The organism is Pseudoalteromonas sp. MMG005 (assembly GCF_018101015.1).
In the GTDB taxonomy this organism is placed as follows: domain Bacteria; phylum Pseudomonadota; class Gammaproteobacteria; order Enterobacterales; family Alteromonadaceae; genus Pseudoalteromonas; species Pseudoalteromonas aurantia.
This window is the reverse complement of sequence record NZ_JAGJEK010000014.1, coordinates 57,672-115,342: the sequence shown is the minus strand read 5'-3', so window position 1 is coordinate 115,342 and position 57,671 is coordinate 57,672. Positions and strand designations below refer to the sequence as shown.

The window sequence follows — 57,671 nt, the reverse complement described above, 5'->3', positions numbered from 1 at the left end:
CTACGTATGGACATCTCCTATTTCATTTGTTGCCAGTAGTAACTGTGCTTTATATTGTGGAGCTAAAATCGATTTTGTTGATATTGAACCGTCCACAGGGAATATGTGCGTTATCGAACTTGAAAGAAAGCTCGTTCACGCAAAAAAGGCAGGACAATTACCGAAGGTAATCATTCCGGTGCATTTAGCAGGACAGTCCTGTAATATGAAACGTATACATGAACTCTCATTAGAGTATGCATTTACAATTATCGAAGATGCTTCTCATGCAATAGGTGCAAAATATCAAGGGGAACCTATAGGCAACTGCATATATTCTGATATAACTGTTTTTAGTTTCCATCCTGTGAAAATCATTACGTCGGCAGAAGGAGGTATGGCCACCACGAACGATCCCTCTCTCGCTAGGAAAATGCAACTATTACGCAGTCATGGTATCACCGCAGTTGATACTGAAATGACCGAGCCATCCCACGGTCCTTGGTATTATCAACAGATAAGTCTTGGTTTCAATTACCGTATGACCGATTTGCATGCCGCTCTTGGTCTAAGTCAGTTAAAAAATGTTGACTCATTTATTACACAACGTCATCAACTTGCAAGCCTCTATAATCAACTACTTGATAGAAACTTAGTTACACCATTACTTCAGATTAATAACTGTTACTCAGCCTATCATTTGTATATTATTTTATTGACTAAACCCGATAAAGCACTACACCATTCACTAGTGACTGGGCTAAGGGAAAAAGACATAATTGGTCACGTACACTATATCCCTATCCACTTACAGCCCTATTATAAAGACATGGGATTTGAACCAGGGGCATTTCCCAATGCCGAGCAATACTATCAAAGTGCTGTCACTTTGCCATTGCACCCTAGTTTAACCACGGAGCAAGTCCAATATGTCGTTAAAACAGTGCATGATATTTTAAGCTAAAGTTTTCCTTTAAGTTGACGATTCACTATATAACCCACTTACTTCAGAGGCTTTTATGTTAGATACTCGCCCATCGCTCAAACTTGCATTTATTGGAGGGGGCAATACTTCAGCCGTTGGATATGTTCATTTCTGCGCAGCCCATATGGATAATAAGTTTCAAGTAGTTGCTGGGGCATTCTGTCGTACGCAAGAGAATAACTTGGCAACCGGAGCACAGTGGGAAATATCTCCGGATAGAGTTTACTTGAACTGGCAAGAAATGGTGCAAAAAGAGCGTAACAATGTTGATGCCTTTGTCGTACTCACTCCCACACCTCACCATCTAGAAGTACTGAAATTTTTATTTAGCCAACAATTGCCTGTTATATGTGAAAAAGCCATGGTATGTGAGCCAAAAGAAATAGAAGCACTGCAGCCTTTTTACAATGAAGAACAGTTTCTCGCCGTCACATTTAACTACAGTGGTTATGCGATGGTTCGAGAGTTAAAGCATTTAATTGGCCGAGGGAAGTTAGGTGATATTCAAAAAATTCACTTAGAAATGCCACAAGAAGGCTTTAGGCGACCACCCGATATTGCAGGAAAAGCCGCTAGCCCTCAAGCTTGGCGTCTACAAGATGGTGACGTACCTACTATTTGCCTTGACCTAGGCGTACATTTGCACCATTTAGCTAGCTTTTTAATTGAAGAAGAACCCAGCCAGACAGTTGCTGAATTCAGCAACCATTCTCAATATGAGAACATCATAGATGATGTACACATGCTCCTAAAGTACCCAAGCGGTATTAAAGGTAGCATGTGGATGTCTAAAACGGCAATAGGCCATAGAAATGGATTACAAGTAAGGGTTTATGGTGATAAAGGAAGCGCCAAGTGGTTTCAACTTAACCCAGATGAGCTTGAATTAAATTATAACGATGGACGCCGTGAAATATTAGATAGGGCTGGTCAGTGTGAATATGCCGACCAATTTAGGTATAACCGGATGAAACCAGGACACCCCACAGGGTTTGTTGAAGCGTTTGCAAATTTATACAGTGATATTGCTGATAATTTACGGTGCTACCAAAGCGGCGATATGCAAACCTCTCCATACGTTTTCGGATTAGAGCATGCCAACGATGGGTTAAAACTATTCTCTGCTGCGAAACGCTCGTCTATTAGTCAAAAATGGGAGCCTGTATAACCCCCTAAACAACTGATTTAGCTAAGTCAAGTCAGACGATTCATATATGCGTTTAATACTAGGCTTATGAATTTTCCCCATTTCTGTTTTGGGTAACGTACTTAATTCTAATAATATTCTTGGCTGCTGGTAATCAGTTAATTGCGATAGAAAGTGTAACTTTAGTTGTGATTTGGTGTCCTTTGGCACCTTATTTTTTAACGTATATGCGACTAAAATAACCTCTCCAAATTGAGTGTCTTCAACACCTAGTGCCGCGCATTCGTCTATCCAAGGCAGTTGACTGGTCACTAACTCAATATCACTTGGGAAAACGTTTATCCCGCCTGATTTAATCACTTCTTTTGTACGTCCTACGTAGTACAAATAGCCTCTTTCATCCAAGTAACCTAAGTCTCCAGTATAGAAGTATCCCTGTGCATCATAACTCTCACGTGTTTGTTGTGTTAAATTAAAATACCCAACAAACTGCGTATCTGAACGACATGCTATTTCGCCAACTTCCCCAAACGCTAAACTCTCACGTTCAACTGAGCATATCTTTACTTGAACATGAGGCAATGGACGCCCCACGCTTTTTAGTGGAACCCCTGGTTCTGTTATATCAAAATCGCTAATAACTCCCATTTCGGAGGCTCCATAACATTCATGAAATCGACACTCCAAAAGCTCTAATAGTTTTGATTTATCAGTTTCATCTAAGGTAGCTGACGAAGAAACAACACACCTTAAACTCGTCAAATTTCGACCTTGAAGCGGCCTTATTAGTGCTTTTAACTGACTAGATACCGCGAACAAAAAGCTAACGTTATGGGTCTCTATCGCCATTAGCCAAGCTTGTACCGTAAACTTAGGCAATATAACGGCTGTTGCACCTAACATTAACGGCATTAACAAACTTCGCTGGGCTAACGAATGATATAGCGGTGTCGAAACCAGGACAACCTCTTCATTGGAAAGGTTGTAATAATCTACAGTCGCTGTAAATACGCGATTAATTTTGGTATTTTGGGTGAAAACAATAGGTTTCGGCCGACCTGTAGAACCAGAAGTCATTGTCAAAATATAGGGGCTGTTACTCGACCCACTTGGAAAATCCACCAAATCTTGTAGCCATAATTGCTCCAACGTAAATTCTGTCAATGCAATATTACCGATCGTCACTATACGCTCCCCGAGTATACACTCCAAGTCAACAATCGCTTTCGCGACGGTCGGCCATGCGAATACAAAATCACATTGAGCACTGTGTAACGCAATTTCTAACGCCTCACCTTTTAATGTTAAAGGTAAGGGCACTATAGCAGCTCCTAACTTTGCAGTAGCTAGCAAACATAAAGCGAACTCAATATTATTTGGGCAAAACAATGCTATTGTGCTTTTATTGTCTACTCCAAGTTGCCACATACCACTTGCTAAGTTATCAACTTTATTTATCAAGTCTCTATAGGTAATCGCCTCATTTTGATATATACAGGCTACTTTGGTTGGGGTGGCGACACGATATTCCGCCACTAATTGATATATATTTGAGTTATTCATTGGCATACCGCATCACAAAATTAAACTGAGCATCAGCGTTTGGAAAAAGACTTTGCGTCGCTACATAAAAAGAAGAATCCACAGGAGTTTCGACAAACCCCATATAACGATTTAATAAATTAACGAACTTGTTTTCTTTGTGTATTACCGCTAGCCAATGCGCTTGAGGGTTGAGTTCGCTGCAAAAGTCTAACTGCCACTGTAAAATTAGTATCGCAATATTAAAAGGCACATCCTCATCAGCGGTAAACCATCCACCATAAAGGTATTCAGCATTGTCCTGCCGATATAATTGATGCCAAATATACGCAATAACCTTACCATTGTGTTCAACCGCATATGAATGTCGGTTATTATTAAACCACCATAGATAATGCGTTAATCGTTCAATTGGTTCTTTTACCGTCATTCTCTTTGCATTACTAGGCTTATTTCTAGCCACTAAATAATCATTTATATCCCCATCAAATACGGGTCTCACAGATACATCGCTTGATAAATGCTTATACGCGTGCACATATCTGTCTACCGTTCTTGCACGAGTATTATATTCTGTCCCAGTGAGTATATTAGCGACTCTCTGAACACCAACGCCGTCGACAACCAAGGAACTCTGCTTCCTCATATCAGCGATTCTTGGTAATGCATTTAGAAAATTAGCGACATTTTCTCCCAATCGCTTCATTTGCGTTAAATCAATAGAATCAAGGTGAAAAAAATGCCCCAACGCTTCTAAATGAGATAACTCATTATGCTGATTTTTTGCAATTGAAAAAGTAATACTTGGTACCTGTAATGCGGCAAGTTCATACAATGAAGTACCCAAGGCACCAATAAATAAATCACACTCTGCATAATGCTTTGCCAACGACAAAGGTGCTTCCAATAAAGTCACTTCAGGCATGTTGTAACATATAGAGTCTAATATATGTCTATTCTGAGCTTGTGGCCCAACAACAACCGAGATGCGTAATGTTTTCAATAGTAATTTTGGAATGGCACTTAACAAGCCTGCAAATAAAGCTAAATCGCCACCACCACCAAGTGATAACAAAATTTGACGCTTCTCATCATCGCTCTCCTTTTTATATTCAATATTCGAGTATTCCGGTGATAATAAAGCAAACTCAGGCCCTTGGTATATCCGAGCCCTCTCAGGTAGTTTATTCTCGTACCTCTTACTCGTCTCACTTCCCTGCCATTTAGCGTCAAAAAGAAAGTCGCAATAATGAGAGTTAGCAAGATCATCGAAAACCACAACTTTGCCGCCAAAAGCCTGTAACTCAACCTCATACTTAAAACCAAGTTCATAGTGATCGATAAAAATAAAGTCTGGCCTTACTGACTCTATAACTGATTGAACCACCCCAAGGTCGCTTTTGCTGTTTGTCTCGACGTAATACAGTTCACATTTAATGTCTTTTAGTAAATAGCTCACATCAACCGAGCTCTCATCTAAAATCAACGAGAGTTTATAGTTTCTCAACATAAATTCGTGCAATAGCCACTTCATGCGCATTAAATGCCCAATCCCTGCGCATGTAGAAATTCTTGCAATAATATTCATAGTGACTCTAAAATAGTAGAAACAAGCCCAAAGACAGTCGCATTTTTCTCATCGACTAACTGTAAAGGCGTCAACTTTACTCCCGAGATTAATTCCAGTTCCATTATCATCGATAAAACTTCGAATGAATCAAGTAAACCCGATGCAACAAAATTAAAATTTAATAGTGCTTCATCAGTGCGTTCAATTCCTCTGGCCATTAAAAAATCAGAGAAGAATATTAGTAAATGTTCTTTGTTCATCATTAACTCATCTATATAATATCTTTCCAGCTCAATTGAGTACCTTTTGGTAAAAAGTGTGCGGCTATTCTTCCAACCACGTTAGGTAACTCTTTTGGTGCAAGTTCACCACCACCAGGTCTCATATTAACCACATTTGTTCTATCCAAGGTCGCGCCCGAAGCAACATCACACGATGTATATAAGCACCTCCGGTACGGTGAAGGCTTCGTGGGGTAATGTATCGTTCCGATGGCTTTTTCAACTTGTCGAACACCATGTACGAGTGCCTTTAGTTCATCAGGTGTCATTGAAAAAAAGCTGTCTGCTGTTTCGTGGTCTTTGCTTAACACAAAGTGTTTTTCAATCATATGTACACCAAAAGCGACAGACGCTATCGGCACATCATTCCCTAATGTATGATCAGAAAGCCCCACTGGACATTGAAAGCTTTGCGAAATATGCGGTATTGTTTTTAGATTAATAGACTCGGCTGGCGCTGGATATGTACTTGTGCACTTCAGCACACATAACTCTCTCACACCCGCCAGCTTAGCGACTTGAACAGCGTCAGCAATTTCATTCAATGTGGCCCCTCCAGTAGACATAATCACTGGTTTACCTGTAGCTGCTACCTTTCTAATTAAATCATGATCAATTAATTCCGGTGAAGCAATCTTATAAGCAGGTGAATCGAAAGACTCTAATAAATCAACGGCACTTGCATCAAAAGGCGATGAAAATATCGTAATACCAATTTGCTTTGCAAGCTCAATTAATGGTTTATGAAAGTCCCAAGGCATATAGGCACCTTCATACAAATTATATAGATACTGGCCTTTCCAAGGTCCACTATCTATATAAAAGTGTGGTAAATCACATTTCATTGTTAGGGTATCAGCACGATACGTCTGCAGCTTAATAGCATCTGCTCCAGCCTCTTTAGCAGCAATAACTATCGCTTTAGCTTGCTCTAAATCTTGCCCATGATTGGCGGACATTTCAGCAATGATATAAACAGGATGACCTGGGCCAATTTTCTTCCCATCAATAGAAAACTCAGATTTAAATGCCATGGACACTCCTCTTCTCAATTTAATTCATAATTAATGCGTAGCAAAGTTTGTGCCTTAATCTAAAACATTGCTCAATAAATGAAACATTACCTTACTGTATAGTAGGTTAAGGGCTTTTGGGTATGTGAAACAGTGTAATGATTTGCTATATTGAACTCAATGATAATTATCACAAGTCTAAGCTATGTCGAATGTTATGATAATCATTCAAGCCAGAATGACATCAACAAGGTTACCGGCAAAAATCATGTTACCTCTTTGCGAAAAACCAGTACTTCAAATAATGATAGAAAGGCTGGCTAATTGGCATGATCATATTATCGTTGCAACGACTAATGATGGCACTGAACAACCTATACTCGACCTGTGCAAGAAACTCAATATTCGTACATTTCGTGGCGACACTAATGATGTTTTAGGTCGTTATTACGATACCGCTAAATTTTATGGTGCAGTTGAAAATACAACCATAGTCAGATTGACCAGTGATTGCCCGCTCATAGATCAAGATTTGTGTTCTGAAGTTATCAATAAGCGACAAGAACAAGCGTTCGACATGGTCAATTTAGGACCTCATAGTGGCTTCCCACGGGGGTTAGATTGTTGTGCATTCTCATTTAAGTTACTAGCAAATACGCATTTCAAAGCAACCTCTACACCTGATCGTGAACATGTCACCTTAGGCATGGCAAAATTCAACACCATGTCAATTTACACATTGAGTGCTCAAGATGATTATAGCCATTATAGATTAACACTAGATGAGCCTGACGATTACTCTGCCATTACAGCAATATACAGCGCGTTTGATAACTCCCTGCGCTTTTCTTACCCCGAATTACTAAAAATGTTAAAGAAAAAGCCTGAACTGTACGATATAAATAAGCATGTAGCGCAAAAAGCTGTTTAATTCAGCATAATGTGCATATCAATTATCGTAGCGGCTGTTTTTACACATAATAATTTTGAGAAAATACAATGAACTCTAAAACCGTACTCGTTACCGGTGCAACTGGTTATAAAGGCACCGTCTTAGTCCCAAAGCTGTTAGCTAAAGGTTATCGTGTTATTGCCTTAGATACTCAATGGTTTGGTAATTTTTTATCAAACCATGACAATCTAACGGTCATCAAAGGCGATGTTCGTGATACAAATAACATAAATTTAGATGGCATAGATGCGATTATTCACCTTGCCTCGATTGCCAACGACCCATGTGGTGACTTAAACCCAAAGCTTACCTGGGAGGTGAGTGCGTTAGCCACAATGCAACTAGCCGACAAAGCAAAACGAGATGGTATAAAACAGTTCATTTACGCATCATCAGGCAGTGTCTACGGAGTAAAGGACGAAGAGCACGTCACTGAGGATTTGCCTTTAGAGCCTATATCAGAGTACAACAAAACAAAAATGGTCGCTGAGCGTGTGCTATTGAGTTATGCCAATGACATGGCTGTACAAATTGTACGCCCAGCAACCGTTTGTGGTTTATCTTCTCGTATGCGTTTGGATGTATCAGTCAATATGTTGACAATGCAAGCATTACAAAATAAAAAAATCACTGTTTTTGGCGGCAAACAAGTGAGGCCTAATATCCATATTGACGATATCACAGACCTATACATTTATATGCTGGAGAACCCCAACAAGACACAAGGCGTGTTTAATGCCGGCTTTGAAAACATTTCTATCTTAGATATTGCAAATCGAGTAAAAGAAAAAGTTGATTGCGAAATAATAGTTACACCATCAAATGATCCCCGTTGCTATCGTGTCAATTCAGATAAACTACTCGCCACAGGTTTCCAACCGACTAAAACGGTTGCCCATGCTATTAATGAAATTGCTAATGCATTTAAAAATGGTCTATTAGTTGATCATCCTCGCTTTCATAACCTGCAATGGATGCAACAGGAAGTTTTATGAGTACACCTAGTTACAATCTCGAACACTTAACAACTAGCTACGTCCAATCACTCACAGACGTACTGACTCAGTTAAACGCTAAAGCACTGGCATTATTAGTTGACACTCTGCTGAGCATGCGCGAAAAAAATGGCTCTCTCTATTTATGTGGTAACGGAGGAAGCGCAGCCAATGCTATTCACCTTGCTAATGATTTTACCTTTGGCATTCACCCTAAAGGTAATGCACTCAAAGTCGAAGCTCTTGCTGCAAATAGTTCAATATTAACTTGTTTAGGGAATGATATCGGCTACGACAATATTTTCTCCCATCAGCTAAAAGTAAAAGCCAAACACCATGATGTGTTACTTATATTATCTGGCAGTGGAAATTCACAAAATATTATTAATGCAATCTCTGAAGCAAACAAAATTGGAATGACAACCGTTGGTATATTAGGGTTTGATGGTGGAAAGGCTAAAGCTCTACTCGATCAACCATTCCACTTTGAAATACAAGATATGCAAATTTCTGAAGATACTCAGGTTATCCTTGGTCACATTTTAATGAAAGCACTGTATGAGGAATTGAAACATGAGTAACTCACCGATATTAGTTCTTGGCAGTAACTCTTTCTCTGGCGCTTCGTTTTGTGCTCATATGTTAAACCAAGATAAACAAGTATTAGCAGCTAGTCGCTCGGTGGAACCTGTAAACGCACTTCTTCCGTATAAATGGAACAACAAGCACCAAAGTCACTTACAGTTCAAGCAACTGGACCTAAATCACCAGCTGGATGACATTCTCTTACTCATTAAGCAGGAGAAAATAAACACGATCTATAACTTTGCTGCACAGAGTATGGTCGGTCAAAGCTGGCAATTTCCTGAACATTGGTTCATGACAAATGCGGTATCTACAATTAAGTTACATAACGCACTACGCCAACTTGATACCCTTGATAAGTATGTTCATATATCGACGCCTGAAGTATACGGTAGTTGTGAAGGTTTAGTAGCAGAACATCGTAACTATCAACCAAGCACACCGTATGCAGTGTCTCGTGCTGCCGCCGATATGAGCCTACATACTTTCTCTGATGTTTATGACTTCCCTGCCGTATTTACTCGAGCAGCAAATGTTTTTGGTGAAGGCCAACAACTTTACAGGATAATTCCCCGAACTATTTTATATATTTTACTTGGTAAAAAGCTGCCTTTGCATGGAGGCGGGCACTCAACACGTTCATTTATCCATATTGACGACGTTTCTCATGCAACACAGCTCATAGGTGAATCGGGTGATAATGGCGAAATTTATCACATTTCAACGGAAAGAATGATCACTATTCGTGCCATTGTTGAAATGCTCTGTGAAATGATGAATGTACAATTTGAAAATGTGTGTGAAGTCACTGACGATCGACTGGGCAAAGATGCCGCGTACTTACTTGATACCAAAAAAATTCGCTCTCAATTGAATTGGAAGGATGTCATTACATTAGAGAATGGATTAACTAGAACGATTGAGTGGGTTAAACGAAACATCGACACACTGGCAACTCAACCACACAACTATATACACAAAGCTTGAGGCACATAATGTTAGGTAAAGAATTCGATTTATTAAGGAATTATCCTAAATCAAAGCGAGATACGAAGGGTCGAGCAAATGTCATCACTGAAGCTGATCGTGAAATTGCTCGTCAATATGGCAAAGATTTTTTTGATGGTGATCGTACTTATGGATATGGTGGTTTTAGCTATATGGCACGCTTTTGGCAACCGGTCGTTCCTGATATTCAAGCCCACTTCAAATTAACGAGCGAACACTCTTTACTCGATGTTGGATGTGCCAAAGGCTTTATGCTTTATGATTTAATGCAACATATACCCAATATCAATCTTACTGGACTCGATATTTCAGAATATGCCTTAGAGAATGCAAAAGAAGAAGTAAAACATTTATTACAGCTAGGCAATGCAAAATCTCTCCCATTTGATGACAATAGCTTTGACGCTGTGATGTCAATTAACACCATTCATAATTTGGATGAACGTGAATGTGGGGTCGCTTTACAAGAAATCGAACGTGTTAGTAAAGGTAAGTCATTTGTCACGGTCGATGCATACCGCAACGACGAAGAAAAAGAGCGCATGCTTGAGTGGGCTTTGACAGCCAAAACTATTATGCATGTAGACGACTGGAAAGTCTTTTTTCAAGATCACGGATACACTGGTGATTTCTACTGGTTTATACCTTAATGAATATTAAAACAATTACTGCGAAGATGAGACATACATTGTGTGATGTCTCATCTAAAACAAAAACACCACACCTAGGCAGTTGTCTGTCTGCAATAGATATTCTTGCTGTGCTTTACTGGAAGGTAATGCGCATAGATCCTCAACAACCCAGTGCGCACGAGAGAGATTATTTTTTACTCGGGAAAGGCCACGCCGCCAGTGCTTTGTATACAACCCTCGCCTATCGCAACTTTTTTGATATAACCACACTGTACGAACACGGAAAAACAAATAGTCATTTTGAAGAACACCCTGGGGTCAATGCGCCTGCGGGTGTTGAAACCGTGTCCGGCTCACTTGGACATGCACTGTCTTTAGCTACAGGCATGGCACTGAGCTGTAAATTACAAAATATGCCGAATCACTTTTATGTACTAATGGGTGATGGTGAGCTCAATGAAGGAACGGTTTGGGAAGCTGCCATGTTTGCCGCAGGTAAACAACTTGATAATTTAATCGCTATCGTAGACTTTAACAAACTGCAAGGGACTGGTGAGAGCTGTCAAATTATGCATTTAGAGCCCTTAGAAAAAAAATGGGAAGCGTTTGGGTGGCATACTATTCGACTCAATGGCCATGACCTAAGTGCATTAGAAACAGCACTTAACGAAGCAAAGTCAATATCAAAGCCAGTTTGTATTGTAGCCGATACTGTTAAAGGAAAAGGCATTTCATTTATGGAAAATGACAACAATTGGCATTATCGTATTCCTAATTCTGAAGAAGTAGACATGGCTAAAAAGGAGCTGGGACTATAATGAGAAATGCCTTTGCACGTGTATTAACAGAGCTCGCAAAAGTTGATGAGAGCCTGTTGCTATATTATGCCGACATCGGAAACCGCCTCTTTAATCCACTAAAAGAATTTGCTGCGGAGCGTACAATTAATGCGGGTATTGCCGAAGCTAATATGGCATCTATGGCTGCTGGTTCTGCTATAATGGGCCACAAACCTTTTATTTACACGATAACCCCCTTTACTACCGCACGTAATTTTGAGCAGATTAAAGTTGATATCGCTTATCAAAATCAACCTGTAATCATCGTTGGTACAGGTTCCGGGCTCTCTTATGCTAACTTGGGACCAACGCACCACTCTTTCGAAGATATCGCACTTATGCGCTCTTTACCCAATATGAATATCGTTTGTCCAGCAGATGCGCAAGAACTCGAAATCCTGATGCCACAACTCATTGAGTTAAATCAACCATGCTACTTTAGAATTGGTAAAAAAAATGAGCCAAGTGTGCACTCCTGTGATCCAGCATTAATATTTGGGCAGTCATACACCATGATCAAAGGCAGCAAAGTATCGATTTTATCTACAGGTACTATTATGCCATTAGCCCAGCAGCTGCATTCTCACTTAAGTTCTCACGGTATCGATGCTGAGCTGGTTAGCTTTCATACCGTAAAGCCGTTAGATACGAAATACCTCGATGACGCCAAATTACGTTTTGAGCACATAATTACATTGGAGGAACACAATATGTCCGGTGGATTTGGCAGTGCCGTATTGGAATATCTCTCTGAGCAAAAAGAGCCGATACCAGTGCATAGGTTTGGTATTCCTGATCACTTTATTGATCAAGTCCACTCAACAGATGATGCGCGTGTCAAAGCTGGGTTAACAGTAGAAGCTATTTACCAAAAACTTGTTGAGAAAAAGGTAATATGAAAATAGGTATCGATTTTGACAATACAATCGCAGACTATACTGGGGTATTTTATAATGTCGCTTTAGATTTAGGCTGGATACCTAAAGAAACAGGAAATAGTAAACCTGCAGTAAAATACTATTTTATACAGCAAAACCAAGAGACCAGATGGACTCAATTACAAGGCATTGTTTACGGTAAAGAAATACATCATGCACGCCCCTACCCTCATAGTTTAGAAGTTTTAAAGCTATTAAAAGAGCAAGGACATACACTCTTCTTAGTCTCACATAAAACACGCTATCCGATAATTGGAGATAAGGTCAATTTTCATAATGCCGCAACTGAGTGGCTTAGTAATAATGGTTTTATTAACTCTACTGATGCACCACTTGAATTAGAACGACTATTTTTCAATGAAACACTGAAGAAAAAAGTAAGAAAAATAAGAGAGTTACAGTGTGACGCTTTCATTGATGACCTACAAAAAATATTTAACCACACGGAGTACCCTCATGAATGTAAAGCTATCTTATTCGATCCTCTAACTAAAGAAAAGAATAGCAATACTGCTGCTTGTTGGGCTGACATATCAAACTTATTATGTTGAACTCATCAATAATCACCTGGGTGAAAAATACACTGGGGGCAAAAGAGATTAAATTCACTCCAATTCAAAGTGGAGCAAATAATCTTGGGTATCGAGTATACACTGATAATGCACAGTGGTTTTTGAAACTCTTTAATTCAAATTCGATGCATTCGTCCTATAAACAACAAAATGAATTTCTATTTACTCAAGCTCTGTATCAGTCAGGAATTCATAATATCGCCAAACCAATAGCAATTAATGAAAAGATGCATGCTAGCTTATTTTCTTATATTGATGGAGTAGGAATAGATAGAGCCTCTTCAGAAAACGTTAATGCTGCCATTAATTTTATAAAAAGCATAAATGAATGTAGTTTACTCACACCTTTGAATACTGCCAGTGAGAGTCCCGATACACTACAAGGATTTGCAGACATTGTCGCAAGTAGGCTTCACATTTTTGAATTACAAGAATTTGGGCAAGAAAAACTTAACGTCGATTTTTTACAAACCCTATCAGTGGTGAGAGAACGCCTTAAAAAAATTCAGTCCCAATTACCCGTTCATTGGAGGCATACTCTAGAGCGTAACATTGTTTCTCCATCAGATTTTGGTTTTCACAATGCGCTTTTCTGTGAACCTGAGTATTACTTTATCGACTTTGAGTATGCTGGTATAGATACACCTTGGAAAACTTTCTCAGACTTTTTTGCTCAACCTTCGATTCCCGTTGATATAAAGTACGCAAAAGCATTGCTTTCATTAAATATATTCAGGCCATTATTGATATCACCGAACGATACACTAAAAGTATTTGAGTTAACATTATTGAAATGGTGTCTAATCATGCTCAATGAGTTTTTACCCGAAGTACAGGTGCGAAGAGTTTTTTCATGGAACATTTCTTGCTTAAATGAACAAAGGGAAAAATTGCTACATACCCAAGAAGCTCAGCTAATAAAATGTAATAAATATTTGTTCAACATTCCCAGTAAAGTCGAAGAATTACAGAAGGTATTAAGAGAAAACATATGAAAGCTGCTGTATTATTTAAAACAGGCGAACCACTGAAGGTTATTGAAGGTATTGAAATGCCACCCCTTACTAAGGGGCAAGTTCAAGTTAAAATCTTATATAGTGGCCTTTGTCATTCTCAATTAATGGAAGTGCAAGGAGGGAGAGGTGAAGATAAATACCTTCCTCACCTTCTTGGCCATGAAGGAGTTGGTATTGTAGAAAAATTTGGAGAAGGAATAACGAAAGTAGAAGTTGGAGATAAGGTTGTTATTGGTTGGATCAAAGGCAATGGTTTAGATGCTCCTGGCGGAAAATATCCTCACAATGGTTATACTATTAACTCTGGAAGTGCTACTACGTTATGTGAGAGAACCATCGTGGCAGAGAACCGACTCGTAAAACTGCCCAGTGGCTTCCCCGATAAACTCGCAATCCTTTTAGGCTGTGCTTTGCCCACAGGCCTAGGTATAGTCTTTAATGAATTACAGCCAAAGCCTGAGAAGAGTATCGCCATTTTTGGTTTAGGTGGAATTGGTATGAGCGCCTTACTAGCCGCTAAGTTAAGTAACCCAACAAAACTTATTGCTGTAGATGTAAGTGATGATAAATTAGCTTTAGCGAGGAAGCTTGGAGCAACACACGTAATTAATGCTGATCTTACGGACCCTGTTTCTGAGATTTATAACATTACAAACAACACCGGAGTGGATTATAGCTTAGAAGCTGGCGGTACTGTACAAACCATAGAGCAAGCATTCGAGTCTGTAAAAGATGGAGGCGGGCAATGTGTATTTGCATCACATCCAAGTAACGAACTCAAAGTCACACTAGAACCTCATGCTTTTCATAGAGGAAAGTCTATCAGAGGTAGCTGGGGAGGCGGTAGTAAACCGGATACCGATATTCCAAAGTTTGTTGAGCTATACAATAGTGGGAAACTCAACTTAGAATCCTTAATATCAAAAAAATATACTCTCGAAGATATAAACTCAGCAGTTGATGACTTGCAATCTCATCGTATTATCAGAGCACTTATTGAGTGTTCGTCATGCTAACAGCCATCTATGGAACTACAGAAAACACCAGAGTTTTCCTTAAGTATAATAATTATCAAGAAAAGTATATCTTTGTTACAACAGACGGAAATGCAGAATTTGATGATCAATATGTACACAGTATTGAGGAACTTGAAACTCTAGGTGTAGAACACATATCTAGAGTCGTTATTTGTTCCCAAAACCTGACTGAAATTACCCATTCGCTTAAAGAAATTGGATTTCCACATGAAAAGTTATTTTTCTTCAATCACGCGAAAAATACTTTAGACCCTATTATAAAGCTGAGTACACGCATAATTAATACATCAAGTATTCTATATGCCATATATGACTTAAGGGACTGTTTACCTACTTATGACTTTATTAATTTTTGCGTAATGGCAGAAGTACAAAAAAAAATACAATCGAAAAGCCACCTATCTTTAATTATCGTTCCAAATAGGTCTTCAAATCCAGAAAAGTTACTACTTTCTCCTTTTCACTCTGATGAGGCTTATGATTGGCGTATCTCGAAAATCTTGTTAGGTGTTGCAAACTGCTTACCCAGTTTAGCTGGGTTTCAAATATTAAGCAGTGCACAAGAAATTGAAACTCTTGATTTCAGCGATAAAGCTGTATTCCCAAATAACGCACATCTTGTTTCAAAAAATAGCGTAATTTCAACAAGTTCATTTTATAATTTGCCAAAAAATACTACTTTCAGTGTTTATCGAGCTCCTATAGAAGCACAAATTCTTGCTCAAAACTTTATTAATCACTATAGCGCTGATAAACGGGTTATCACTATAACTTTAAGGGAGTATGCGATACATGCAGATAGGAACAGTAATATTGAGCAATGGACGAAATTTTTACTGTCCTTGGACTTGACCTTATATTTCCCTGTAATTATAAGAGATACAGCTACTTGCACTATACCGTTACCTGAACAATTAAAGCAATTTGAAAGTTACCCGATTGCATCTATCGATTTCCCATCACGGGTAGCACTGTATCAAAAGGCTTGGCTAAATTTAGCTGTATCAAATGGGCCCTCTTTTATTTTCAATTATCTCAAAGGATGTCACTCAATAACCTTCATGAAAGTAGATGAAAAAAACCCTGCAATATCAACAGGTACTTTTAAGAAAGCGGGGGTCACTCCTGGTAAACACTATCCGTTTAGAGATAATACTTTACAGCAATTGGTATGGGAACCAGAGACATATGAAAATATAACCAATGCCTTCTCTAGAATAGTTGATATTAAAATTAAAGATGGTAACTAATTATGAATCACTTAGGTGCGCAAAGGTATACAAAAGCCGAGCTAAAGCAGGCAGGATTTAAAAAAGTAGGTAGTAATGTTCAGATAAGTTCTAGAGCCAGTATATATGGTGCTAAGAATATCTCTCTTGGTAATAATGTCAGAATAGATGACTTCTCTACCATAATTGCAACCAATGAATTATCAATTGGTAACTACGTCAGTATTCACAACTACTGCTTTTTGGGAGCGCGGTGGGGTATAAGCATAGGAGATTACGTAACTCTCGCACCTAGCTGCAAAATATTCTCTGCCAGTGATGATTACTCAGGTGCATATATGACAGGAGTGATGGTACCCGAGGATCTAACTGGAGGGAATCAGGGTAAAGTCGTAATAGAAGAACATACTATCATTGGCACTAACTCGATCATTCTTCCAAATATAACTCTAGCCTCAGGAACTAGCATTGGAGCTAACTCCCTAGTTAAATCAGACACTGAAGCGTGGCATATTTATCATGGAACTCCCGCGAAAATATACAAGCCTCGCTCTAGAGAACTTTTACTCCTAGAGAAAACTATTTATTAGGCTATTACTATGCATGTCCCCTTTTTAAAGCTCTCAATTTCTGAAAATGAACAAGAAAACATATTATTAGCAATAAAATCAGTATTAAATCATGGTCAATTTATTCAAGGACCCGAGCATAACTTATTAGAAAAGAAAGTTGCAGAACTATGTAATCGAAAGTACTGTATTGCTGTTGGCTCTGGTACTGACGCGCTATTTTTGACATTTAAAGTGCTCGGTATTGGTCGGGGGCAAGAAGTAATTACGACTCCTCTTTCTTGGATTGCGTCCACAAACGCCTTTGTTATGCATGGGGCAACACCTGTTTTTGCCGATATTGATAACACTTTAAATATCGATCCTGAACATGTAGATCGACTTATTAATGAAAAAACAGCAGCAATACTGGCTGTTGATTACGCTGGTCATCCGGCAAACTACGAAAGACTCGTCGAAATCTCCAAAAAATATAAAATCCCTCTAATCGAGGATGGCTCCCAAGCCTTTGGCGCAAAGTATAATAACCAAACCGTTGGGAGTTTTGGCTTGGTAAGCTGTATTAGCATGAACCCAATGAAGCCTCTCTCAGCTTTAGGTGAAGCTGGGGTTATTCTGACCGATGACTCCCTGCTGTATGAGCAGTTTATTGCAGCAAGATATAGCGGAATGGTGAATAAGGAATTGTGTTACAAGCCAAGTATCAACTGTCGAATGGATACTATACAAGCTGCAATTTTACTTGAAAAGTTAAAAAATTATGAGAAAGTTACTCACCGTCGCCAAACAATTGCTCAAAAATACATTCAAAAACTTTCACCCTATGTATCGTTTCCCTCTATAAGTGCAGACACTAGCCACGCCTATTATCTATTTTTATTATACACAGAACATAGAGAGAGTCTGTTCAATTTTTTAAATGAAAACCAAATAGAAGCACGGATTAGGGATAGCATATTAATTCCTTCACAACCTTGTTATGAACATTACGATTCTGTGGAACTAAAAAAAGCGAGGCAAGCAGCCGATTTATTGTTAGCAATTCCAGCACATGAGAAAATGACAGATGAACAAGTAGAGTTTGTTATTTTAAAAGTTATAGAGTTTTATGAGACTAAATTATGAGTAATGCTATATTTATCAAAGGTAATATTAGGAGCATAGGTAAGAATGAGCTAAAGAGCTTAAAAGAAAAAGCATATAACTCAGATAATGGACGTTATCGATACTGTTTACACACTTGCTCTAGTGATGATTTGCAAAATATGCTCATTGCCATTACTTCAGAATCAGTATTATTACCACAACGGAGGGTTGGTGCGAACAAATGCTTCACTATTTTAGAAGGCGAAATCATTCTGATTATTTTAAACAATGATGGCTCCATAGTTGACAGCTTCCTGCTTGAAAAACTAAATACAAATACTGTTTGGGTTTCTGATGAATACTATACACTAACGATACCCCGCTCAAAAATATCCGTGTATCAAGAGACCATTACGGGTAATTTCAGCTCGGTAAACGATCACCCTTCTTGGCTCGTCGATAAAAGCGCAATTGATGCCGTAATTTCACAACTAGGAATTAAAAATGACTAAAGAAAAAGAACTATGGATGAGAACTGCAAAGATAGATCCTAATGACAAAGGTTTTCTGCTTGGTCCTTATTTTACTGACTTTATTAAACATGACATGAAACATTGTGTTTTTACTCTAGCACGATATAAATTTGTGATGAAAATGTTACCAAGCAACTCTTCAGTCCTTGAGTTCGGTTGCTCCGATGGCGTTGGTACTCTAATGCTGAAAGAAAAGGCAAATCAAATCTTGGCCATTGACTTTGATGAAAGAACAGTAAATTGGGCTACAAAGAACTTAACTGATGAAAAAATTCAATTCAAGTGCTCAAATATTTTAACAGAGATATTTGGTAAATTTGACGTGATCGTTTCTTTAGATGTGATTGAGCATATATACCCAGAAAATGAGGATAAATTTATGCAGGCTATATTAAATAACATGGCAGATAACGGCATGTGCATTATAGGTACTCCCAATATAACTGCGGAGAAGTACGCCACCAAGAATGAGCAACATGTTAACCTATATAGTGGCGAAAGATTATATGACACATTCTCCAAATACTTTCATAATGTTTTTTCATTCGGAATGAACGATGAGGTATTACATACTGGTTATGCGCCAATGTGTCATTATTTATTCGTGGTCGCCTGCAACCCAAAATAAGAGATTTTTATGCGAACAGTACTTGTCCAAGGTAACTTTGATGTTTTACACCCTGGTCACATCCGATTATTACATTTTGCTCGTGAATGTGGCCATAAATTACTGGTTGCGGTTAATTCCGATTCAGCAATGCCATTCAAAAGTCGAGTGAGTGAACAGCACCGGCTTGAAGTTGTTCAATCTTTAGAGTGTGTAGACGATGCATTTCTAACAAATAAATCGGCAACAGATATTGTTCATCAATATAAACCTTATGCCGTTGTAAAAGGGAAAGAATTTGAAAGCAGAGATAACCCAGAACGTAAAGCCCTTAATATATACGGAGGAAAACTCATATTTGGGTCTGGCGAATTTGAAAGTAATGCTGAACAATTTATAAGAAAACCAAATACGCTAACCTTTGACTATCGCGAAGCGCGAGAATACGCCAAACGCCACGAAATTGATATTCCCAAAGTTCACTCAACATTTGCGAAAATAAAAACCTTAAATGTTCTCGTAATTGGAGAAATTATTGTTGACCAATATGTACAAGGTACTGCTATTGGCCTCTCTCAAGAAGATCCTACGATAGTTATGACTCCAAATAAAACAGACATATTTTTGGGAGGAGCAGCGATTACAGCCGGTCACATCAAATCAATAGGGGCAAAAAGCGTACATCTTTTATCCGTTGTTGGTGAAGATAAAATGGGCGAGTATGTGAAATCAAACATCCATAAATATAATGTAAATAGTTGCCTATTTGATGATAACAGCAGGCCAACTCCACTCAAGATCCGTTATAGAGCTGGTAATAAAACATTGCTTCGTGTGAACCAAGTCAGGCAACACAAAGTCGCTAAAGATTTACAAAATGATATTCTGAATAAAGTAAGCAATATAATCAATGATATGGATTTAGTTGTATTTTCAGATTTTAATTACGGAGTATTACCGCAGTGGCTGGTAGATAATATAACCAACCTATGTATTAAAAATAATGTTAAAGTTGTGGCTGATAGTCAAACTTCATCACAAGTAGGCGATATCTCACGCTACAAAGGTATGCACTTAGTGACACCCACAGAGCGAGAAGTGAGAGTTGCTCTCAACAACCCGGATGATGGCTTAGTTATCCTAGCTCAAAAATTAGCAACGAAGAGCCGAGCTGAAAGCATAGTCATAACTCTGTCTGAACAAGGTATCTTCATTCATCAACCCACTGCTGACCTAACAAGCTGGGAAAGCGATAGATTACCCGCAATAAATAAGCATGCTGTTGATCCTGCTGGTGCTGGTGATTGCTTCCTTGCTGCAAGCTCTTTGGCTTTAACAACCGATGCTTCTCCGTGGTTAAGTTACTATCTCGGCAGTATGGCCTCTGCTTGTCAGGTGAACTCTTTAGGAAATTCACCTTTAGAACTTACGATGTTAGAACAAGTTACAATAGAGTCATTGGCATAATGAAAGCAGTACTACTAGCAGCTGGCTTAGGTACAAGGCTTCGTCCATTAACAAACCACACTCCAAAATGTTTGGTCCCAATAAATGGAGAACCTCTCCTTGCTAATTGGCTAAAAAAACTAGACGGGTTAGGTGTCAAAGAATTTCTCATAAACACCCATTACCTGCATGAACAAGTTGAAGAATTCATTTATCAAAGTCCATATAAGGATAGAATTCATATCTCATATGAACCTCGCTTGTTAGGTACCGCTGGTACATTAATTAACAATAAGGTTTTTTGGAGCAATGAGCTTTGCTGGGTTATACATGCGGATAATTATTGTGCTGACAACCTAGAGGAAATGCTTTCGAAACACATGAGCAAGCCTCATAATATTGATGTCACATTATTACTTTTTCATACAGAAACCCCACATAACTGCGGGATCGTAAAACTAGATAATCACAATGTCATTACAGAATTTCATGAAAAAGTCCCTAACCCACCAGGAAACCTTGCAAGTGGGGCACTCTTTCTATTCTCTCCAAATGTATATAAGCGTTATTTTTATGGGTTAAAACCAATGCATCATTACGAACTTAGTTTAGATGTATTACCTCGCATGGTTGGAAGTATGCAGGGCTGGAAAACGCATCGAACTTATCTAGATATTGGTACACCAAAGAATTATTACAAAGTCTGCGGCTTAAATATGGAGTGATTTTTGCAAAAATTCACTTCAAAATATTAAATAGAGGACAATATTATGGCTTTTTGCGAAAACTGGGATGAGCTTTACCGAAATAATGAACACATGTCAGTATGGCCTTGGAGCGAAATTGTAAGTGGTTCACTACGCCATACAAACCTCAGAAACGCATCTGAGAAATTTGCTATTTTAGAAGTAGGATGTGGCGCAGGTGCCAACTTTCCATTTTTTTTAACACATTGCCCCAATGTATATGGCATGGATGGCAGCTCTTTTATAATAGAGCAACTAAAAGAGCGCTACCCATCAATAGCTGGTAACTTACATACGTGTGACTTCACCAAACCATGGCCAATAAGTCATCAATTTGATTTAATTGTTGATAGAGGCGCATCTGTTCATAACGGCCATAAAGATATACAGCGATACCTAAACCAGGCTTACGAGCAATTAAAGGAAGGTGGTATCATGCTCATAACAGACTGGTTTAGTACTGAGCATTCAGACTATGAAAAAGCTCCAGAATCAATAGACAAATACACAAAGTCAGGTTACACATGGGGACCCTTTGCTGGTGTAGGAAGTGTTAATTTTTTTGATGCTGAACTTATTCATACACTAGTACAACAATTTGAAATAATCTCTCTTGATCACTCGAGCTCATCTTCCTATGGCAGTGACAATATTCACGCAGCTTGGAGCATCGTGCTGAAAAAAAGGTAATATAGAGTAATGTCAAAAACACTATCGATGCAGCGTTGCAACCTAGATAATAGCTGGGATGAATTCATACAAAATTCGGATCATGGAACCCCATTTATGCAAAGTAGCTATATTGACGGGCTCACCGAAAATATCAATTCTTTCTATTGTTGTAAGGGCGATGAAAAAATTGCAGCTTTGCTACTGATCGTAGATAAATCAGGTGACTCTGTTATCGGTCACCCAGATATTATCCACGATGGTATTATTCACCGCTCTACTAAGCATTTGAATTCGGCTCAAGCACATTCTGAACAATTCTCAGCACAGCAGTTTATTGCTGAGTATTTAGCTCAGAAATATCATCATGTGAAGCTTAAACTATCACCGAATATTAAGGATATTAGAGCTTTTCTTTGGGTTAACTACCATGAACGTGAAAAACCGAGATTTCATGTAGATGTTAGATATACTTCACTATTATCAATTGAAGAACTCAACAAAGAAAATATAGAGTATAAGGAGTCTTTACTTTATAAAAATAGCTCAGTCTCTCGAAGACAAGAAATTCGATATGGCCATAAAAAAGGTGTTATTGTCAGTAAATCGAAAAATTACAAAAATTTTTGTAATTTATATACGTTGACAATGCAACGCCAAAATATTGAATTCTCTTTGAAAGATCAAGAAAGGCTCTACCAATTCATAACAGCACTTTGCGATAACAATCTAATATTAATGTTTCAAGCCGAGAGTGCATCTGGGCAAGTTGGCAGTTACGCTGTATTTCTACTATACGGTTCTCAGGCATATTATCTATATGGTGCGAACGACCCTCAAATGAGAAATGAACATACGGGTACTATGGTATTGCAAGAATCGTTCATATCTTTGGCAAAATCAGGCATAGCGAATATTGATCTAGAAGGAATTAATAGCCCTCAAAGGGGCTGGTTCAAGCTAAGTTTTGGAGGAAATGTTACTCCATATTACCAACTTACTCTATCGCCTTAATCGAGTTATAGGCGTCAACTAAAACATCAGCTTGACGCCAACATTTTCCACCATATCTTCCTGAAACTATAATATTGTCGACACTTTCACAAAGCTTATCGTAATTATACTTACTGTTCTGTGAAAATGCCGTTGTCGGTACTGGAAATGTATTGTGCTCTATCTGCTTTACATGACTGATTAGAGCTGCTTGTTCACTAACAATTCCCATATCTTGCAACTCTTTGACTATGTCTTCGACTATAAATTGGTCAACCTCATTTGGCGCACATAAGATTTCAACAGAAAGATTGTTATACTTGACGCTACCATGCAAATTAGGGTACAGAGTTAAACGAAATATCGATGTCGAATGCTCCCAGACCCACAAGTAATGTGATTGTGTATCTAGAAGTGCCAAATCAAAATTTAAGTGAAAAATCACAGCAGTCCTTAGAACTACTTTCGACGCTGGTGTTGGAATGTCCATCGCTTTTAGAGCTAAAAATGGTGGGGCACTCCAAAATAGTAGATCACACTTCACTGCTTCAGCTACTTCATTCAAAGCAATTGATTTAACTTCGGTACCCTCAACATTAATTTTATCAACACTTGTCGAAGTTCTAATCACTATTCCTTGCTCGTGAATCTGATCTTTTAGAATACTAATCAAGCACTCAACACTTTTATTACCATTAGGATAAAAATATGTAGGTGATATGCGTGGTTCTCTTTGCATACGCAATAGAAAGTCTGTTTTATTCTGATATCCAAGCTTGGCATCGAATGCGGGTAATTCTTTTAACTTTGCTGCTACATCACGTGGTAATGCCAAAATACGGGTAAACCCGAATAGCCCCGCATCCATTGTCAGCGACTTATAGTCAACATTTTGGCCATACAGTTTTTGTAAAATTGGTAAAATGATTGTATGCGTAAATATAGGTCCTAATGTCTCTAAGCAATAGTAATAAATAAGTGGGTTACTAGACAAATCAGCTAAGCCTACCAGTTCTCCACATGCTGTAGCATAATGTGCTGGATCAATTTTTCTGCCGTCAGGAAATGGACTTTCAAGGTCCCATGAGCCAAAGAAGTAGTTTCCTGATTTCAATTCAGGTATCACATTCCAATTTTTTTCTATTTCATTTTTAGGAAATAAAAGCGAATCTATATCATCAATGCCAGTGCTGTTAGGTATATGCGAACCCATATCGTAACGCACACCTTCACTATCTGAAACTGATCGAAATAAGCCCCCCACTTCTGTCGATTGCTCTATAATCGTTACTTCTTTATAGTTTTTTTTAAGTAATAGTGCTGCAACTAACCCACAAATTCCACCACCAACAACTACTGCACTTTCTTGATTCATACATCACCTCAACACCTTAGTACTACTATCAAACCATACCTAGTAATTCGTTATTTTCTAACTTGGTGATCGCTGATGCATATTCAGAAACACACTGTCCGTGCTTGTTAGCAATATCAATAGTGTTATTCTCTCCATCACTGTAGCACAACAACATTTTTATCCGATCTAATTCGTCCGCCTGACTTGCCCGCTCCTCACTAAAAAAGCTAAGTGTCGGGTAAAGACCACGGCTACCTAAATTAGGTTCGCCAAATGGCTTCAAATTATTGAATGTCGCAGACTGCTCAAATGCCAGAAATAGCTTTTCTAACTTATCTATACTATCTAATAATGGTTTTATACCCATATATGCTTTATTATCTAAAGAAGTATGATATTCGCTATAGCCATCATGAAAGCTTCGGCTAACACAACACACCGGCAACTGAAAGCCAGGAGAGTTATATTGACGTTCATCAGAGCCACTTAAAGGGCTAAAAGGGATATTGTGATGATGGTGACCATAGTCGTTCAAATGGTAAAGAAGTGCATCGAGTAAACCAGTATCATTGCGGCTATGCTTAAAAGTTAACTCCGATTGCGAGCCCCCCATACAATTAATAACAAGCCCAGCTTCTAAATTATTTCGAAGCTCATCTCCAATAAAATGGAGAACACCTAAACTACCAATCGTTTCTGGGTTCAATATAAAGCGATAAGAGTAACGTCTACGCGGCCAATTTTTAATTCTTTGATATAAGCCTAATAAAACAAGCGGGCCACTCAGTTCATTATTCGCCATTGAAGGATGACATAAATAGGAGCTAAGAAGGACTTCTTTTTTTGACTCCCCTGATAACATTGTTTGCGCAATATCCAAGCTACCATCTTCGAAACTACTTTTAATCACAGCGCGATATTTTCCTGGCTTTAAGTTTTCTCTAGCACTATGCGCTAAACAAAAGCCCCAGCGTTTTTTATAATAACTCGTTACATAGGGGATTGCATCTGGCTGTTCAGGTAAGCTATACAAATGCTCTTGTAGTTGCACCAAGTCCAGCTCTTTATCTACTGGTTCAGAATAATTCACAACTTCAATATTTAATCGACTCATATCAGCGATTTTATCACCATCAGGGCCTATCAAGTAAGCTTCAGAACAATGCCACTCTTGTGGAACAGTCCAATCAAATATAGTTTCTCCTGTCTTTATTGATAAGGTATCTAATGGCATATACCTAGCGAATATATCATAACTATGCCTTAACCCAGGGCCCGTAATCGACCTCATTATAGGGAATAACTCATCAAATAATGCACTATAAAAGCACTCAGACTCTTGATACTTCAACATTAAATTTCCTTGCCTAAATCACATGTTCTATCATAATTCATAGCGTAATCATCTCTTATCTCTTCAACATACTGTTGCCAAAGCAGATTAAGTTCACTGTATTTTTCCAAGCAAAAAGCCTCATCATCGTACTGATATAAAAGCGTTATCATTGGGCAATGGTAGTATAAGAGCGCCCCCTTAATTATGTGGAACAGATGCGCAAGACTCGTATCTCGTAAAGAATAAATAAACCGAGCCTGTCTTCGCAATTGTTCCGATGCCACTTTACGTGAATCGACATCTTCCCTAGAAATTGCAAGAACGTGTTCGCATACATCTTGTAACTTATCAACCGCTATAAACTTCTCTTCCACATCATCTAGTGGTAATTCTTCGAAAAAGCCTTGCTTTATACTCTCAATCACACTGACCTTATCTAACGGCTTTTTTAAGTCTATTAAATTGTCTGTCGGGGTCGCTATTGCCCCTTGAATCTTTGCACCATGCCCAACGTTCATACAACTTGTTGCATTATAATGGCTAATTAATCTTTCAAGCTGTGCATGTGCAACAATATACAAGTCATTAGATATAACATAACTTCCTAAATTACCTTCAAGGGCTTTTCCATCAAATTTCAAGCTCAAATATCCCTCACTACCATCCTCCTCAGACTGGCTATAAATGCTGTCTTTACTATGATGGGTACCACATGGTTGAGAACCATTATCAATCCCGAATAAATACACATTCCGAAATCCCATAAATAACATAAACGACAGGGCAGCATTCGCAACAACGGGATTACAATATGGAATTAAAGGTAATCCTTGAGAAAGATGAATTTGAGATAAAAGATTTAATAAACAAGTACCTGATTCACTACCTTTAGCAGCTATTCCCGCCCATTTATATCGCTTAGTTGTATCCGGGTATAAAGTATTTAAGCCTAATAAATTTACTTTTTGATATTCTTCACTTGGGAGAATATCACCAAATATTTTGTAGTTCGAATACGGCCTCTCAACCAGAACGTGAAAGTCTGTTTGGATACCTTTGTTATGTAAAGATGCAATTGAAGTTCCTATTGCAATAATAACCGCGTTTTGTTGATTATTTTTCAAAAACTCTTCGGCACTATCGAGGGAAGGGCCATTACCGACAATAAATATTGGTGTGTCAAAATCTAACCCTGTCGGCGACTTACTCAGTATAGCCGCATTATTTCGTAAATGATGAATGCTATGTGCTAATCCCGTAACTGCATCGTTATAAAACCCATGCCCAAATTGGAAACGAAAGTAATCAGAGCACCATTTTTGAATCAATGTATTTAAAGTTTGACCTGGAGTGTGCTGATAACAGAAACTGCGGACCAATGAAAAAGCACCAACATCTTCTGATATTTTCTCTATATCATCCATAAATGATTTATGATCAATTCCTAGATGAAAAAACAGACACCCTCCTTGTTCATCAACAGTCTCTATGATTTCAAACCAATCCGTACAAAATAGACTAGCGAAGAATTGTTCAAATTCAGGTTCTATTAAATACACATAATCAAAATGGGTCCGCTTAAGTAATAAGGGCACATGATAACCAAGGCCAATACCAAAAATAATTGCCGTAGGAAATGAATCAGGTAATACTTTTATAGAACTCTTATTCTCAGTCCGCACATCACACATATGTCTTGTAAGGGCTGTCATGTAACGGCTATGTATCCTTGTATCCATATCATCTTGTGGATACCCAGTATAATCCGTCAAGCTATATACAGCATGAGTTGTTTGAACTTCAATTTGTTCTTGAGTCTGTGCAATCGGGTCGTCTGAATATATTGGTGCATCTATATTTTTTGGAAAAAAATTACCATGGCCGGTAGATGTCACGTGAATACAAAAGTCATCTCTTGTTTGATAGTCTTTTATTGCTTGGGCAATTTCTTGGTAGTATTTTTCAAAGCAAGCTAAATTTTTTGAAAACCGTTCATTTGCTTCGATAGCAAATTTATCTTCTCTTTGCTTATGTTCTAAGGTTTCTGATAGCTTTGAGCTGAGGTTACTAATTTGCTGCTCTAAGGAAGGCGTTGTCATTTTTCTACCTTAAATATCTCTGTAGGCACTTATTTTTTTACGGTTACTAACTTGCCCTAAAAGAGCTTTGGCTGTTTTTTTCTTAGCAGTTTCTAATTGAAGAATAAAATTAGAAAATCTCTCGTTTAACTTTACTGCTGAGTCATATGTAAGTACTGAGTTTTGCACTAAGTCTGTAGTACAAAAAATCTTTAATTCTTTGTCTAAATCAAGCAACTGCTGTTGCGCGCTATCTAGTTTATTTTCTTTAACAAGTGCTTCCGCTTTATTAAGCATCAAGTTTATAGACGTATAACTATCCAACGCTTGCATCCGAACCATTATCGTTTAAAGTTTTTTGCCTTACATCAAATGGAATAGCATCCCACGCTGATTTAATTTCTTTAAGTAAGAGCGAAACTTCATCAATAATAGACGCTTCATTCTGCATGCTCGCGTCAAGTAACCTATCGATCATATATGAATATAACGCATATAGGTTATCAGTGACCTCTCCACCAACTTCAAAATCTAAACACCCTCTAAGCGCTTCCAAAATAGCTGACGCTTTTGAAATATGCTCTGCTTTCGCCTCAAGGTTGCGTTTTTCAATTGCAACTTTCGCAAAGACCATCTTCTCGATAGCTCCCGACATTAACATTTGAATGATTTCATAACGATCAGCACCTGCTACTTGTGTTTTAAGTGCTTCTTTTTGATAATTTTTTACTCTTGCATTGTACATATATGCACCCTAAGTTTATTTTGCTTTAACAAAGCCCGGTAAATTCGCAAGCTGCGCACCTAAGTATGTTTGCGTTTGCTTCATATTAGCCAACAATACGTCCAAACCCGCATACTGCTGTCGTAAGCCAGCTTCAAAAGATACCATTCTTTCATTATGACTAACGATATCACCTTCCAAATCTTTAAGCTGGCCGTTAAGCGTCGTTTCACGCTGCTTCATTAAACCACTAGAATCTACATAGTTGCCGAGTAATGTTTCCAGCCCCTTTGCAACACCATTATCTCCTGCAAAAGCCTTGCCAATATTATCAAAATTTTCATCCATCGCGTCATTGAGGCTCCGAACTAACGACGATTTTTGTAAATATCCCTCTTTATCGATTGTTAACCCTATATCAAAAATTGACTCAAATGGTCCAGCATCTGTTAACGCTTTACTTAAAGTATTAACGAGTTGATCGCTTAACCCCCTCATTGCTGAGTCCCCATTAAGCGGTTTACCAATTCTTGTTTGAAACCCAATATTTCCTACTAAGTTATTATAATTGGCAATTAATTCGTCAACCAAAGTGGAAATTGACTCTTTATCATAGTCAATATTCAAACGCGCAGTTTCATCATTACCCTCAGTATCTTTTTCACTCGTTTTCAACGCTTTAATCGTCATATCTTGTACAGCGTTTTTGAAGGTATTAGTATCGCTTGTTACAGCTAAGCCATCGATAGTAATTTTCGCATTCTGAGCTTGGTCATCTGCACCTATAGTCATTCCACCAGACGCATTCGTTGATGCATCATAAGTTTCAATTGCATCAAGTTCAGATCCATCACTGGTGATAACCAAATTATTGCCATCCCCACTCACATTAGAAGTAAGTACAAGCTTAGATCCAATACTCGGGTCACCTGTGTTTACAATATTTGCGGTCACACCAAAATTTTGCTCGGATGCATTTATCGCATCTCGCAGCTCTGCAAGGGTTGCACCTGCGTTTAAGGTAAGATCAAATGTTTTATCCGCGCCAGCTTTGAAGGTCAGAGTCCCTCCTGAAGCTGTAACAACATCATCGACAGATGAAAATGCATTATCAGCTGTTACTGCTCTGCTGCCCTGCGCTAATTGATTAACCGCAATATCAAAATTACCAACAGAAATATCTTTTGTTGGTGTAACGCTAATCAAATCTCCCGAGGTTGGCTGTGCAACAGTAGCCTTACGTTTACCAAAGTTTTCTGGGTCTGCAAGCTTTTCAATCGTATCATTTAATTTTGAGGCAGCCGACTTTACTTCACCAATAGCGGAAAGCTCTACTTTTAATGACTCTTGCTTTCTTCCAAACGCAGCTAGCTTTGGCGTACTTTCCGCATCCACAGACGCTCTTATAATACTTTCTAAGTCTAATCCAGACCCTACACCTGCTGAAGTAATAAGTGGCATACGTTACCTCCTAAAAATTAACAACGTTTATACTGTTTCATTCAGTAAAACGCCTTTGCTTACTAACTTATCGGCAAACTCATCTAAAGCCTTAGCCACTTCTCGAAATTCTTCTGACGGGATTTCACGGATCACCTCATCGTTATCTTTGTCAATTACTCTAATAAAAGGTGGATCCCCGTTCTCTCCGAATTCGAATGACAAATTTGTAGAGGTGACTGGTAAAAACTCATTCACTTTGTCTAAATTCTTTTGAACTGTATCGATTAACGTTTGCCGCTCTTGAGGGGTGTCAGTTTTCAGCTCCCCCTGACGATCTTCTGTCGTATTTTTTGTTTTTTCTAGTGCTCGCGTAAAGCTTGAGTCGTTTTCACCAACATCTTGTTTCAACGTCGATGTCAAAATATTGGCAATGCCATTTGAAGGGTCAATGTTGCTCATAACAGATCTCCTAATACTTAAACTAATTATAGCATACGGCAAACTAGAATGTATTACATCCAAGTTTGCCGTATGCTACTTCTTTCTTAACCCAATAATGACAACGCGACTTGTGGACGCTGATTTGCTTGGCTCAAAATAGAACTACTCGCTTGCTGTAAAATTTGCATTTTAGTTAAGCTTGCCGTTTCTTGTGCAAAGTCTGTATCTCTGATCCGAGAACGTGCTGCAGTAAGGTTTTCTGATACGTTTGATTGGTTTCGAATCGTCGATTGGAATCGGTTTTGTACCGCACCAAGCTCTGCTCGCTTTTTATCAACTACTGCGATTAATGCATCCATACCTGCAAATACTGCCTGTGCATTGGCTTGTGAAGATACTGAAATACCATCCGCGGTAAATACACTTGAAAACGCAGTATTATCTGCTGAAGCGCCAACTGTGGTACTAATCGTACCCGTTGTAGCACTTAACGAGGCACCTGTTACACCACTGGCGACACCTGCAATGCCTGATAATGTAAAACCACCATCTGCAGTAATTGAATTGGCTGTACCACCTATACTTTTCATACTAAAGCCGATGGTTTGAACAGCATCAGCACCTACCTGAAAGTTTGCATCATAGGTACCATCTAATAAGTTCTGGCCGCCAAAAGTTGTATCTTCTGCAACTCGGTTAACTTCTGCTGATAAAGAACGAATCTCTTCTTGAATCGCAAGTCTATCTTCATCCGTATTCGACCCATTCGCAGCTTGTTGCGCCAAAGTCCTAACTCGTTGAAACATTTGTGTTGTTTCGTCCAGCGCACCTTCAGCCGTTTGTGCTAATGAAATACCATCATTGGCATTTCGTATACCTTGATTTAAGCCATTTATCTGACCAGTCAACCTGTTTGAAACCTGCATACCTGCTGCATCATCTCTGGCGCTGTTAATGCGCATACCTGATGACAGGCGTTTGAACGAGGTATCCAGCGAGTTTGCTGAATTATTCAACTGTCTTTGTGCGTTCAAAGAACTCACATTAGTGTTTACATATAAAGCCATAATAGCCTCCGCTTCATCTTAGATAAGGTAAATAACGGGATACCCCTACCCTGCTATTTACCGAATTAGAGTCCTAGATTGATAGTTCTCTAATTCCGCTATCGGCGATTGAAGCGAAAGCTTTAGCTATATTTGTAAAATAAATTAAATTTTATTTATTATCCTTGTAATAGGCTTAATGCTGCTTGAGGCCGCTGATTCGCTTGACCTAATATTGTCTGACTAGCTTGTTGTAATATTTGGTTTTTTGTCAGCTTTGCTGTTTCTAAAGCAAAGTCAGCATCTTTGATACGTGATTTTGCAGATGATAAGTTTTCTGAAATATTTGCCTGATTTCGAATCGTAGATTGGAATCGGTTTTGTACCGCACCGAGCTCGGCTCGCTTTTTATCGACAACTGCAATTAATGCATCCATACCAGCAAATACGGCCTGAGCATTTGCTTGGCTCGATACACTAATACCATCCACGGTAAATACATCTGAAAATGCAGTGTTATCAGCTGAAGTACCAACACTTGTACTAATTGTTCCGGTTGTCGCACTTAATGATGCACCTGATACACCACTGGCTACACCTGCAACTCCTGAAAGAGTAAAACCACCATTAGCTGCTAAACTATTTGCGGTTCCACCTACACTCTGCATACTAAACCCAATAGTCTGTACTGCATCTGCACCGACTTGGAAATTCGCTGCATACGAACCATCAAGTAAATTTTGTCCACCAAACGTTGTATCACTTGCAACCCGATTCACTTCAGATGCTAATTGACGAATTTCCTCTTGAATTGCCAATCTATCTTCATCTGTATTTGAACCATTTGCCGCCTGTTGAGACAAAGTACGAATACGCTGAAACATTTGCGTTGTTTCTTCCATAGCACCTTCAGCGGTTTGCGCTAAAGATATACCATCATTGGCATTTCGATTACCTTGCCCTAATCCCAATATTTGCGATTGAAGACGGTCTGAAATTTGAAGACCCGCAGCATCATCGGCTGCACTATTAATTCGAAGGCCAGACGACAAACGTTTAAATGATGTATCTAATTCATTACCTGAATTGGTTAATTGACGCTGAGCATTCAATGCACTGACGTTAGTATTTACAAATAAAGCCATAACTCATTCTCTCTATTTCAAGTCAAAGCTGAACATTTATCAGCTTCAATTGTCTATATACAAAGTGGCAATTTTTATCGTCAAACCTATTTTGCCGATGGGGCAAAAAACTGCCATTTGCATGGTTTTAGTACCATTCAATAGTAATAAAGCAAAAGACAGGCCAAGTATTGAATATGAGAATAGAAAAACATCTGTAAGGGGTAATCTGCATCACAGCTAAACACACCTATTATTTAAAGGTGCATTATATAGATGAGGAAGGTCGAACGATCCTTGTGCTGTAAAATCCTTTTGATTTCGGCTTAGGTACTTAATTCTCTTATAGACTCAAAAAAACGCTAAAAACTCTATTTGCCACAACTTCAGTTTTGCACCGGTAAATCTACCTCTATCAATTTTACTGGTAAAAAGTTCAAAGATAACGCGAAAGTTCTCCAATAAAACGTAAATACGCGATTTCATTGTTCATTATAACCTCTACCAGTATGCATATTTAGGGGAAGTTACAATACCATCAAGTGAAATGCCCTACATCTACTAATAAGAACATCTCCATCTATATAAGAAAGTAAATTTAAGGGTATTTATATTGATGAGCTATGGCAATAAGCTGCCACTTTCAATAAATTAATAAACTAGCTCTAAGTTTAGATACAAAAACGACGTGATTTTAAATAAAAAAAGGGGCCTAAGGCCCCTTTTTTAAAGTTTGAGAGTGAGTGTCAATAAATTAGCATAAACATTGGCATAGCTTATGCTTATAAATACTTGTTCATTGAATTGATGAACGCTATTGGATTTTAAGCTCCTCCGCTTTGTTATCCAATTCGGTGTCCGTGTTAATACCCCATCAAACACGGACACCAACTTCCAAATTATCGTTCGAAATTATCCTAGTAAACTTAAAGCTGCTTGTGGACGTTGGTTTGCCTGACTCAAAATCGTTTGGCTTGCCTGTTGTAAGATCTGCATTTTAGTTAAGCTTGCAGTTTCTTGTGCAAAGTCCGTATCTTTAATACGTGATTTCGCAGCTGACAAGTTCTCTGAGATATTAGCTTGGTTTCTAATTGTAGATTGAAAACGGTTTTGTACCGCACCTAACTCTGCACGTTTCTTATCAACCACTGCGATAAGCGCATCCATTCCCGCCATTACCGCTTGTGCATTTGCTTGAGATGATACTGAAATTCCATCTGCCGTAAATACATCAGAGAATGCCGTGTTATCTGCTGAAGCGCCAACTGTCGTACTAATTGTGCCCGTCGTAGCACTTAATGATGCCCCTGTTACACCACTTGCAACACCAGCAATACCTGACATAGTAAAACCGTTGTTTGCCGCTAAACTATTCGCTGTTCCACCGACACTCTGCATACTAAAACCAATCGTTTGTATTGCATCAGCACCAACTTGGAAATTTGCAGAATATGTGCCGTCTAATAGGTTTTGACCACCAAACGTTGTATCAGCTGCAACCCGATTTACTTCAGAAGACAATGAGCGAATTTCTTCTTGAATCGCCAGTCTATCTTCATCAGTGTTTGACCCATTTGCTGCTTGTTGTGAAAGCGTACGTACACGCTGGAACATAGATGTAACTTCATCCATCGCGCCTTCAGCTGTTTGAGCTAATGAGATACCGTCATTTGCATTTCGGTTACCTTGGTTTAAACCGTTGATTTGAGAACTCAAACGGTCTGAGATTTGAAGACCTGCTGCATCATCAGCTGCGCTGTTGATACGAAAGCCTGAAGATAAACGCTTAAATGATACATCAAGCGAGTTACCTGAATTGTTTAACTGTCTTTGTGCGTTCAATGAACTTACGTTAGTATTTACATAAAGTGCCATGATATTTCTCCCGATGTAAACTTTGTGTTTACTCTCAAACTTATAACTTTAAGCCTTCGATGTTTTTTATCTCTCCAGCTTGGTTACTTAAGTTATCGGAAGGGTTAAAAAATCCTTTAGAGTTTTTTTTAAAAAAAATATAACACAATGATTTATCAATAGAAAAAAGACTAATCGGGAAAGAGCTAAAAGTACCCTCTTTATATTTAAATATTCTTCGTGCTTAATATTTTTTATATTAATCAATACATTATCGTGTTAATTGCAGAAATACCAGCTTAGGCTAGTTGCAGGGCTAGCCTAACTAGATGATTAGATTTATCGAATATATTCTAACAATGATAAATTTGTCAGGCGGCCAAAAGTAGCTTGTGAAGCTTGCAATGCCGTTTCATGTTTAGTCAGCTCAGTTATCGCTTCTGCCATATCAAGTTCTACAAGCGTTGCTTTTGCTGCTTTGTTATTTATATCGAGGTCAGCATTGGCATCGACAATCCTCTGCGCAGTATTCAATCGTCCACCTAAACCAGACTGAGTTTGTGACACTAGGTTTTTAGCATTAGTTAAACCTACGAGCGAATCAGCTAATACTTGCTCATAATCATTTTGGCTAAGCGAGGAATCGTTAAGTGCTGCCTCTAACTTATTTAGCGTGTTAAGTACATTTTCCTTTTTTGGTTGCTCTAAGTTAAATGTGATACTTGCAGCACCATTAGGTTTAACCTCCATACCATCAATATTGGCAGTTCCATCAGCATACGTACCCGACTTAAGTGCGACTCCACCCTGTAATACATCATAGGTTGTTGGCGATGTAAAATTAACCGTAATGGTATTCGCATTCGCGGGTGCTGCAGGGCTGGCGTTATATTGTGCTTTATGGAAAGAATCAAATTGTCCCTGCTCTTTCACATAGACACTCGCCGTACCCGGTGCAATAGTAGTCCGGTCAATGTCTAAACGTTTAGGTACATTTTCAAATGTGTCAAAACCATTGTCACTTGATTTAATCTCTACACCTTCAGCGACCTTTATTTTATGCTGCCCTTGGTCGCCGTTGTACTCATATTGACTCGTTGTGCTATTAAAGGAGTAGGTTTGAGTATTATCTTGATACCCGGAAAATATATATCGCCCATCTTCTGTTTTCGCATTCATCAAATCGAGGACAGTTTCCTTAATTGAAGAGATCTCTTCGGATATTCCAGCTCGGTCTTCACTTGATAAGGCGCCACTACCCGCTTGGATAGTGAGTACATGCGCTCGGGTTACCGACTCTTTAATATTATCTAAAACACTTTCCTGTGTTTTAAGTCGGCTATTCAACATCGTTAAGCTTTTAGTGTATTGCTCATTGGTTTGAATTCTATCTGTATACAGTAAAGCGCGGGCTGTCGCAGATGGATCATCTGAGGCTGTTAATACCCTCTTTTGTGTATTAACCTGTTGCTGCGCTTTGTTTACCTCTTGCTGGTTATTTAAAATAGAGTTTAAATTTGTTTTGTGCATTAAGTTATTTGATAAACGCATAATTACCTCGTTGCACTTAATAATGTATCAAAAATAGTTCTAGCGGTAGAGATGATCTGTGCAGACGCTGAATAAGATTGCTGGAAACGCAATAAATTTGCGGCTTCTTCATCTAAATTAACGCCAGACATTGACTCGAACCAAGCTTCAGACTGTGCTGCTAATGCTTCAAACGCCGCACCATTTGTTTTTGCTTGATTAGCAACTACCCCAACATCGGTGACTAATCCTGCATATGCTTCATTGAATGTTTGCAAATTATCGGCTGTTGTCGTCGTTATGACATTTTCACGTACTAATTCACTGGATTGCAATTGACTTAATGCTAACCCATTGCGGTTATCATCAAAGCCCCCCGTATTAAATTCCACTTGAAAGGAGTCTCCTTCTTTCACGTTTCCTTCAATATTAAAATCAAACCCATAGCCATTAAATGGCGCACCAGCTGTCGATAAGATATTTTCTGCGGGAGGAGGCGCTAAAAATGTAACGGTACCACTGCCATCGGTAACCGTGTATTGATTGGCCACCGCTGTTTTTTGCAACGTAATTGTCCCATTTGTCAAACTCGGGGGTGGCCCAGCCGTGAAATTACTACCAGTACCAGTATTTGAAACAGTTCCAACCGTTATGTTTCCATCTCCCGTATTACCCGCATCTGTTTTTGTTCTAATTGGCGCAGCTAAAGCCAGCTTTTCCGGTCTATCTGTGGCCAGTTCAATATTCGCAGCGGCATGGGCATTGAGCTTTATTAAAAAACGGTCATTTGGGTTCGTTGTGCCCGCTGAAACAGATATTTCCAATCCGAATGTATCAGGCGGGGTTGCTGGACCCGTAAACACGATATTTCCTGGGGGTGTAATGCTTCCAGTTGACGCAGTACCGATTATATTTCCTTTGCTATCAACGGCAGCCACTTCTACTGTTGTTGCCGTTAGATAATTAACTATAAAGTCAGTTGCTGGAATATCTTTACCTTTTCCCGCTTCTAATGTCGCCGTAACAACAGATGTAGTACCTGCATTATTACCTTTGTACGGAAACGCCGTAGTCGTTGGAATTTTAAATAGCTCACCGCCTAAATTGCCATCTAAATCCATGCCTTTTTTGTTTTGCTCATTAAATGCGTCAGCCAATGCAATCCCTATTTGACCCAACTGGTTTTGCGCTGGCTGTAATATTTCATCTCTAAATGCCAGCAAACCACCAATTTTTCCCTTTAATGTACTCGAATTGACCTCAAGCGCTACAGCTTGGCCATCTTTAACGTCCAATTTTAAATCTCGTACATTCGGGTCAGGATCCCCTGCAAGTGAAAACGCATTAAATGTACCGTTTTCCATCACTAACGCTTGGCCGGAACCTAAAAACACGAGCTTTTCACCATTAGGACCATCTAATGTTTCAATATCCACCAGCTCCGCTAAATCACTGATTGCTTGGTCCCGCTCATTTAATACTGAACTCGACGCTTTCGTACCTGTTGGGGTATTTAACGATGCAACTTGTGCATTTAAATCGCTGACCTTCTGTATTAGGTTGTTCGCTTCATTTGCAAACAGGTCAAGCTGTTGATTAACAATATTACCTTGATCAAATACAATGCCAGACAACCTATCCATTTGCTCCGTCAAGTTCTCTGCATCGGTTAAAAATAAACCACGGGTTACTCTTGAAGATGGTTGATTCATTGCTTCTTGTAAATTATTAAACAGAGAATTAATACTCTTATTTAAGCTATTTGAGTCTTCGGCAAACAATGTATCGACACGAGAGGCCTCGGTGACAAATTGTTCATAATACGTTTTATTAGAAATATCACGATTCAACTGTTTCTGCGCAAACTCATTAATTAAACGAACCGTTTCACCACGACCGACTTGATTGCCAACCATAGTCGAATGCTCAGTACGCTCACGGATATACCCTTTGGTATTCAGGTTGGAAATATTCTTACTCGTGGTCTGTAACAGCTCAGTGCTGGCTCTAATTCCACTGGTTCCAATATTCATTAGATTGAACGACATCTTAATTCACTCCCTTTCGAACCAACGATGTAAGCATTTCTTTTAAGTCGCTACGTTGTAGTACATTCTTTATTTTGGCTGCATATTGTGGGTCAGTGGCGTAACCTGCATCTTGTAAGGCTGATAAATATTGCTCGGGTTGCGCTACTTTTTTTAATGCGTCTTGATAACGAGGGTTTCCTTGTAAGAAATCCACGTAATCATTCATGCTGTCTTTTATTGTGTCGTAGGCACGAAAACTCGCTTGTTTTTTCACTGGCAAACCATCTTCAAACTCTAAAGTCAGTTTTTTGGCACTTTGACCTTGCCACGCTTTGTCTGACTTTATATTAAATAAATTGTTACTACTCGAACCATCTGCTTTAGCAATGATATGTTTCCCCCACCCAGTCTCTAATGCGGCTTGAGCAACCATTACAGCTGGATTAAGCCCTATTTTCTTAGCTGCTGTTTTTGCGTGTTCCCACATAGTTGATACGAAAGACTCTGGATCGTTAAATGATGCACTTTCGCTTGTAGTAGATGAGGTCGCGTTCACATGCGAAGGTTGCTTATCGAGTAACTCCCCTGTAGCACGTCTGTCACTATCAAAATCAGCACCTGTACGTAATACTGACGCCGGCGTATAACCCTGTGCATTGGGTGATAACTGCTGAACAATTAAGTCTGCCAGCCCCAAACTGCCTTTACTGGACAAATCCATTGATAATTGCTGATCATGCATTTCTTCAAAAAATTTAACGCCGCTAGAGTTAAAAGGGCTATTTTTATCTTCCATCGCCTCATTCGCTTTGCGCATACTTTTCATCAACATTTGGGTGAAAATTGATTCAAATTGTTGTGCCGCTTTTTTTAGCGCTTCATCAGAGGCGTTTGGATCGCCACCGCTTTTCAGTGCATCTTTTCTCAAGCTATTTAAATCGCTCAAATCAAAGAAATTCTGCTTTTCTAACGGATTTGTATTCATCGGCTTAATGACACTTAACTATTCATAATACTTAACAAGCAAGATTCAAGCCAATAAAAAGCCCTAACTAATTAGGGCTAATATATTAATTAATAGTGATTTTTTAAATGACAACTAATTGACCATTTATTGCACCAGCTTCCTTTAGTGCTTCTAGAATAGCCATTAAATCGCCAGGAGCTGCGCCTACTTCATTAATAGCTCGCACTAAATCATCTAGACTAATGCCTGGGTCAAACACAAAAGCACGAGAATCGTCCGTATCTACGTCAATAATACTTTGCCTAGTGACAACGGTTTCCCCTTCCGCCAAAGGCTGAGGCTGATTGACATTTTGTTGTTCAGCAATTGTCACTGTCAAACCACCATGTGTAATTGCTGCTGGCTGTAATTTGACATTTTTACCTATCACTATGGTACCTGTGCGAGAATTTACGATAATTTTTGCACTTGTATCTGCTGGTTTAAACTCCAGATTTTCTAGAGTCGATAAATAAGAAACTCGCTGTGACGGGTCTCTTGGTGCGATTACACGTACAGATGCCGCATCCATCGGTTTAGCACTATTAGGACCCACCAAATTATTGATTGTATCAGCCAGACGCTTAGCAGTTGTAAAATCAGGGCTATTCAAATTAAAAGTGATAAAATCACCTTGTGTAAATGGGCTTTTAACTTCACGTTCAACAGTTCCTCCATTTGGCACTCGACCAACGGTGGGCGTATTAATGACCACCCTGCTGCCATCTAAGCCTTCGGCACCAAGACCACCAACAATCATACTTCCCTGAGCAATAGCATATACATTGCCATCCACCCCTTTTAAAAAGGTTTGTAATAGCGTACCTCCCCGTAAACTGCCCGCACTGCCAATTGAAGACACCGTTACATCAATCGTTTGACCCGGCTTAGTAAAAGGGGGCAAATCAGCATGAACCGCAACAGCCGCTACGTTCTTTATTTTTGGTTTCAAAGAAGACGGCAAAGTAATGCCGAAACCACTTAACATTGCTTTAAAGCTTTGTTCTGTAAAACGACTTGATTCACCCGTACCAGGCAAACCCACAACCAAGCCATAGCCGACTAATTGGTTAGAGCGAACGCCTTGCACCATACTTATATCCTTGACCCGTTCAGCCTTCGCTATTGGTACTAGCGTTATCAGTAATACAGATAAGAATAGATGACATAGTTTCATAATATTTGTGCCCTAAAATGGTAGCAACGTACTCATAAAGAATTGAGTTAACCAGCCTGAACTTTGTGCTTCTTGGCCTTGCCCCTTCCCTGAATACTGAATACGGGCATTCGCAATGCGATTTGACTCAACCGTATTGTCCGCAGCAACATCTGCTGCTCGAACGAGACCTTCGAGGCGGATAAACTCCTCCCCTGTATTTAAAGTCAGCCACTTTTCTCCTCGAATCACCAAATTACCATTGGGTAACACCCGCGTCACATTGACAGAAATGTTACCAAACAAACTGTTTGATTGATTTGCTTTACTGTCACCTTTAAAGGATGACTCGGACCCTAAACCAAATTGAATATTATCTCCGCCAATATTTACCGGCGTACCATTAAAGCCTAATACCGGATCTAGTTTTAAATCCGTTTCTTTATCGGTTTCACTGTTCGCTGCTTTAGATGCTTGTGTTGACTCTCTTAGTACAACAGTAATGATATCGCCTGTGCGTAGCGCTTTCTTATCTGCATATAAATCATTCGAACGATTTGGATTAAATAATGACCCAGTCGCAACGACTTGCTCTAAATCTTGTTCTGGATACATAGGTGCATAATAAGGGTCATCACGCACAACCTCACTATTTTGTGTCGACACGCAACCAGAAAGCAAAATCAATGCCGCCACAATCATACATAAAGCACGCATACAACCTCCTAAAATTTATAACTGTTGATTGATATAACTCAGCATCTCATCCACTGAAGAAATCACTTTTGAGTTCATTTCATAGACTCGCTGGGTTTCAATTAAGTTGACCAACTCTTCAGTCACATTGACATTAGATGTCTCCAGTGCTCCTTGCACTATAGAACCTAACCCATCCGCACCTGGATTCCCTTGCACTGGTGCTCCACTCACCGCTGTTTCCGTATATAAATTCTGACCCATTGGCTCTAAACCAGATGGGTTAATAAAGTCACTTATAACTAATTGCCCAATAACCGTATTTTGTGCTTGCCCTGCGACTCTCACTGATACTTCGCCGTCTTGTGAGATTGTGATCGACTTAGCATCATCTGGCACATTCATTTCTGGTTGCACAGGGAAACCTGCACCTGAAGTAACCACTCTACCATTCTCATCGGTCGTAAATTGGCCATTACGGCTATACCCAATGGTGCCATCTGGCATTTGAATTTCAAAAAAACCAGGACCTTGGATCATCCAATCTAAGGAGTTTTCAGTACTAAGCATATTACCTTGGGAGAAATTCTTTTGGTTTGCAACAACCTTAGCCCCCGCACCGAGCATTAGTCCTGAGGGTAACTCTGTATCTTGTGACGAACGACCACCCGGCTGATTAATATTTTGATAAAGTAAATCTTCAAAAATTGCTCTGCTCTTCTTGTAACCTACAGTACTAGCATTCGCGAGGTTATTCGAAATTACCGATATATCAGTTTGCTGGGCATCTAGGCCGGTTTTACTGATCCATAACGCTGGATTCATAACATATACCTCACTTCGTTAGACTATACGCAGCAGTGATACATGACGTTCGTCAATTTCTTCTGCTGTTTTCATTAGTTTCATTTGCATTTCAAACTGCCGCTGATGATTAATCATATCGACCATCTCATGCACAGGATTTACATTAGACATTTCTAAGGCACCGCTCATTACTTTTGCTGTGGGTGATACATCACAAAAACCACATAAACCATCATCTAGCGAGCCTTCTTTTGGCCTGAATAAACCATCATTTCCTTTTTCTAATTTGGTATTATCTGCTTCAATGATCTTTAAACGATCTACCACTTCCAAAAAGTTTGCAGGTGCCCCCTGAGGGCGCACTTGAATCGACCCGTCATCGCTGAATGTCACCTTCTCTACCGGAATAGGTAAAATAATAGGACCACTTTCACCAACAACTTGACGCCCATGACTAGTTACCAGCGCTCCATCAGCAGTAATATTCAGCGTCCCAACTTTGGTATAAGCTTCTTTGCCACTTTTATCCATGACACTTATCCAAGACTTATCAGACACCGCGATATCTAGATCTCGCCCGGTTTCAACAATCGCGCCGCTGGTCATATTCGTACCAGGCCGCTCTTGCATAGCAAACACCCGAGTCGGTAACCCTTCACCAAATGCCTGCATGGAACGTGCTTGAGCAAAATCTGACTTAAACCCGGTCGTATTTGCATTGGCTAAATTATTTGCTTTAATAGCCACACCACGCAGGTTTTGTTTCGCACCAGACATAGCGATATAGAGCATTTTATCCATTGCATTGACCTAAAAATTCATCATATAAAGAACACTGCAATTATAATGCCAATTAAATTTTGACGGTAGAGTGTAGATAAGTAAGGTAAATAGAGTTAATGGCGGACCAAGGAGGGAAACATAAAAAGGCCGCATATGCGGCCTTTAGAATTAGTTCGTTATCGAATCTGTAATATTGCTTGTTGTAATGTTGAATTCACTTCTAACGCTCGGGAGTTCGCCTGAAAGTTTCTCTGTGCACTTATCAAATCAACAAGCTCATTCGTCAAGTTTACATTTGATTGTTCCAACGCCGAAGAATTGATTGACCCGAGCGTTCCGGAGTTTGGCTCTCCCGCAATTGGCTCTCCTGAGGTTAAGCTCTTTTTCCAGGAAGTGCCTCCCACTTGTTGAAGTCCTTGGGAGTTAGAAAAGCGGACCATAGCCACTTGCCCTAAAAATGTTGAATCACCGTTACTATATGAGGCTACAATTTTACCATCTGCACCAATATCTACTCCAGCTAAACGCCCTACTGTTGCACCATCTTGCTCTAGTGCTTTCACTTCAAAGCGGCTCGCATATTGAGTTGGTAATTTATTAGTGGTATTCGCTTCATCACGCCAATTCATGCTCAGTGGAGCTGGAAACGTAGCACCATTAGTTAACAACGTTGAAAGGCCTGTACCTGCACCACTTGGTAAAGGCAGTGCACCAAAGGTCCCACCAGCAACTACCGGTACGGCTGCACCAGCAACCCCTGCCGCAGAGTATGGGATCGTCGAGCTCGGTAAACCTGTTGCATCAAATGTAAACCCAGCAATAGGGTGTGGACCACCCGCCCCTGCTGTACCATCAGACGTGAAAGGCTTATTATCTATGGTACCAAATACCTCCCAATTATTGGCTGTGGCTGTTTTTCTGAAATAAAGTTGTACCGTGTGAGGTTCGCCTAACGAGTCATACACCGTGGTAGACGTTGAACTATTGAACGATGCACCAACTGCTGGATCAAAAGCAATTGTCGGTTGCGACGCTCTTGAATCAAGGTTAAACGAAGAATATACATTAGTTGTCGCTCTCGGAGCTCCTGATGCATCTGGGATTTGCATTGCCGATGCAGTACTTAAACTCACTGACGTAGTTGCACCTGTACTTGGGTCTACAGGAAACCCTTGTAAGAAATTACCTTGCGCATCTGAGATAAAATTATCCTTATTTAACTTAAATGCACCAGCTCGCGTATAACTATAATCCTGCGAGCCTAATTCAGAGCTCGTAGCAAAATAACCTTCACCTGTGATTGCCAAATCTAACGAATTGGCTGTAAATTGCAATGAACCTTGGTGAAATTGCTGAGCAACCATAGTCGTTTGTGCACCATCACCATTTTTAGTTTTTCCTGAACTAAATACTGATGATGCATAAACATCAGCAAATTCAGCCCGAGATTCTTTAAAACCCGTGGTATTTACGTTTGCAATGTTATTTGCGGTGGTGTCCAGATCTTTTTGAGCAGCCGCTAAACCTGTTAATGCAATATTAAAACTCATACTCTTACCTCTTGTACGTAAGGCCTATTCTATAAACTTTGAATTAAGCGATTTCAGCGACGTCAGTAAGTCTTACCGCGCCCGCTTTTGTGTTGATGATTATTCCGTTAGCGCCATTAACATTGACACTATCGATATTTTTAAAGGTTGCTGTCGGCAGGCTAGTAAATTCGCCGTTAATATTTGCTTCTGCCTTTATCTCATAATCCCCTTCGGGCATAGGTTCACCATCCCCATTCTTGCCATCCCACTCGAACCGAATTGCACCTGCTTTTTGTTCCCCCATATCAATTGAGCGAACTAATTGGTTTGACTCATCATAGATATTTACGACCAATTTCTCTGTCGGCTTAGCAGAAATAATAGAGCCTCGCGCTGAACCGCTAGCACTTAACTCCAAAGTATCCGATTCAAGTAACGCTTTCTTACCAACTAGGGTTGATGCTTGTAACGCAGAATTGGATGTCATTGATGCAGACAAAGACTCAAATTTTGTATTCAAATTTGAAATACCTTCCGCCATTGTAAAGCTCGTCATTTGTGCGATCATTTGGTCATTATCAGCAGGTTTGCTCGGATCTTGATAAGATAACTGCTGGGTAAGCAAGGCAAAGAAATCCTCTTGCTTTAACGTATCATCTTTTTCTACTGGCTTTTGTTTATCTGGCCACCGTAACGAATCAATATGACTGGACGTTTGACTTACTTCGCTATTCATTGGCTAGTGCCCCCGTTAACGCTGACCAAGTAGCAGAGTTTTACTCAGCATTTGTTTTGCTGCATCTGCCACCTGAACATTTGTTTGATACGAACGTGAAGCGGAAATCATATTTGTCATCTCCTCAACTACATTCACATTTGGTTTATAGATATACCCATCTTTGTCGGCACTTGGATGATTGGGACTATATTCAACCTGAAGTGGTTTATCACTTTCAACGATCCCCAATACCTTAACTCCCACTGATGCGCCTGCTGAGTTTGCATTTTGTAATTCATTTGCTTTAGTAAGTTCAGCTGCAAATACAGGGTGCCTTGCTCGATACACCTCATTTTGGCTTGAACTAATGCTATTTGCGTTAGAAATATTACTCGCAGTGGTATTTAGGCGTATGTTTTGCGCACTCATTCCTGAACCCGCTATGTCAAATACATTATATAAACTCATAATTAAGCTCCTTGACCGCCTAGGGCTTTTTTCAACCCTTTAAATTTACCTGTGAGAAATTGCAAACTTGCTTGATACTCTAATGCATTCTGTACATACAAGTTTCGTTCCACTTGTATATCAACTGAATTACCATCGCCCGTATCTGTTTGATTTGGATTACGAAATAGCTCTACACCGCTGTTTAATTTAGTACCACCGGAGAGATGTTTGTCATTGGTGCGCAGCATTGTATTGCCACTTTGCTGGTTAGATTTTGCCGCTTTAAATGCTCGTGCAAAATCAATATCTTTTGCTTTGTAACCAGGGGTATCCGCATTAGCAATGTTACTTGCTAATATTTCTGCTCGCTGAGAGCGGATGGCTATTGTCTGGGGGTGAACACCTAAGGCTTTATCAAAACTAATCGCCATAACGTAACTCCAAAAATTTGACTATATGGAGTTAAAGCAATTCTTAGGCCAAAATAAAAAAGGCGGTAAAAACCGCCTTAAGTTATTATTTTTTCTGGTATATAATTCCAGGGTTACAACGGATCATATCAAACTCATCACTCAAGCCCGCCATTGATTCCGATGCACCAAGAAACAAATACCCTTTGGGATTTAGAGCTTGGGCAAATTGAGCTATGATTTTTGCTTTCACTTCTGGGGAAAAGTAAATCAGCACATTACGGCAAAATATAACATCAAACTTACCCATCAAAGCATACGAGTCAAGTAAGTTTAGATGTCTAAAATTGACCATTTTCTTTACAGGCTCTACCACCTGTGCCATGCCGTTACCACTGTCTTTAAAAAACTTTTGCCGACGTTCGGATGATAACCCTCGAGCAAGAGCCAGTGCATCATATTCAGCATGTTTGCACATATCAAGCATAGTGTTTGAAATATCAGTACCTATAACCTGTACACCCATTTTCAAAGCGCCAGGGCTTTTAGATTGATATTCACTTGCTGACATACCTATTGAGTACGGCTCTTGTCCTGACGAGCTCGCTGCTGACCATATTTTCACCGACCGTCGTAATTCACTAAATTCTGGGAAAATCTTAGTTTTAAGAAGTTCGAATGGGTAAGAATCTCTAAACCACAACGTCTCGTTTGTTGTCATTGCATCAACAACGGCGGCACGCAATTGCCGCTCATGTGGGCTCAATGTTTTTGCAACCAACTCCGACAATGACTGAACACTAAAACGCACCATGAGTGGTGCTAAGCGACTCTTTACCAAATACAGCTTGTTATCGCCAAGCACAATACCACATTGCTGCTCTAAAAAGGTTCTAAATTGATCGTACTCGTTTTGCTGAAGATGCTTATTTTCCAAAGTATTACCGCCATTCATTAATCACAGTGAACCCATTTTTTAACCGCAGTCGCCAATTCATCTGGGTTAAACTTCGCGATAAAATCATCAGCACCCACTTTCTCTATCATGGCCTGATTAAATACACCGCTCAAAGAAGTATGTAAGATAACATGTAAAGGCGCCAACTTAGGGTCCGCTTTTATTTCCGCGGTTAACGTATATCCATCCATTTCAGGCATTTCCACATCTGAAATCAATAATCCGACCCTTTCGGTTATGTCATTTTGACAATCATCTTTAGCAATTTCTCGCAGCCTAATTAATGCTTCTTTGCCATTCTTAGCTAATTCAGTTTGAACGCCCAATGGTTCAAGTGCACGTTTAACCTGATTTCTAGCTACCGCAGAGTCATCAGCAATAAATACGATACGCTCGCCAAGGTCTTTCTGCATCTCGCCATCTGATACAATATCTTGGCTCACTTCGGTATTCACCGGACAAATTTCATTGAGTATTTTCTCAACATCGAGTATTTCCACGAGCTCATTTTCTATTTCAGTTACCGCTGTCAAATATGAATATCTACCGGCCCCTGAAGGTGGCGGCATTATTTTTTCCCAATTCATATTTACAATACGTTCAACTGCGCCAACTAAGAAGCCTTGAACAGAGCGGTTGTACTCAGCAATAATTATAAAACAATTCGCTATGTCTTCGATCGGTGGACCACCAACCGCTAGCGACATATCTATCACAGAGATAGTCTGTCCGCGAATATGTGCTACACCTCTTACATAAGAGTTAGACTTGGGCATATTAGTAAGTGGAGGACACTGCAGTACCTCCCGTACCTTAAATACGTTTATGCCAAAACGTTGACGCCCCTTCAACCTGAACAGCAATAATTCTAGGCGGTTTTGCCCTACCAACTGTGTTCGTTGGTTGACCGAGTCTAAAATACCAGCCATTTCAATCTCCTACATATAAAACTGCTTGCCGGAACGATATTTGCTTACACTACTAAGGATAAGATTTACCTTGAAGAGGTGTCACAATTAACGCAAAATCTTTATACCTTGTTTCCCCTGATAAGCATAGTCGAAACATCATGAGTTTGTTAAAAAAAACCAAAACCTGCGGGTTTTTTTGCGCGATGGTCTATATTCTAGTCAGTTACCAAGTATCTGCGAACGACTATAGCACTAAAGAACTAGAAGAATTAGCACAAAATTTTGTTGCGTCACAAACAATAACTAAAGCCGATGTAAAAACCAAGTTTTCAACACTGCCATTAGATACTCGGATCCCGTCAAAATTCTGTGTACAAGATTTGCAATTAAGTACCGCAGCTAAACCACCCTTTAATCGTCAAGTTACTGTTCAGATCCGTTGTACCCGAGCGCCAACATGGACCCAATATGTTCACGTACGGATCAATGAAATGTACCCTATTATTGTCAGTACCCAACTAATATCTAAAGGAGAGTTGCTCACAAAAGGACACTTAAAAATTGAGTACAAACCAAAACAATTCGTTCGAGCTGCGTATATTGAAGATTTATCTCTACTCATTGGAAGTAAAAGTAAACGAACTTTGCGAGAAGGTATGCCTATCGGTACGCACCAAGTATGTATGGTTTGTAAAGGCGATATGGTTACTATTTTCGCGAAAACGCGTACTTTGACAATAAAAACTTCAGGTGTAGCACTACAAGATGGTAATCTTGGTGAGCAGATTCGCGTTAAAAATCAGAAGTCTGGAAAAACAGTTTCTGCTCGAGTAAAAGATGTTGAATCTGTAGAGGTTAATATCTAAAAAATTTGCTAAAGTTAAAGGTATATTAGTCGATAACCTAAACATGGTGTTTAGTAACCTTGGGTCAATAAATTATGGTTAATAATATTAAAGGTCAGGCACAGCCAAATAGTGTGCTCAATAATGTTAAGCAACAAAAAGCTGAATTGCAAAAAAATGAGGCTCAAAATGCCGCATCGAATATTAAAACGCCGCAAAAAGCAGCAACTGATTCTGTAAGTTTAACACCACAGGCACAACAATTGAAAAGCATGCAAGATAAAGCACAAGACGCTCCTGCATTCGATAGTAAGAAAGTGGAAGAGCTTAAGAAAGCTATCAGTGAGGGCAAATATCAAATTGATGCACAAAAGCTGGCAAAAAATATAGCGGCATTTGAGTTCGATATGTATGGCTGATCACGTTAAACTCTGTATGCATAAACTCGAAGTTCAAATCTCAAATCTAACCACTTTGACCCAGTTGTTAGACTCGGAGCTTGATATTTTGGCATCCAAAACGGGTGATGGCCTCAAAGATGCTGCACGTGAAAAACTAACACTCCTCACTGCAATCCAGAAACTTGATAAAGAACTATCTACCTTTCCTTCAGAGGTTTACCTAGAAGATCCAATAACAGAGTTAACCGGAGAAATTCAAACACTATTAATAGAGTGTAAAAATAAGAATGATGTGAATGCAAAAGCTGCGCATCATGCGCAACTAAGTGTACGACAACTAAAAGAAATTTTGATTGGTACTCCAGGCTCAATCACCTATGGACAAGATGGCAGTGTTATTGCTGGTAATAGTGAATTAGTGAAAGACATTAAGGCATAGTTAATTTAATTACGCCTTTGTCTATTTTTCGAGTCAAGTTCAGTACCATTAACTTTTATTAGTAGTAAGTAACTCTTTTCACTTTTCTTGGTTTAACTTGTGTAATATATAAATCATGCACGCGCTTCATGTCTAGCTCAAGTTCCGTTGTATAAGTATCCCCAACGGCGTAAGACTTGACCACCCGGGCTCCTCTAATCACACCTTTGACCTGGCTCTTTAGCCCATCGTTTTGTGCAATTGCTCCTTTAACTGTCATTTCTGAAGACAAATTCTGTCCATATACCTGCTCTGTAAGCTCTCGGTAAGCTTCCAATTTGGACACCTTAAGCGCCATCAGCATTTTTTGTGCATCATTCATACCTGGCTGTGCGCTGAGCGGCGCATAACCGATTGCTTTAATGACTGGATAACTATCTGGCTCGACATAACTATATTCAATATGCTTATCGAACATCGAACTACAACCTGCTAACCAAAATAGTATCACTATCAAAATAATCGATTTTGAGTTCACTATCGAATAAGAAGGTATTTTCATTATTAATTGCCTCTAGAACTTAGTTACTAATTCTTAATGCACATTTCTTGCCAATAAATATGGCATATCTATTGCTGTATTAATTTATAAGCGTTCTAATGGAGATCAATCATGAATCAGTTAACCATTTTTTTGAGTATATTATTATATAGTATGGCGGCAAAAGCTGAGTGGTACGAAGTAACAGGCTATGCAAATATATTAGATAGCAACGTTGCCGATGCTCGAAAAAGCGCAGTTCAAGATGCGATTACACAAGCATTAATTTTTTCCGGCGCAACAGTATCCAGCGTACAAACGGTTGCTGATGGCTTGCTAAGCCAAGATCAATTGAAAGTCAAAGCACATGCAGAAATACAACAAGCCACTTTGATCAGTGAAGAACAAAATAATAACGATTACATGGTGACTTTACATTTAGATATATATGCAACCCAAGAACATTGCACCCATCAACAATTTAATAAGCAAGTTACCGTCACCCAGAGCCAACTTATACAACCACATCAAGCTCGTCTTGGTCAAATATTTGACATCGCAAAGGCAAGCTCCCAAAGACTGTACAACACAATGATGGAACGTGCTACAGCAATTAAAGCTGTGCCATATATCAACAGCGCTATAAATGTTCGCCCTTTTTTTTCTCAAAGGTTTGACTACGACCCAGCACTTATCGAAACCTTAAGTAACAATAGCAACAGTCAATATGTACTATTTAGTCAAATCACCGATATTGCGCAAGGTAAAAAGCTAAACAATGACTATGCGTTTTGGGAAGATGACCAATATGTACGTAGCTTTAAGGTAGATTTTGCGCTTTATGACGCGATGACCCGAGACAGACTATGGCAAAAACACTATGCTGTTCAGGGGATCTGGCCATTCGAAAAAACAACTCTTATTGATGTATATAGTGATGAATTCTGGCAATCAAATTACGGTGACCAAATACAAAGCATTTTTAATAAGGTTTCCCAAGACTTGAATAGCGCGATTGGCTGTATGCCAACTAAAGGGAAAATACTACATATTGATGGTGAACGTTTAGCTATCAATTTAGGTCGAGTTCATGGCATTAAGCCTGGGCAAACTCTTGCTATTATGCAAAAAAACAATTTCACAACCCAACAAGGGATGATACTCAATAACCACAGACAAACAATAGATCAGTTGAAGGTGCTTCAGGTTAACGACCAAACAGCAATTACGACTAACGTAAATATGAGACCACTAAGTAATATCCAGCTGAACGACATTGTCAAAGTGATTATCAAAGAAGATGACACCTTTTCCCTCAACTAGTCTAAACTCTGAGTGTAAAATGCTTATCAAAAAAACAGATTGCATTAATTCATTCAATCTATTTTACTGAGAAGTAAGATGTTGCCATACTGACAACATCAAATTTAAGGAGCGTACTATGTTAGAGAATATCGAAGGCAAAAAAATACCACAGGTCACTTTTTCAACTCGTAACAATGAACAATGGCAAAAGATCACGAGTGAAGAAATTTTTAAAAATAAAACCGTGGTCGTTTTTTCGCTTCCAGGGGCTTTCACCCCTACGTGCTCATCTACACATTTACCACGTTACAATGAACTTGCCAGTACCTTCGCTAAAAATGGCGTTGATGAAATAGTATGTCTATCTGTCAATGATACATTTGTTATGAATGCATGGGCACAACACCAAGAAGCGGATAAAATTCGCTTACTTCCCGATGGAAACGGTGAGTTTACGGATGGAATGGGCATGCTTGTTGACAAGAATGACTTAGGCTTTGGTAAACGAAGCTGGCGTTATTCCATGCTTGTCAAAGATGGTGTAATTGAAAAAATGTTCATTGAACCAGATGTACCTGGCGACCCATTCGAGGTCTCTGATGCAGACACCATGTTGGATTACATAAATCCGAGTCAAATTAAGCCCCAAGCTATTAGTTTATTTACTAAGCCTGGCTGTCCTTTTTGCGAAAAAGCGAAACGTTTGCTAAAAGAACATGACTTTAATTTTGAAGAGATCACTCTTGGCCAAGGCATAACCTCTACCAGCCTCAAAGCAATGAGTGGCAGAGATACCGTTCCTCAAGTGTTCATTGCTGGCGAACACATTGGTGGGTCTGATGATTTAGAATTATATTTAAAGAAATAACATACTGGCGTCCCCGGCAAGAATCGAACTTGCATCTAAAACTTAGGAGGTTCTTGTTTTATCCATTAAACTACGGGGACTCCTAAAACATCTTAAGTATAACAATTTCCAATTAAAATTGAATATCTTACCGTAAAATTTTGATAGAACATTAGGGGCTGTTGATCTTTGCTGTTCTATTTTTGTTCTCTTTGAGCATGCTTTTATCGCGGCACTTAATATGTGGCCTAGTAATCTAAGCGAATATTAAGCAACAAAGAGACACGGAGTACTCAAAAGAGCCGGTAAGCAGTGCTTGAGTGGCTTCTCTACTATGTTATCGGCAGACTCACATGGAATAACTATGCTACGCAGCCTCCACCCTGTATTAAACTTAGTCAAACTGCTGCAAAAATGAACCAAAAAGATCAACAGCCCCTCGTATATCCCATGATTTCATTCCTGTTTTTATCACGAACACATGTTATTCTGCTGTAAAATATCCAGCAGCATCTCAGCGTCTGAAAAGCCAACTAAGTGGGTAACAATCTGCCATTTTGAGTCAATCACAATAACACGGGGAACAGATAAATTAGGCAATGCAGCAACCAGCCCCTGAGGGGCTACGATCGCAGGAAGTGTGTTAGACATACGTCGCAAAGTTTGTTTGTAGCCTACCTTATTCCCATTAATTCCTACCATTACAGGGTTAAGCTCTCGACAAATCACTGCAAGTTCGGTTAACACACGATGCTGTTTTTTACACCAAGTACATTCTGGTGTGAAAAAGCTCAGAGTTAATCCTGGTCCATGCAAGTTGTACAAAGAGCTATCACTTCCATCATCCAACCGCCTGGTAAGCTGCTCAACATACCCATATCCAGCCCCGCTTATCATCAATATCAAAACACATAGAACGCTTCTGACTAATTTAGAAATCCCAATCAAATCCAGCATATACCATTCTTCCTCGCATAGGAGCGTAAATATATGTCACGTCATATCCACCTTCGGCACCAAATAATAACGGGGAACTCCCTGTACGGGCTTGGCTATAATTCAGTACATTATTGGCACCAATATATAAGGTAAGCTCACGCGTCCAATTAAATTGATATTTGAAATCAACGGTCGAAAATGCTGGTACATCCGTTGGTTTTAGTTTTTTGTTTTTAACATCATTATATCCAAAGTAATTATAATCTTTAAGGTTACGACTGGTTACATAAACTAAAGTCAGATCTAAGGTATGATGGATATACTGCCAATTAAAAGAAACGGTTCCCCGCTTTTCTATGGGGGCAATTGCAAAAGATGCCCTAAAGGGATCATTGTATTTATATGCTTCTGCTGATAGAGCAATATTGAACATTTTATTTAGTTGATACGAAAGCGCAAAGTCTATAGCTAACACACTAGCCGTTTGAGTTAATTGGCTCAAAACCGGTATGCCGGCATCATTACTCTCTAAACTAGCTAACCCTTTTACTTGTGTATATGCAATAGATGCGGTGTTTATCCATGTTTCGTTCTCAAAGTTAAGCGAATAACTGATACTTTTAGACCGTTCAAGTTGAGACACATCAATTAGGTACCCTTTTTGCGCATCTAGAATTCCATGATCACTTTCAAAAAATGACAAAGGCGCACGGTAACCTTGTCCAATAGACAAGCGTGACGTCAACTCCTCCGAGTGAAAAACCCTACTATCAACTCTTGGAGAGAGTAATGTTTTATCTATCTCGATTCCCACTTTCATCGGGTCAACAAAATCAGCTTTGACATGACCTAATCGCATGGCTGTCGATACTTCTAACCACGTATTTACCGTCCATGAATCTTGTAAATAGATACCTTGCACCAAATAATCAAAACTATCCGATACATAGTTATTCAGTGTTGCAAGTGCACGAGAGTGAGAGCGCATTTGCTCATTCCGATAATCTACGCCAAATGTCATTAAGTGGTCTGAATTAAAATCCCAATTTAGCCTTAGGTCGACATAATCCATATTATCTTTCGCATCATAATCAACCCCCTCATAAAATGATACTTGTTTATGATTAACACGGGCTACACTCAATGTTCCATTAAAAGACGATCCAAACTCTCTTAATACTGACCCTAGTACTTCATTTCTTTGTGTTTTTACCCACTCAGCCGTCTCCCACGGATGCCCTATATAGCGGTCATTGACATGTCCTTGAGCAAATAATGCAGGAGCTTCTCCTAATGACACACTCGCTAGCATATCTTTTACAGTACCTATATCACCTCCCAAAATAGGACCTCCAAATACCTCTGACTTAGTATGATTAAAGCGAATTCGAATATCAGTATCCCGATCAAAGTCATATGATAGTAATGTCGTAAATGATTGATTTTCTAACTGCGGACTTTCGCTCACGCCATTATTATCTCCATCATACTGCTTACGTTCATCTAATTGAACAATCATACTGGTACTGATACCATGCCCTTTTGGCACCACAGACCCCATAAAGGCAAACTTTCGATACCCGAAATTCCCTAAAGAAGCATCAAGCTCACCGCCACTTTCAGTCGGTGTTTGAGCGACTAAGTTTATAGTTCCACCAATCGCCTCTGGTGCAATGAGAGAAGCACCAGCCCCTCTTGCAACTTCGATTTTTCCAATACCTGACATTGCAACTGCATCTAGCCCATAAAACCCAGACAACATTGTGTGAAGTGGAATACCATCAACTAAAACATTCGTATGTTCACCTTTAAGGCCATTTATCATCACCCGCTTTGCACCGCACATTGAACATTCATTAGAAACTCTAATCCCTATAGAGTTGGAAATGGCCTCGCTTAAATTTGCGGCCTGAGTTGCTTTAATTTGCTGTTCTGAAATGAGTTCTGTTTTGACTATGCTGTCTTTTAATAGCCCTTTTTCATAGAGGCGCTTGCGCACCCCAACGACTTCAATACGCTCAGGGTTATTTGAAACAGGCAGTAATTTTGGAGCTTGAACTTTTCCGATATTAGCTAAGGCACCAGCAGATAGGCATAAGAAAAAGCCATAAATAAAAATTAAAATAAAGTGTAGCAACAGTAAACCCAACTTAAATGAAAACAATTATCATTTAAGTTTAAGCATCTGTAAACCTTTTACGGTAAAAGTGTAACCTTCATATCCTCAGCGGTTTAAGACTCTATTGATGAGCCGTGAATTACATAAGTTGGTACTAACTTAGTGCTACTGGCAATAACACGCTTCGACTCAATATCAATCACACGAGCATTCACCTCTACCCCATTCACTCTGTACAGCAAGGTGCCTGATAATACATGACTTGCAATTCTATCACCTGTTAGTTGTTTTATATCACGCGAAAAAACAAAATCACCATACCCCGTAACAGCGACTTGGTTGGTGGTTTTAAAATCAACAACACCGTACCCAAACTTTTGCAATTGATGAATAAAAGTTTCTGAAAGCTGGTTACCTAACTGAGTACTGACCTGCAAAGAACGATCTAAATTTACAAAAGACGCAACTGCAATATTAATCGCTTGCTCTGACACCATCGTATCGACCAAGTCTAACGCCATTTGCTCTACATAACTTTCTAGTTTCACATGGTGACTTTGTGGATAATATACGCTCGTTGAGTTCAGTACTTCAGCTTCTCCTGCCTCTAATTCATCGTACATTTTATCATTCATAGTACTCGGTTCTTTATGGCTAACGGGCTGTTTAGTTGCATACCAATCTGTCATCGTACATCCAGAAAGCACCAACAGAATACAGCTAATAGCCAAGCCTCTAATACTTATTAATAACATAATTACCTCACCGATCCGCTTTCTTCATCATAATCCCATCAGTTCGATAACTGCTGCCTAATGCATCCACAACCGTTTGCGGAATAAACCCTTGAGCAGAGCCAACTACCGCTTTACTCATTAATCCAATAATTCGTGCATTAACAAGCACTCCCCCTTGATGATTTACCAAAGTACCCGCCAACACATATTGAAAGTTTTGATCCTCATTTAATTCCAAATAATCACGGCTGAATACAAAATCTCCTTGAGGTGTCACTCGCATATAGTCTGTCGTTTTGAAATCAATCACAGAAACGCCAAAATGATGTAGCTCATGCATAAAGCTTTCCGATAGTTGATTGCCTAATAATGATGAATCATCATATTCATCATCTAGAAAAACAAAGCTCGATACTGCCAATGGGGTCTTTTGATTAACATACTGCAAATTTTCAGCCATATCTTGCATCATACCTCGGACATAGTGGTTTATATTTTTCCGACTAATTGAGGTCATTTGAGAAGCAGTATTAGGCACCGCCTTTTTGGATTGAAATAAGTGCGCACTCGCCATTGGAGCTGCCACAGTTCGAGAATCATTTGCGATTGTATCTTCAGCCTGGCTACTCGTCATTTTTGCATTAAACATCGAGCAACCAGCTGTGCATAGAAAAATTGACGCGACAAATAGAAATTTCATGATGATTCCTCGTTAGTATTCAGTTCGGTAAATTAAACCATTTCGTTGTTGGACCTTTTCATCCGTCCACATCGTATTTATCGGTATCTCAGCTGTAGCTGCTGAAACAATACGTCCATCTTGCATATTTATCAGCCTAGCATTAACTATGTAAGCATGCTGTTGCTGTGTCAGTGTTCCAGTGACGATAAAGTCAATATTTTGGCGCAGTCGTAATGACTCTGCATTTCGGCTCAAAATACTTTCTGCGTTACTCATAAGAGTCATTTGTGTGTCAAGTCGGTGCTCTATAGTATGATAACCAAGTTGAGTAAACTGGGTGAGTAGGCTTTCTTGAATCTGCTGACTAAGGCCTACTACTTGCTGATTTGCGAGTCCACTACTTAACGCATCAGCTTTAAAAAAGCTTGTAATAGCGATACGTGCGTTATTCTTACGCATACCTGTTATATTGCTCAATTGCACAGTCAAACTACTGACATACTCATGCACCGTATAAGGTGCCATGCTTTTTGCAGGCGCAATATATGCCACATGCTTAGGTGCAGGTTCTTCAACGAGTTGACACCCGCCCAATAGCGCTATCAGTATTACGAGTAAATATTGCATTGTGCGTATCCTAATATCATTTGCTTATCAAATGCAAAAAGCATACCTAAATTTGGTTACACGCACTCATGACGTATCTTAGGCCTGTCATTACAATACAATATTGCTGTTTCGTTACTCATTCAACACTGCTTGCTCGTTCTACAAAAAAGCAATGAATATTTCTATCACTTACCTACCTTCTTGCGTGTAATGTATTTTTTGTGATTTCACAGCCCAAATTGAGTACCTATTAACTTAAATAACCATTACAAACGCTGCATGATTTTAGTTTCTAAAAACTGACTCATTTATCGAGGCTTCGCAACAGCGATACAAACCCATAATAAAAAAATATCCTCAGCAGACCCATGTGCGTATTTACCCGATATACTTTAACGTATGTATGCATGGCAAAGCCTTGCCGCAACAAGTCACTTCACAAAAAAAGAATTGTTACTAACCTTGTTGTTTCTGTATTAGGTAATTAGAGAAGTCAGAGTCTTTATGTAACTCATACTTGTATATTTATGAGAAGGAATAGAGCGACCATACGTCAGTTTTGATTAAACATAATGGTCGCCTAATTAGAAATGTAGGTTAATTCAAAAAATCGATTATAAAAGTGACTTAATGTGTTTTTTTAAGTCACTAGCAAACTCACTTCTACGTAAAGCATATTCTATATTAGCTTGTAAATACCCTAACTTACTTCCACAGTCATGGCTTCGCCCTTTTATTGCGTACGCTTGCACAGCATCTTCACTCATAAGCATAGCAATTGCGTCTGTTAACTGTATTTCATCACCTGCACCCAGTGGAGTTTTTGCTAACAGAGGCCAAATATTTTTACTCAGTACATATCGACCCAC

General features: G+C 39.2%; 60 protein-coding genes and 1 tRNA gene (2 of these 61 cut by a window edge). 26 read left to right on the top strand and 35 right to left on the bottom strand.

Annotated features, from left to right (window positions below; translation table 11 throughout):
- Together pseC and J8M01_RS12620 are read left to right on the top strand one after the other, a co-directional pair.
- Window positions 1-943, top strand: partial view of a UDP-4-amino-4,6-dideoxy-N-acetyl-beta-L-altrosamine transaminase gene (gene pseC / locus J8M01_RS12625; RefSeq protein WP_211058204.1) — the 3' portion only. It extends 212 nt beyond the left edge of the window; the window shows 943 of its 1,155 coding nt (coding positions 213-1,155); its start codon lies beyond the left edge, outside the window; its stop codon occupies window positions 941-943.
- A gap of 55 nt (window positions 944-998) precedes the next feature.
- On the top strand, window positions 999-2,132 hold the full coding sequence (locus J8M01_RS12620; RefSeq protein ID WP_211058203.1) for a Gfo/Idh/MocA family oxidoreductase: 1,134 nt from the start codon (window positions 999-1,001) through the stop codon (window positions 2,130-2,132).
- Between the two features lie 21 nt (window positions 2,133-2,153).
- Here the strand turns inward: J8M01_RS12620 and J8M01_RS12615 are convergent, their stop codons facing one another.
- Genes J8M01_RS12615 through pseI form a run of 4 tightly spaced genes read right to left on the bottom strand, consistent with a single transcriptional unit; the run spans window position 2,154 to window position 6,538 of the window.
- Window positions 2,154-3,674: a class I adenylate-forming enzyme family protein gene (locus J8M01_RS12615; protein WP_211058202.1), complete on the bottom strand. Its 1,521-nt coding sequence runs from the start codon at window positions 3,672-3,674 to the stop codon at window positions 2,154-2,156.
- Window positions 3,667-5,241 carry a UDP-2,4-diacetamido-2,4,6-trideoxy-beta-L-altropyranose hydrolase gene (gene pseG / locus J8M01_RS12610; protein ID WP_211058201.1) on the bottom strand — a complete coding sequence of 525 codons (1,575 nt, stop codon included), beginning with the start codon at window positions 5,239-5,241 and terminating at the stop codon, window positions 3,667-3,669. The genes J8M01_RS12615 and pseG overlap by 8 nt, the downstream gene beginning before the upstream one ends.
- A complete protein-coding gene (locus J8M01_RS12605; protein ID WP_211058200.1) occupies window positions 5,238-5,486 on the bottom strand; it encodes a hypothetical protein in 249 nt (82 codons plus the stop codon). The genes pseG and J8M01_RS12605 overlap by 4 nt, the downstream gene beginning before the upstream one ends.
- Window positions 5,487-5,494: 8 nt before the next feature.
- Window positions 5,495-6,538, bottom strand: coding sequence for a pseudaminic acid synthase (pseI, locus tag J8M01_RS12600; RefSeq protein WP_211058199.1), 1,044 nt, complete (start codon window positions 6,536-6,538; stop codon window positions 5,495-5,497).
- Window positions 6,539-6,734: 196 nt separating this feature from the next.
- Here pseI and J8M01_RS12595 point away from each other — a divergent pair, with 196 nt between their 5' ends.
- The 19 genes from J8M01_RS12595 to J8M01_RS12505 all read left to right on the top strand — a co-directional run bounded on the left by J8M01_RS12595 (window position 6,735) and on the right by J8M01_RS12505 (window position 22,990).
- Complete coding sequence (locus J8M01_RS12595; RefSeq protein WP_247671120.1) at window positions 6,735-7,448, top strand: glycosyltransferase family protein; 714 nt, start codon at window positions 6,735-6,737, stop codon at window positions 7,446-7,448.
- A gap of 68 nt (window positions 7,449-7,516) precedes the next feature.
- Entirely contained in the window at window positions 7,517-8,464 is a 948-nt protein-coding gene (locus J8M01_RS12590; RefSeq protein ID WP_211058197.1) for an SDR family oxidoreductase, read from the top strand.
- Entirely contained in the window at window positions 8,461-9,045 is a 585-nt protein-coding gene (locus J8M01_RS12585) for an SIS domain-containing protein (protein WP_247671119.1), read from the top strand. The genes J8M01_RS12590 and J8M01_RS12585 overlap by 4 nt, the downstream gene beginning before the upstream one ends.
- The gene (locus J8M01_RS12580) at window positions 9,038-10,036 is read left to right on the top strand and encodes a GDP-mannose 4,6-dehydratase (protein ID WP_211058195.1); all 999 of its coding nucleotides are present in this window, start codon (window positions 9,038-9,040) and stop codon (window positions 10,034-10,036) included. The genes J8M01_RS12585 and J8M01_RS12580 overlap by 8 nt, the downstream gene beginning before the upstream one ends.
- 8 nt (window positions 10,037-10,044) lie before the next feature.
- Window positions 10,045-10,707: a class I SAM-dependent methyltransferase gene (locus tag J8M01_RS12575; protein WP_211058194.1), complete on the top strand. Its 663-nt coding sequence runs from the start codon at window positions 10,045-10,047 to the stop codon at window positions 10,705-10,707.
- Complete coding sequence (locus J8M01_RS12570; protein WP_247671118.1) at window positions 10,707-11,507, top strand: transketolase; 801 nt, start codon at window positions 10,707-10,709, stop codon at window positions 11,505-11,507. The genes J8M01_RS12575 and J8M01_RS12570 overlap by 1 nt, the downstream gene beginning before the upstream one ends.
- Window positions 11,507-12,427 carry a transketolase C-terminal domain-containing protein gene (locus tag J8M01_RS12565; protein WP_211058193.1) on the top strand — a complete coding sequence of 307 codons (921 nt, stop codon included), beginning with the start codon at window positions 11,507-11,509 and terminating at the stop codon, window positions 12,425-12,427. Before J8M01_RS12570 ends, J8M01_RS12565 begins: the two co-directional genes overlap by 1 nt.
- Complete coding sequence (locus J8M01_RS12560; RefSeq protein WP_211058192.1) at window positions 12,424-13,017, top strand: HAD family hydrolase; 594 nt, start codon at window positions 12,424-12,426, stop codon at window positions 13,015-13,017. Before J8M01_RS12565 ends, J8M01_RS12560 begins: the two co-directional genes overlap by 4 nt.
- Before the next feature lie 20 nt (window positions 13,018-13,037).
- Window positions 13,038-14,033, top strand: coding sequence for an aminoglycoside phosphotransferase family protein (locus J8M01_RS12555; RefSeq protein ID WP_211058191.1), 996 nt, complete (start codon window positions 13,038-13,040; stop codon window positions 14,031-14,033).
- The gene (locus tag J8M01_RS12550) at window positions 14,030-15,070 is read left to right on the top strand and encodes a zinc-binding dehydrogenase (protein WP_211058190.1); all 1,041 of its coding nucleotides are present in this window, start codon (window positions 14,030-14,032) and stop codon (window positions 15,068-15,070) included. The genes J8M01_RS12555 and J8M01_RS12550 overlap by 4 nt, the downstream gene beginning before the upstream one ends.
- On the top strand, window positions 15,064-16,341 hold the full coding sequence (locus J8M01_RS12545; RefSeq protein ID WP_211058189.1) for a hypothetical protein: 1,278 nt from the start codon (window positions 15,064-15,066) through the stop codon (window positions 16,339-16,341). The genes J8M01_RS12550 and J8M01_RS12545 overlap by 7 nt, the downstream gene beginning before the upstream one ends.
- A gap of 2 nt (window positions 16,342-16,343) precedes the next feature.
- On the top strand, window positions 16,344-16,910 hold the full coding sequence (locus J8M01_RS12540; protein WP_211058188.1) for an acyltransferase: 567 nt from the start codon (window positions 16,344-16,346) through the stop codon (window positions 16,908-16,910).
- Between the two features lie 9 nt (window positions 16,911-16,919).
- On the top strand, window positions 16,920-18,014 hold the full coding sequence (locus J8M01_RS12535) for a DegT/DnrJ/EryC1/StrS family aminotransferase (RefSeq protein ID WP_211058187.1): 1,095 nt from the start codon (window positions 16,920-16,922) through the stop codon (window positions 18,012-18,014).
- On the top strand, window positions 18,011-18,487 hold the full coding sequence (locus J8M01_RS12530; protein WP_211058186.1) for a WbuC family cupin fold metalloprotein: 477 nt from the start codon (window positions 18,011-18,013) through the stop codon (window positions 18,485-18,487). The genes J8M01_RS12535 and J8M01_RS12530 overlap by 4 nt, the downstream gene beginning before the upstream one ends.
- Window positions 18,480-19,136, top strand: a complete 657-nt coding sequence (locus tag J8M01_RS12525) for a class I SAM-dependent methyltransferase (protein WP_211058185.1) — start codon at window positions 18,480-18,482, stop codon at window positions 19,134-19,136. Before J8M01_RS12530 ends, J8M01_RS12525 begins: the two co-directional genes overlap by 8 nt.
- 9 nt (window positions 19,137-19,145) lie before the next feature.
- Window positions 19,146-20,582 carry a PfkB family carbohydrate kinase gene (locus J8M01_RS12520; RefSeq protein ID WP_211058184.1) on the top strand — a complete coding sequence of 479 codons (1,437 nt, stop codon included), beginning with the start codon at window positions 19,146-19,148 and terminating at the stop codon, window positions 20,580-20,582.
- On the top strand, window positions 20,582-21,286 hold the full coding sequence (locus tag J8M01_RS12515) for a nucleotidyltransferase family protein (RefSeq protein ID WP_211058183.1): 705 nt from the start codon (window positions 20,582-20,584) through the stop codon (window positions 21,284-21,286). The genes J8M01_RS12520 and J8M01_RS12515 overlap by 1 nt, the downstream gene beginning before the upstream one ends.
- A 45-nt stretch (window positions 21,287-21,331) precedes the next feature.
- Window positions 21,332-21,997: a class I SAM-dependent methyltransferase gene (locus tag J8M01_RS12510; RefSeq protein WP_211058182.1), complete on the top strand. Its 666-nt coding sequence runs from the start codon at window positions 21,332-21,334 to the stop codon at window positions 21,995-21,997.
- Window positions 21,998-22,006: 9 nt separating this feature from the next.
- Entirely contained in the window at window positions 22,007-22,990 is a 984-nt protein-coding gene (locus J8M01_RS12505) for a GNAT family N-acetyltransferase (protein WP_211058181.1), read from the top strand.
- Here the strand turns inward: J8M01_RS12505 and J8M01_RS12500 are convergent.
- From J8M01_RS12500 to J8M01_RS12390, 23 genes are all read right to left on the bottom strand, one after another.
- On the bottom strand, window positions 22,974-24,344 hold the full coding sequence (locus tag J8M01_RS12500) for an NAD(P)-binding protein (protein ID WP_211058180.1): 1,371 nt from the start codon (window positions 24,342-24,344) through the stop codon (window positions 22,974-22,976). The genes J8M01_RS12505 and J8M01_RS12500 overlap by 17 nt on opposite strands.
- 28 nt (window positions 24,345-24,372) lie before the next feature.
- Entirely contained in the window at window positions 24,373-25,680 is a 1,308-nt protein-coding gene (locus tag J8M01_RS12495) for a DUF4910 domain-containing protein (RefSeq protein ID WP_247671116.1), read from the bottom strand.
- Entirely contained in the window at window positions 25,680-27,761 is a 2,082-nt protein-coding gene (locus tag J8M01_RS12490; RefSeq protein ID WP_211058179.1) for a 6-hydroxymethylpterin diphosphokinase MptE-like protein, read from the bottom strand. Before J8M01_RS12490 ends, J8M01_RS12495 begins: the two co-directional genes overlap by 1 nt.
- 9 nt (window positions 27,762-27,770) lie before the next feature.
- A complete protein-coding gene (locus J8M01_RS12485) occupies window positions 27,771-28,073 on the bottom strand; it encodes a hypothetical protein (RefSeq protein ID WP_211058178.1) in 303 nt (100 codons plus the stop codon).
- Complete coding sequence (gene fliS, locus J8M01_RS12480) at window positions 28,057-28,485, bottom strand: flagellar export chaperone FliS (RefSeq protein WP_211047542.1); 429 nt, start codon at window positions 28,483-28,485, stop codon at window positions 28,057-28,059. Before fliS ends, J8M01_RS12485 begins: the two co-directional genes overlap by 17 nt.
- 15 nt (window positions 28,486-28,500) lie before the next feature.
- On the bottom strand, window positions 28,501-29,925 hold the full coding sequence (gene fliD, locus J8M01_RS12475; RefSeq protein WP_211058177.1) for a flagellar filament capping protein FliD: 1,425 nt from the start codon (window positions 29,923-29,925) through the stop codon (window positions 28,501-28,503).
- Window positions 29,926-29,952: 27 nt separating this feature from the next.
- Window positions 29,953-30,366 (bottom strand): flagellar protein FlaG, encoded by a 414-nt coding sequence (locus J8M01_RS12470; RefSeq protein WP_211047544.1) that lies wholly within the window; start codon window positions 30,364-30,366, stop codon window positions 29,953-29,955.
- Window positions 30,367-30,452: 86 nt separating this feature from the next.
- A complete protein-coding gene (locus J8M01_RS12465) occupies window positions 30,453-31,415 on the bottom strand; it encodes a flagellin (RefSeq protein ID WP_211058176.1) in 963 nt (320 codons plus the stop codon).
- A 158-nt stretch (window positions 31,416-31,573) separates the two neighbouring features.
- Window positions 31,574-32,539, bottom strand: coding sequence for a flagellin (locus tag J8M01_RS12460; protein ID WP_211058175.1), 966 nt, complete (start codon window positions 32,537-32,539; stop codon window positions 31,574-31,576).
- Window positions 32,540-33,430: 891 nt separating this feature from the next.
- The gene (locus tag J8M01_RS12455; protein WP_211058174.1) at window positions 33,431-34,393 is read right to left on the bottom strand and encodes a flagellin; all 963 of its coding nucleotides are present in this window, start codon (window positions 34,391-34,393) and stop codon (window positions 33,431-33,433) included.
- A 318-nt stretch (window positions 34,394-34,711) separates the two neighbouring features.
- Window positions 34,712-35,923: a flagellar hook-associated protein FlgL gene (gene flgL / locus J8M01_RS12450; protein ID WP_211058173.1), complete on the bottom strand. Its 1,212-nt coding sequence runs from the start codon at window positions 35,921-35,923 to the stop codon at window positions 34,712-34,714.
- 2 nt (window positions 35,924-35,925) lie between these two features.
- Window positions 35,926-37,950, bottom strand: a complete 2,025-nt coding sequence (flgK, locus tag J8M01_RS12445) for a flagellar hook-associated protein FlgK (protein WP_211058172.1) — start codon at window positions 37,948-37,950, stop codon at window positions 35,926-35,928.
- A 1-nt stretch (window position 37,951) separates the two neighbouring features.
- Complete coding sequence (gene flgJ / locus J8M01_RS12440; RefSeq protein WP_211058171.1) at window positions 37,952-38,917, bottom strand: flagellar assembly peptidoglycan hydrolase FlgJ; 966 nt, start codon at window positions 38,915-38,917, stop codon at window positions 37,952-37,954.
- 103 nt (window positions 38,918-39,020) lie between these two features.
- Window positions 39,021-40,115, bottom strand: a complete 1,095-nt coding sequence (locus tag J8M01_RS12435) for a flagellar basal body P-ring protein FlgI (protein ID WP_192506813.1) — start codon at window positions 40,113-40,115, stop codon at window positions 39,021-39,023.
- Window positions 40,116-40,127: 12 nt separating this feature from the next.
- Window positions 40,128-40,811: a flagellar basal body L-ring protein FlgH gene (gene flgH, locus J8M01_RS12430; RefSeq protein ID WP_211058170.1), complete on the bottom strand. Its 684-nt coding sequence runs from the start codon at window positions 40,809-40,811 to the stop codon at window positions 40,128-40,130.
- A 15-nt stretch (window positions 40,812-40,826) separates the two neighbouring features.
- The gene (flgG, locus tag J8M01_RS12425) at window positions 40,827-41,615 is read right to left on the bottom strand and encodes a flagellar basal-body rod protein FlgG (RefSeq protein WP_010362181.1); all 789 of its coding nucleotides are present in this window, start codon (window positions 41,613-41,615) and stop codon (window positions 40,827-40,829) included.
- An 18-nt stretch (window positions 41,616-41,633) separates the two neighbouring features.
- Window positions 41,634-42,398: a flagellar basal body rod protein FlgF gene (locus J8M01_RS12420; protein ID WP_211058169.1), complete on the bottom strand. Its 765-nt coding sequence runs from the start codon at window positions 42,396-42,398 to the stop codon at window positions 41,634-41,636.
- A gap of 158 nt (window positions 42,399-42,556) precedes the next feature.
- A complete protein-coding gene (gene flgE, locus J8M01_RS12415) occupies window positions 42,557-43,930 on the bottom strand; it encodes a flagellar hook protein FlgE (protein ID WP_211058168.1) in 1,374 nt (457 codons plus the stop codon).
- Between the two features lie 43 nt (window positions 43,931-43,973).
- The gene (locus J8M01_RS12410) at window positions 43,974-44,648 is read right to left on the bottom strand and encodes a flagellar hook assembly protein FlgD (protein WP_211058167.1); all 675 of its coding nucleotides are present in this window, start codon (window positions 44,646-44,648) and stop codon (window positions 43,974-43,976) included.
- Between the two features lie 15 nt (window positions 44,649-44,663).
- Window positions 44,664-45,098 (bottom strand): flagellar basal body rod protein FlgC, encoded by a 435-nt coding sequence (gene flgC, locus J8M01_RS12405; protein ID WP_192506808.1) that lies wholly within the window; start codon window positions 45,096-45,098, stop codon window positions 44,664-44,666.
- A 2-nt stretch (window positions 45,099-45,100) separates the two neighbouring features.
- Window positions 45,101-45,511 carry a flagellar basal body rod protein FlgB gene (gene flgB, locus J8M01_RS12400; protein WP_192506807.1) on the bottom strand — a complete coding sequence of 137 codons (411 nt, stop codon included), beginning with the start codon at window positions 45,509-45,511 and terminating at the stop codon, window positions 45,101-45,103.
- 85 nt (window positions 45,512-45,596) lie between these two features.
- Window positions 45,597-46,427, bottom strand: coding sequence for a protein-glutamate O-methyltransferase CheR (locus J8M01_RS12395; protein ID WP_211058166.1), 831 nt, complete (start codon window positions 46,425-46,427; stop codon window positions 45,597-45,599).
- A 17-nt stretch (window positions 46,428-46,444) separates the two neighbouring features.
- Entirely contained in the window at window positions 46,445-47,377 is a 933-nt protein-coding gene (locus J8M01_RS12390) for a chemotaxis protein CheV (RefSeq protein ID WP_192506805.1), read from the bottom strand.
- 140 nt (window positions 47,378-47,517) lie between these two features.
- Here J8M01_RS12390 and flgA point away from each other — a divergent pair, with 140 nt between their 5' ends.
- From flgA to flgN, 3 genes are all read left to right on the top strand, one after another.
- Window positions 47,518-48,225, top strand: a complete 708-nt coding sequence (gene flgA / locus J8M01_RS12385; protein WP_192506804.1) for a flagellar basal body P-ring formation chaperone FlgA — start codon at window positions 47,518-47,520, stop codon at window positions 48,223-48,225.
- A gap of 74 nt (window positions 48,226-48,299) precedes the next feature.
- The gene (gene flgM / locus J8M01_RS12380; protein WP_192506803.1) at window positions 48,300-48,623 is read left to right on the top strand and encodes a flagellar biosynthesis anti-sigma factor FlgM; all 324 of its coding nucleotides are present in this window, start codon (window positions 48,300-48,302) and stop codon (window positions 48,621-48,623) included.
- Window positions 48,616-49,044, top strand: a complete 429-nt coding sequence (gene flgN / locus J8M01_RS12375) for a flagellar export chaperone FlgN (protein ID WP_211058165.1) — start codon at window positions 48,616-48,618, stop codon at window positions 49,042-49,044. The genes flgM and flgN overlap by 8 nt, the downstream gene beginning before the upstream one ends.
- A gap of 58 nt (window positions 49,045-49,102) precedes the next feature.
- Here flgN and J8M01_RS12370 read toward each other — a convergent pair whose 3' ends face one another.
- A complete protein-coding gene (locus tag J8M01_RS12370; RefSeq protein ID WP_211047560.1) occupies window positions 49,103-49,585 on the bottom strand; it encodes an LPP20 family lipoprotein in 483 nt (160 codons plus the stop codon).
- 111 nt (window positions 49,586-49,696) lie between these two features.
- On the opposite strand from J8M01_RS12370, the gene J8M01_RS12365 reads away from it, so the two are divergent.
- On the top strand, window positions 49,697-50,887 hold the full coding sequence (locus tag J8M01_RS12365) for a flagella assembly protein FlgT (protein WP_211047561.1): 1,191 nt from the start codon (window positions 49,697-49,699) through the stop codon (window positions 50,885-50,887).
- A gap of 118 nt (window positions 50,888-51,005) precedes the next feature.
- Window positions 51,006-51,737, top strand: a complete 732-nt coding sequence (locus J8M01_RS12360; RefSeq protein WP_192506799.1) for a glutathione peroxidase — start codon at window positions 51,006-51,008, stop codon at window positions 51,735-51,737.
- 5 nt (window positions 51,738-51,742) lie between these two features.
- Here J8M01_RS12360 and J8M01_RS12355 read toward each other — a convergent pair.
- The 7 genes from J8M01_RS12355 to galU form a co-directional block, all read right to left on the bottom strand.
- A tRNA-Arg gene (locus J8M01_RS12355) sits at window positions 51,743-51,817 on the bottom strand.
- Window positions 51,818-52,187: 370 nt separating this feature from the next.
- Window positions 52,188-52,673 carry a hypothetical protein gene (locus J8M01_RS12350; protein WP_211058164.1) on the bottom strand — a complete coding sequence of 162 codons (486 nt, stop codon included), beginning with the start codon at window positions 52,671-52,673 and terminating at the stop codon, window positions 52,188-52,190.
- Window positions 52,648-54,792 (bottom strand): TonB-dependent receptor, encoded by a 2,145-nt coding sequence (locus tag J8M01_RS12345; RefSeq protein ID WP_211058163.1) that lies wholly within the window; start codon window positions 54,790-54,792, stop codon window positions 52,648-52,650. The genes J8M01_RS12350 and J8M01_RS12345 overlap by 26 nt, the downstream gene beginning before the upstream one ends.
- Before the next feature lie 95 nt (window positions 54,793-54,887).
- On the bottom strand, window positions 54,888-55,529 hold the full coding sequence (locus tag J8M01_RS12340) for a FlgO family outer membrane protein (RefSeq protein ID WP_192506796.1): 642 nt from the start codon (window positions 55,527-55,529) through the stop codon (window positions 54,888-54,890).
- Window positions 55,530-55,536: 7 nt separating this feature from the next.
- Complete coding sequence (locus J8M01_RS12335) at window positions 55,537-56,160, bottom strand: FlgO family outer membrane protein (RefSeq protein WP_192508507.1); 624 nt, start codon at window positions 56,158-56,160, stop codon at window positions 55,537-55,539.
- Window positions 56,161-56,223: 63 nt separating this feature from the next.
- Window positions 56,224-56,820, bottom strand: coding sequence for a FlgO family outer membrane protein (locus J8M01_RS12330; protein ID WP_211047565.1), 597 nt, complete (start codon window positions 56,818-56,820; stop codon window positions 56,224-56,226).
- Window positions 56,821-57,416: 596 nt separating this feature from the next.
- A protein-coding gene (gene galU, locus J8M01_RS12325; RefSeq protein ID WP_211058162.1) for a UTP--glucose-1-phosphate uridylyltransferase GalU crosses the window boundary here: on the bottom strand, window positions 57,417-57,671 show its final stretch. The gene runs 624 nt beyond the window's last position; the window shows 255 of its 879 coding nt (coding positions 625-879); the start codon falls outside the window, past its right edge; its stop codon occupies window positions 57,417-57,419.

What these genes read in the sequence shown, in the direction of transcription:
- J8M01_RS12620 (WP_211058203.1), top strand. Translation starts at nt 999, where the DNA reads ATGTTAGATACTCGCCCATCGCTCAAACTTGCATTTATTGGAGGGGGC.
- J8M01_RS12615 (WP_211058202.1), bottom strand. Translation starts at nt 3,674, where the DNA reads ATGAATAACTCAAATATATATCAATTAGTGGCGGAATATCGTGTCGCC.
- pseG (WP_211058201.1), bottom strand. Translation starts at nt 5,241, where the DNA reads ATGAATATTATTGCAAGAATTTCTACATGCGCAGGGATTGGGCATTTA.
- J8M01_RS12605 (WP_211058200.1), bottom strand. Translation starts at nt 5,486, where the DNA reads ATGATGAACAAAGAACATTTACTAATATTCTTCTCTGATTTTTTAATG.
- pseI (WP_211058199.1), bottom strand. Translation starts at nt 6,538, where the DNA reads ATGGCATTTAAATCTGAGTTTTCTATTGATGGGAAGAAAATTGGCCCA.
- J8M01_RS12595 (WP_247671120.1), top strand. Translation starts at nt 6,735, where the DNA reads ATGATAATCATTCAAGCCAGAATGACATCAACAAGGTTACCGGCAAAA.
- J8M01_RS12590 (WP_211058197.1), top strand. Translation starts at nt 7,517, where the DNA reads ATGAACTCTAAAACCGTACTCGTTACCGGTGCAACTGGTTATAAAGGC.
- J8M01_RS12585 (WP_247671119.1), top strand. Translation starts at nt 8,461, where the DNA reads ATGAGTACACCTAGTTACAATCTCGAACACTTAACAACTAGCTACGTC.
- J8M01_RS12580 (WP_211058195.1), top strand. Translation starts at nt 9,038, where the DNA reads ATGAGTAACTCACCGATATTAGTTCTTGGCAGTAACTCTTTCTCTGGC.
- J8M01_RS12575 (WP_211058194.1), top strand. Translation starts at nt 10,045, where the DNA reads ATGTTAGGTAAAGAATTCGATTTATTAAGGAATTATCCTAAATCAAAG.
- J8M01_RS12570 (WP_247671118.1), top strand. Translation starts at nt 10,707, where the DNA reads ATGAATATTAAAACAATTACTGCGAAGATGAGACATACATTGTGTGAT.
- J8M01_RS12565 (WP_211058193.1), top strand. Translation starts at nt 11,507, where the DNA reads ATGAGAAATGCCTTTGCACGTGTATTAACAGAGCTCGCAAAAGTTGAT.
- J8M01_RS12560 (WP_211058192.1), top strand. Translation starts at nt 12,424, where the DNA reads ATGAAAATAGGTATCGATTTTGACAATACAATCGCAGACTATACTGGG.
- J8M01_RS12550 (WP_211058190.1), top strand. Translation starts at nt 14,030, where the DNA reads ATGAAAGCTGCTGTATTATTTAAAACAGGCGAACCACTGAAGGTTATT.
- J8M01_RS12545 (WP_211058189.1), top strand. Translation starts at nt 15,064, where the DNA reads ATGCTAACAGCCATCTATGGAACTACAGAAAACACCAGAGTTTTCCTT.
- J8M01_RS12540 (WP_211058188.1), top strand. Translation starts at nt 16,344, where the DNA reads ATGAATCACTTAGGTGCGCAAAGGTATACAAAAGCCGAGCTAAAGCAG.
- J8M01_RS12535 (WP_211058187.1), top strand. Translation starts at nt 16,920, where the DNA reads ATGCATGTCCCCTTTTTAAAGCTCTCAATTTCTGAAAATGAACAAGAA.
- J8M01_RS12530 (WP_211058186.1), top strand. Translation starts at nt 18,011, where the DNA reads ATGAGTAATGCTATATTTATCAAAGGTAATATTAGGAGCATAGGTAAG.
- J8M01_RS12525 (WP_211058185.1), top strand. Translation starts at nt 18,480, where the DNA reads ATGACTAAAGAAAAAGAACTATGGATGAGAACTGCAAAGATAGATCCT.
- J8M01_RS12520 (WP_211058184.1), top strand. Translation starts at nt 19,146, where the DNA reads ATGCGAACAGTACTTGTCCAAGGTAACTTTGATGTTTTACACCCTGGT.
- J8M01_RS12515 (WP_211058183.1), top strand. Translation starts at nt 20,582, where the DNA reads ATGAAAGCAGTACTACTAGCAGCTGGCTTAGGTACAAGGCTTCGTCCA.
- J8M01_RS12510 (WP_211058182.1), top strand. Translation starts at nt 21,332, where the DNA reads ATGGCTTTTTGCGAAAACTGGGATGAGCTTTACCGAAATAATGAACAC.
- J8M01_RS12505 (WP_211058181.1), top strand. Translation starts at nt 22,007, where the DNA reads ATGTCAAAAACACTATCGATGCAGCGTTGCAACCTAGATAATAGCTGG.
- J8M01_RS12500 (WP_211058180.1), bottom strand. Translation starts at nt 24,344, where the DNA reads ATGAATCAAGAAAGTGCAGTAGTTGTTGGTGGTGGAATTTGTGGGTTA.
- J8M01_RS12495 (WP_247671116.1), bottom strand. Translation starts at nt 25,680, where the DNA reads ATGTTGAAGTATCAAGAGTCTGAGTGCTTTTATAGTGCATTATTTGAT.
- J8M01_RS12490 (WP_211058179.1), bottom strand. Translation starts at nt 27,761, where the DNA reads ATGACAACGCCTTCCTTAGAGCAGCAAATTAGTAACCTCAGCTCAAAG.
- J8M01_RS12485 (WP_211058178.1), bottom strand. Translation starts at nt 28,073, where the DNA reads ATGCAAGCGTTGGATAGTTATACGTCTATAAACTTGATGCTTAATAAA.
- fliS (WP_211047542.1), bottom strand. Translation starts at nt 28,485, where the DNA reads ATGTACAATGCAAGAGTAAAAAATTATCAAAAAGAAGCACTTAAAACA.
- fliD (WP_211058177.1), bottom strand. Translation starts at nt 29,925, where the DNA reads ATGCCACTTATTACTTCAGCAGGTGTAGGGTCTGGATTAGACTTAGAA.
- J8M01_RS12470 (WP_211047544.1), bottom strand. Translation starts at nt 30,366, where the DNA reads ATGAGCAACATTGACCCTTCAAATGGCATTGCCAATATTTTGACATCG.
- J8M01_RS12465 (WP_211058176.1), bottom strand. Translation starts at nt 31,415, where the DNA reads ATGGCTTTATATGTAAACACTAATGTGAGTTCTTTGAACGCACAAAGA.
- J8M01_RS12460 (WP_211058175.1), bottom strand. Translation starts at nt 32,539, where the DNA reads ATGGCTTTATTTGTAAATACTAACGTCAGTGCATTGAATGCTCAGCGT.
- J8M01_RS12455 (WP_211058174.1), bottom strand. Translation starts at nt 34,393, where the DNA reads ATGGCACTTTATGTAAATACTAACGTAAGTTCATTGAACGCACAAAGA.
- flgL (WP_211058173.1), bottom strand. Translation starts at nt 35,923, where the DNA reads ATGCGTTTATCAAATAACTTAATGCACAAAACAAATTTAAACTCTATT.
- flgK (WP_211058172.1), bottom strand. Translation starts at nt 37,950, where the DNA reads ATGTCGTTCAATCTAATGAATATTGGAACCAGTGGAATTAGAGCCAGC.
- flgJ (WP_211058171.1), bottom strand. Translation starts at nt 38,917, where the DNA reads ATGAATACAAATCCGTTAGAAAAGCAGAATTTCTTTGATTTGAGCGAT.
- J8M01_RS12435 (WP_192506813.1), bottom strand. Translation starts at nt 40,115, where the DNA reads ATGAAACTATGTCATCTATTCTTATCTGTATTACTGATAACGCTAGTA.
- flgH (WP_211058170.1), bottom strand. Translation starts at nt 40,811, where the DNA reads ATGCGTGCTTTATGTATGATTGTGGCGGCATTGATTTTGCTTTCTGGT.
- flgG (WP_010362181.1), bottom strand. Translation starts at nt 41,615, where the DNA reads ATGAATCCAGCGTTATGGATCAGTAAAACCGGCCTAGATGCCCAGCAA.
- J8M01_RS12420 (WP_211058169.1), bottom strand. Translation starts at nt 42,398, where the DNA reads ATGGATAAAATGCTCTATATCGCTATGTCTGGTGCGAAACAAAACCTG.
- flgE (WP_211058168.1), bottom strand. Translation starts at nt 43,930, where the DNA reads ATGAGTTTTAATATTGCATTAACAGGTTTAGCGGCTGCTCAAAAAGAT.
- J8M01_RS12410 (WP_211058167.1), bottom strand. Translation starts at nt 44,648, where the DNA reads ATGAATAGCGAAGTAAGTCAAACGTCCAGTCATATTGATTCGTTACGG.
- flgC (WP_192506808.1), bottom strand. Translation starts at nt 45,098, where the DNA reads ATGAGTTTATATAATGTATTTGACATAGCGGGTTCAGGAATGAGTGCG.
- flgB (WP_192506807.1), bottom strand. Translation starts at nt 45,511, where the DNA reads ATGGCGATTAGTTTTGATAAAGCCTTAGGTGTTCACCCCCAGACAATA.
- J8M01_RS12390 (WP_192506805.1), bottom strand. Translation starts at nt 47,377, where the DNA reads ATGGCTGGTATTTTAGACTCGGTCAACCAACGAACACAGTTGGTAGGG.
- flgA (WP_192506804.1), top strand. Translation starts at nt 47,518, where the DNA reads ATGAGTTTGTTAAAAAAAACCAAAACCTGCGGGTTTTTTTGCGCGATG.
- flgM (WP_192506803.1), top strand. Translation starts at nt 48,300, where the DNA reads ATGGTTAATAATATTAAAGGTCAGGCACAGCCAAATAGTGTGCTCAAT.
- flgN (WP_211058165.1), top strand. Translation starts at nt 48,616, where the DNA reads ATGGCTGATCACGTTAAACTCTGTATGCATAAACTCGAAGTTCAAATC.
- J8M01_RS12370 (WP_211047560.1), bottom strand. Translation starts at nt 49,585, where the DNA reads ATGAAAATACCTTCTTATTCGATAGTGAACTCAAAATCGATTATTTTG.
- J8M01_RS12365 (WP_211047561.1), top strand. Translation starts at nt 49,697, where the DNA reads ATGAATCAGTTAACCATTTTTTTGAGTATATTATTATATAGTATGGCG.
- J8M01_RS12360 (WP_192506799.1), top strand. Translation starts at nt 51,006, where the DNA reads ATGTTAGAGAATATCGAAGGCAAAAAAATACCACAGGTCACTTTTTCA.
- J8M01_RS12350 (WP_211058164.1), bottom strand. Translation starts at nt 52,673, where the DNA reads ATGCTGGATTTGATTGGGATTTCTAAATTAGTCAGAAGCGTTCTATGT.
- J8M01_RS12340 (WP_192506796.1), bottom strand. Translation starts at nt 55,529, where the DNA reads ATGTTATTAATAAGTATTAGAGGCTTGGCTATTAGCTGTATTCTGTTG.
- J8M01_RS12335 (WP_192508507.1), bottom strand. Translation starts at nt 56,160, where the DNA reads ATGTTTAATGCAAAAATGACGAGTAGCCAGGCTGAAGATACAATCGCA.
- J8M01_RS12330 (WP_211047565.1), bottom strand. Translation starts at nt 56,820, where the DNA reads ATGCAATATTTACTCGTAATACTGATAGCGCTATTGGGCGGGTGTCAA.